At 63.4% G+C, this 55,830-nt stretch carries 56 protein-coding genes and 3 tRNA genes; 39 read left to right on the plus strand and 20 right to left on the minus strand.

All coding sequences use genetic code 11. The annotated features are described in order from the left end of the window. The first annotated feature begins 237 nt into the window (after positions 1-237). Positions 238-1,515: an MFS transporter gene (locus AB1K63_RS09085; protein ID WP_366959785.1), complete on the plus strand. Its 1,278-nt coding sequence runs from the start codon at positions 238-240 to the stop codon at positions 1,513-1,515. A gap of 381 nt (positions 1,516-1,896) precedes the next feature. Beyond that, positions 1,897-2,157, plus strand: a complete 261-nt coding sequence (locus tag AB1K63_RS09090) for a hypothetical protein (RefSeq protein WP_366959786.1) — start codon at positions 1,897-1,899, stop codon at positions 2,155-2,157. An 11-nt stretch (positions 2,158-2,168) separates the two neighbouring features. On the opposite strand, the gene AB1K63_RS09095 is transcribed toward AB1K63_RS09090, so the two are convergent. The 5 genes from AB1K63_RS09095 to AB1K63_RS09115 form a co-directional block, all read right to left on the minus strand. After that, positions 2,169-3,002 carry a hypothetical protein gene (locus tag AB1K63_RS09095; RefSeq protein WP_366959787.1) on the minus strand — a complete coding sequence of 278 codons (834 nt, stop codon included), beginning with the start codon at positions 3,000-3,002 and terminating at the stop codon, positions 2,169-2,171. Continuing rightward, on the minus strand, positions 2,999-6,163 hold the full coding sequence (locus AB1K63_RS09100) for a fimbria/pilus outer membrane usher protein (protein WP_366959788.1): 3,165 nt from the start codon (positions 6,161-6,163) through the stop codon (positions 2,999-3,001). Before AB1K63_RS09100 ends, AB1K63_RS09095 begins: the two co-directional genes overlap by 4 nt. A 35-nt stretch (positions 6,164-6,198) precedes the next feature. Beyond that, positions 6,199-6,936 (minus strand): fimbria/pilus periplasmic chaperone, encoded by a 738-nt coding sequence (locus tag AB1K63_RS09105; protein ID WP_366959789.1) that lies wholly within the window; start codon positions 6,934-6,936, stop codon positions 6,199-6,201. A 95-nt stretch (positions 6,937-7,031) separates the two neighbouring features. Further along, on the minus strand, positions 7,032-7,592 hold the full coding sequence (locus tag AB1K63_RS09110) for a hypothetical protein (RefSeq protein WP_366959790.1): 561 nt from the start codon (positions 7,590-7,592) through the stop codon (positions 7,032-7,034). Between the two features lie 117 nt (positions 7,593-7,709). Then, the gene (locus AB1K63_RS09115; RefSeq protein WP_366959791.1) at positions 7,710-8,267 is read right to left on the minus strand and encodes a hypothetical protein; all 558 of its coding nucleotides are present in this window, start codon (positions 8,265-8,267) and stop codon (positions 7,710-7,712) included. Positions 8,268-8,590: 323 nt separating this feature from the next. Here AB1K63_RS09115 and AB1K63_RS09120 point away from each other — a divergent pair, with 323 nt between their 5' ends. Then, a complete protein-coding gene (locus AB1K63_RS09120) occupies positions 8,591-9,205 on the plus strand; it encodes a hypothetical protein (protein WP_366959792.1) in 615 nt (204 codons plus the stop codon). A gap of 331 nt (positions 9,206-9,536) precedes the next feature. Here the strand turns inward: AB1K63_RS09120 and AB1K63_RS09125 are convergent. Further along, a tRNA-Thr gene (locus AB1K63_RS09125) sits at positions 9,537-9,612 on the minus strand. 52 nt (positions 9,613-9,664) lie between these two features. Further along, a tRNA-Cys gene (locus AB1K63_RS09130) sits at positions 9,665-9,738 on the minus strand. Positions 9,739-9,860: 122 nt separating this feature from the next. Between AB1K63_RS09130 and AB1K63_RS09135 the strand changes: the two genes are divergently transcribed. Then, the gene (locus tag AB1K63_RS09135) at positions 9,861-10,640 is read left to right on the plus strand and encodes a thioesterase family protein (RefSeq protein WP_366959793.1); all 780 of its coding nucleotides are present in this window, start codon (positions 9,861-9,863) and stop codon (positions 10,638-10,640) included. Here the strand turns inward: AB1K63_RS09135 and AB1K63_RS09140 are convergent. Next, positions 10,637-11,443 carry a crotonase/enoyl-CoA hydratase family protein gene (locus tag AB1K63_RS09140; protein ID WP_366959794.1) on the minus strand — a complete coding sequence of 269 codons (807 nt, stop codon included), beginning with the start codon at positions 11,441-11,443 and terminating at the stop codon, positions 10,637-10,639. The genes AB1K63_RS09135 and AB1K63_RS09140 overlap by 4 nt on opposite strands. A 27-nt stretch (positions 11,444-11,470) precedes the next feature. After that, positions 11,471-12,676 (minus strand): LL-diaminopimelate aminotransferase, encoded by a 1,206-nt coding sequence (locus tag AB1K63_RS09145; protein ID WP_366959795.1) that lies wholly within the window; start codon positions 12,674-12,676, stop codon positions 11,471-11,473. A gap of 89 nt (positions 12,677-12,765) precedes the next feature. On the opposite strand from AB1K63_RS09145, the gene phaC reads away from it, so the two are divergent. From phaC to AB1K63_RS09180, 7 genes are all read left to right on the plus strand, one after another. Continuing rightward, positions 12,766-14,619, plus strand: coding sequence for a class I poly(R)-hydroxyalkanoic acid synthase (gene phaC / locus AB1K63_RS09150; protein WP_366959796.1), 1,854 nt, complete (start codon positions 12,766-12,768; stop codon positions 14,617-14,619). 101 nt (positions 14,620-14,720) lie between these two features. After that, the gene (locus AB1K63_RS09155) at positions 14,721-15,464 is read left to right on the plus strand and encodes a phasin family protein (protein ID WP_366959797.1); all 744 of its coding nucleotides are present in this window, start codon (positions 14,721-14,723) and stop codon (positions 15,462-15,464) included. Positions 15,465-15,595: 131 nt separating this feature from the next. Next, positions 15,596-15,961, plus strand: coding sequence for an ATP-dependent Clp protease adapter ClpS (gene clpS / locus AB1K63_RS09160; RefSeq protein ID WP_366959799.1), 366 nt, complete (start codon positions 15,596-15,598; stop codon positions 15,959-15,961). A 101-nt stretch (positions 15,962-16,062) separates the two neighbouring features. Further along, positions 16,063-17,328, plus strand: a complete 1,266-nt coding sequence (locus AB1K63_RS09165; RefSeq protein ID WP_366959800.1) for an LptF/LptG family permease — start codon at positions 16,063-16,065, stop codon at positions 17,326-17,328. A 3-nt stretch (positions 17,329-17,331) separates the two neighbouring features. After that, on the plus strand, positions 17,332-18,429 hold the full coding sequence (gene lptG / locus AB1K63_RS09170; protein ID WP_366959801.1) for an LPS export ABC transporter permease LptG: 1,098 nt from the start codon (positions 17,332-17,334) through the stop codon (positions 18,427-18,429). Next, positions 18,426-18,938 (plus strand): GNAT family N-acetyltransferase, encoded by a 513-nt coding sequence (locus tag AB1K63_RS09175; protein ID WP_366959802.1) that lies wholly within the window; start codon positions 18,426-18,428, stop codon positions 18,936-18,938. The genes lptG and AB1K63_RS09175 overlap by 4 nt, the downstream gene beginning before the upstream one ends. A 60-nt stretch (positions 18,939-18,998) precedes the next feature. Then, positions 18,999-19,277, plus strand: coding sequence for a hypothetical protein (locus tag AB1K63_RS09180; RefSeq protein WP_366959803.1), 279 nt, complete (start codon positions 18,999-19,001; stop codon positions 19,275-19,277). Positions 19,278-19,334: 57 nt separating this feature from the next. On the opposite strand, the gene AB1K63_RS09185 is transcribed toward AB1K63_RS09180, so the two are convergent. Beyond that, a complete protein-coding gene (locus AB1K63_RS09185; protein WP_366960682.1) occupies positions 19,335-20,429 on the minus strand; it encodes a fatty acid desaturase in 1,095 nt (364 codons plus the stop codon). A gap of 152 nt (positions 20,430-20,581) precedes the next feature. Between AB1K63_RS09185 and AB1K63_RS09190 the strand changes: the two genes are divergently transcribed. The 3 genes from AB1K63_RS09190 (at position 20,582) to AB1K63_RS09200 (ending at position 23,417) form a co-directional block, all read left to right on the plus strand. Beyond that, a complete protein-coding gene (locus AB1K63_RS09190) occupies positions 20,582-21,739 on the plus strand; it encodes an N-acetyltransferase (protein ID WP_366959804.1) in 1,158 nt (385 codons plus the stop codon). Between the two features lie 42 nt (positions 21,740-21,781). Next, complete coding sequence (locus AB1K63_RS09195; protein ID WP_366959805.1) at positions 21,782-22,231, plus strand: response regulator; 450 nt, start codon at positions 21,782-21,784, stop codon at positions 22,229-22,231. Positions 22,232-22,607: 376 nt separating this feature from the next. After that, positions 22,608-23,417, plus strand: a complete 810-nt coding sequence (locus AB1K63_RS09200; RefSeq protein ID WP_366959806.1) for a response regulator — start codon at positions 22,608-22,610, stop codon at positions 23,415-23,417. A 25-nt stretch (positions 23,418-23,442) separates the two neighbouring features. Here AB1K63_RS09200 and AB1K63_RS09205 read toward each other — a convergent pair whose 3' ends face one another. Next, entirely contained in the window at positions 23,443-25,080 is a 1,638-nt protein-coding gene (locus AB1K63_RS09205; protein ID WP_366959807.1) for a CHASE domain-containing protein, read from the minus strand. Between the two features lie 251 nt (positions 25,081-25,331). Between AB1K63_RS09205 and AB1K63_RS09210 the strand changes: the two genes are divergently transcribed. From AB1K63_RS09210 to AB1K63_RS09220, 3 genes are read left to right on the plus strand one after another with little or no spacing between them, the layout of a single operon-like run. Then, positions 25,332-25,466, plus strand: a complete 135-nt coding sequence (locus tag AB1K63_RS09210; protein ID WP_366959808.1) for a NepR family anti-sigma factor — start codon at positions 25,332-25,334, stop codon at positions 25,464-25,466. Beyond that, positions 25,463-26,071, plus strand: a complete 609-nt coding sequence (locus tag AB1K63_RS09215) for a sigma-70 family RNA polymerase sigma factor (RefSeq protein ID WP_366959810.1) — start codon at positions 25,463-25,465, stop codon at positions 26,069-26,071. The genes AB1K63_RS09210 and AB1K63_RS09215 overlap by 4 nt, the downstream gene beginning before the upstream one ends. Before the next feature lie 24 nt (positions 26,072-26,095). Next, positions 26,096-27,250, plus strand: coding sequence for an AI-2E family transporter (locus AB1K63_RS09220; RefSeq protein ID WP_366959811.1), 1,155 nt, complete (start codon positions 26,096-26,098; stop codon positions 27,248-27,250). A gap of 57 nt (positions 27,251-27,307) precedes the next feature. Here the strand turns inward: AB1K63_RS09220 and AB1K63_RS09225 are convergent, their stop codons facing one another. Continuing rightward, positions 27,308-27,919, minus strand: coding sequence for a superoxide dismutase (locus AB1K63_RS09225; protein ID WP_366959812.1), 612 nt, complete (start codon positions 27,917-27,919; stop codon positions 27,308-27,310). 79 nt (positions 27,920-27,998) lie between these two features. Next, entirely contained in the window at positions 27,999-29,258 is a 1,260-nt protein-coding gene (locus AB1K63_RS09230; RefSeq protein WP_366959813.1) for a cation:dicarboxylase symporter family transporter, read from the minus strand. A gap of 75 nt (positions 29,259-29,333) precedes the next feature. Between AB1K63_RS09230 and glmM the strand changes: the two genes are divergently transcribed. From glmM to thiD, 3 genes are read left to right on the plus strand one after another with little or no spacing between them, the layout of a single operon-like run. Then, positions 29,334-30,671 carry a phosphoglucosamine mutase gene (glmM, locus tag AB1K63_RS09235; RefSeq protein ID WP_366959814.1) on the plus strand — a complete coding sequence of 446 codons (1,338 nt, stop codon included), beginning with the start codon at positions 29,334-29,336 and terminating at the stop codon, positions 30,669-30,671. Beyond that, positions 30,671-30,895 (plus strand): DUF1272 domain-containing protein, encoded by a 225-nt coding sequence (locus AB1K63_RS09240; RefSeq protein WP_366959815.1) that lies wholly within the window; start codon positions 30,671-30,673, stop codon positions 30,893-30,895. The genes glmM and AB1K63_RS09240 overlap by 1 nt, the downstream gene beginning before the upstream one ends. A 12-nt stretch (positions 30,896-30,907) precedes the next feature. Further along, a complete protein-coding gene (thiD, locus tag AB1K63_RS09245; protein ID WP_366959816.1) occupies positions 30,908-31,708 on the plus strand; it encodes a bifunctional hydroxymethylpyrimidine kinase/phosphomethylpyrimidine kinase in 801 nt (266 codons plus the stop codon). Here thiD and AB1K63_RS09250 read toward each other — a convergent pair. The 3 genes from AB1K63_RS09250 to AB1K63_RS09260 all read right to left on the minus strand — a co-directional run bounded on the left by AB1K63_RS09250 (position 31,705) and on the right by AB1K63_RS09260 (position 33,064). Continuing rightward, positions 31,705-32,580 carry an LOG family protein gene (locus tag AB1K63_RS09250; protein ID WP_366959817.1) on the minus strand — a complete coding sequence of 292 codons (876 nt, stop codon included), beginning with the start codon at positions 32,578-32,580 and terminating at the stop codon, positions 31,705-31,707. The genes thiD and AB1K63_RS09250 overlap by 4 nt on opposite strands. Positions 32,581-32,625: 45 nt before the next feature. Further along, positions 32,626-32,964 carry a TIGR01244 family sulfur transferase gene (locus tag AB1K63_RS09255; RefSeq protein WP_366959818.1) on the minus strand — a complete coding sequence of 113 codons (339 nt, stop codon included), beginning with the start codon at positions 32,962-32,964 and terminating at the stop codon, positions 32,626-32,628. Between the two features lie 26 nt (positions 32,965-32,990). Then, positions 32,991-33,064 (minus strand) — tRNA-Gln (locus AB1K63_RS09260). Positions 33,065-33,235: 171 nt separating this feature from the next. On the opposite strand from AB1K63_RS09260, the gene AB1K63_RS09265 reads away from it, so the two are divergent. Continuing rightward, positions 33,236-34,387 (plus strand): Ppx/GppA phosphatase family protein, encoded by a 1,152-nt coding sequence (locus AB1K63_RS09265; RefSeq protein ID WP_366959819.1) that lies wholly within the window; start codon positions 33,236-33,238, stop codon positions 34,385-34,387. After that, positions 34,380-35,045 carry an RlmE family RNA methyltransferase gene (locus tag AB1K63_RS09270; protein ID WP_366959820.1) on the plus strand — a complete coding sequence of 222 codons (666 nt, stop codon included), beginning with the start codon at positions 34,380-34,382 and terminating at the stop codon, positions 35,043-35,045. The genes AB1K63_RS09265 and AB1K63_RS09270 overlap by 8 nt, the downstream gene beginning before the upstream one ends. 50 nt (positions 35,046-35,095) lie before the next feature. Here AB1K63_RS09270 and AB1K63_RS09275 read toward each other — a convergent pair whose 3' ends face one another. Further along, positions 35,096-35,803 carry a cytochrome c family protein gene (locus AB1K63_RS09275; protein ID WP_366959821.1) on the minus strand — a complete coding sequence of 236 codons (708 nt, stop codon included), beginning with the start codon at positions 35,801-35,803 and terminating at the stop codon, positions 35,096-35,098. 149 nt (positions 35,804-35,952) lie between these two features. Here AB1K63_RS09275 and AB1K63_RS09280 point away from each other — a divergent pair, with 149 nt between their 5' ends. From AB1K63_RS09280 to bla, 8 genes are read left to right on the plus strand one after another with little or no spacing between them, the layout of a single operon-like run. Then, positions 35,953-36,849 (plus strand): prephenate dehydratase, encoded by an 897-nt coding sequence (locus AB1K63_RS09280; protein WP_366959823.1) that lies wholly within the window; start codon positions 35,953-35,955, stop codon positions 36,847-36,849. Positions 36,850-36,875: 26 nt separating this feature from the next. Then, positions 36,876-37,562, plus strand: coding sequence for a hypothetical protein (locus tag AB1K63_RS09285; RefSeq protein WP_366959825.1), 687 nt, complete (start codon positions 36,876-36,878; stop codon positions 37,560-37,562). After that, positions 37,559-38,926 (plus strand): DUF4350 domain-containing protein, encoded by a 1,368-nt coding sequence (locus AB1K63_RS09290; RefSeq protein WP_366959826.1) that lies wholly within the window; start codon positions 37,559-37,561, stop codon positions 38,924-38,926. The genes AB1K63_RS09285 and AB1K63_RS09290 overlap by 4 nt, the downstream gene beginning before the upstream one ends. Then, the gene (locus tag AB1K63_RS09295; RefSeq protein ID WP_366959827.1) at positions 38,923-39,885 is read left to right on the plus strand and encodes a MoxR family ATPase; all 963 of its coding nucleotides are present in this window, start codon (positions 38,923-38,925) and stop codon (positions 39,883-39,885) included. Before AB1K63_RS09290 ends, AB1K63_RS09295 begins: the two co-directional genes overlap by 4 nt. Positions 39,886-39,892: 7 nt before the next feature. Then, positions 39,893-41,221 (plus strand): DUF58 domain-containing protein, encoded by a 1,329-nt coding sequence (locus AB1K63_RS09300; RefSeq protein WP_366959828.1) that lies wholly within the window; start codon positions 39,893-39,895, stop codon positions 41,219-41,221. Positions 41,222-41,234: 13 nt separating this feature from the next. Next, entirely contained in the window at positions 41,235-42,317 is a 1,083-nt protein-coding gene (locus AB1K63_RS09305; RefSeq protein ID WP_366959829.1) for a stage II sporulation protein M, read from the plus strand. Beyond that, the gene (locus tag AB1K63_RS09310) at positions 42,314-43,222 is read left to right on the plus strand and encodes an RDD family protein (protein WP_366959830.1); all 909 of its coding nucleotides are present in this window, start codon (positions 42,314-42,316) and stop codon (positions 43,220-43,222) included. The genes AB1K63_RS09305 and AB1K63_RS09310 overlap by 4 nt, the downstream gene beginning before the upstream one ends. Continuing rightward, a complete protein-coding gene (gene bla / locus AB1K63_RS09315; protein WP_366959831.1) occupies positions 43,219-44,127 on the plus strand; it encodes a class A beta-lactamase in 909 nt (302 codons plus the stop codon). Before AB1K63_RS09310 ends, bla begins: the two co-directional genes overlap by 4 nt. On the opposite strand, the gene AB1K63_RS09320 is transcribed toward bla, so the two are convergent. Beyond that, positions 44,124-45,218, minus strand: coding sequence for an isoaspartyl peptidase/L-asparaginase (locus AB1K63_RS09320; protein ID WP_366959832.1), 1,095 nt, complete (start codon positions 45,216-45,218; stop codon positions 44,124-44,126). The two genes, bla and AB1K63_RS09320, sit on opposite strands and share 4 nt — an antisense overlap. A 156-nt stretch (positions 45,219-45,374) precedes the next feature. Between AB1K63_RS09320 and AB1K63_RS09325 the strand changes: the two genes are divergently transcribed. From AB1K63_RS09325 to AB1K63_RS09335, 3 genes are read left to right on the plus strand one after another with little or no spacing between them, the layout of a single operon-like run. Next, complete coding sequence (locus tag AB1K63_RS09325; protein WP_366959833.1) at positions 45,375-46,631, plus strand: mechanosensitive ion channel; 1,257 nt, start codon at positions 45,375-45,377, stop codon at positions 46,629-46,631. A 56-nt stretch (positions 46,632-46,687) separates the two neighbouring features. Further along, on the plus strand, positions 46,688-47,200 hold the full coding sequence (locus tag AB1K63_RS09330) for a GNAT family N-acetyltransferase (protein ID WP_366959834.1): 513 nt from the start codon (positions 46,688-46,690) through the stop codon (positions 47,198-47,200). A gap of 24 nt (positions 47,201-47,224) precedes the next feature. Continuing rightward, positions 47,225-48,181 carry an SDR family NAD(P)-dependent oxidoreductase gene (locus AB1K63_RS09335; RefSeq protein ID WP_366959835.1) on the plus strand — a complete coding sequence of 319 codons (957 nt, stop codon included), beginning with the start codon at positions 47,225-47,227 and terminating at the stop codon, positions 48,179-48,181. 24 nt (positions 48,182-48,205) lie between these two features. Here the strand turns inward: AB1K63_RS09335 and AB1K63_RS09340 are convergent, their stop codons facing one another. Beyond that, entirely contained in the window at positions 48,206-49,204 is a 999-nt protein-coding gene (locus AB1K63_RS09340; protein ID WP_366959836.1) for a zinc transporter ZntB, read from the minus strand. Between the two features lie 196 nt (positions 49,205-49,400). Between AB1K63_RS09340 and ispG the strand changes: the two genes are divergently transcribed. From ispG to AB1K63_RS09365, 5 genes are all read left to right on the plus strand, one after another. After that, positions 49,401-50,552 (plus strand): flavodoxin-dependent (E)-4-hydroxy-3-methylbut-2-enyl-diphosphate synthase, encoded by a 1,152-nt coding sequence (gene ispG / locus AB1K63_RS09345; RefSeq protein WP_366960684.1) that lies wholly within the window; start codon positions 49,401-49,403, stop codon positions 50,550-50,552. 4 nt (positions 50,553-50,556) lie between these two features. After that, on the plus strand, positions 50,557-51,021 hold the full coding sequence (locus tag AB1K63_RS09350) for an MgtC/SapB family protein (RefSeq protein ID WP_366959838.1): 465 nt from the start codon (positions 50,557-50,559) through the stop codon (positions 51,019-51,021). Positions 51,022-51,058: 37 nt separating this feature from the next. Beyond that, a complete protein-coding gene (locus AB1K63_RS09355) occupies positions 51,059-51,967 on the plus strand; it encodes a histone deacetylase (protein WP_366960686.1) in 909 nt (302 codons plus the stop codon). Between the two features lie 23 nt (positions 51,968-51,990). Then, positions 51,991-52,554 carry a TIGR02281 family clan AA aspartic protease gene (locus AB1K63_RS09360; protein WP_366959839.1) on the plus strand — a complete coding sequence of 188 codons (564 nt, stop codon included), beginning with the start codon at positions 51,991-51,993 and terminating at the stop codon, positions 52,552-52,554. 123 nt (positions 52,555-52,677) lie between these two features. Then, complete coding sequence (locus AB1K63_RS09365; protein ID WP_366959840.1) at positions 52,678-53,397, plus strand: murein L,D-transpeptidase catalytic domain-containing protein; 720 nt, start codon at positions 52,678-52,680, stop codon at positions 53,395-53,397. A 27-nt stretch (positions 53,398-53,424) separates the two neighbouring features. Here AB1K63_RS09365 and AB1K63_RS09370 read toward each other — a convergent pair whose 3' ends face one another. After that, entirely contained in the window at positions 53,425-54,807 is a 1,383-nt protein-coding gene (locus AB1K63_RS09370) for a L,D-transpeptidase family protein (protein ID WP_366959842.1), read from the minus strand. Positions 54,808-54,942: 135 nt separating this feature from the next. Between AB1K63_RS09370 and AB1K63_RS09375 the strand changes: the two genes are divergently transcribed. Next, on the plus strand, positions 54,943-55,830 hold the full coding sequence (locus AB1K63_RS09375) for a DMT family transporter (RefSeq protein WP_366959844.1): 888 nt from the start codon (positions 54,943-54,945) through the stop codon (positions 55,828-55,830).

Genomic DNA, 55,830 nt, shown 5'->3' on the forward strand with positions numbered 1-55,830 from the left:
TGCGGGCGAAATCGGCGGATAGCAGGTGTTCTCCGCTACCACGGTGAGGACCGAACGATGGTCCCATATCGGCGCATAGGTTTGCACGACCGCATCCGGTCTCGATTTGACCTTGTGATTTGCGAGGCGTGCGCGCACCACGATTGCCACGATACGGATGATATCGCAGGGAGAGCAGGGTAGCGGGCGGCTTCGGCCGGCCCTTATTGCCGTGGCTCCCGTGCAGGGAGACGCTGAATGACCACCGATACCAACCGCGGCACCGTCTTGGCGGCATTCGTCGCCGTGACGACGCTTTTCTTCGCGTGGGGCTTCATCACCTCGCTGATCGATCCACTGGTGGCCGCCGTGAAGGGGATTTTTACACTCAACGATCGCCAAGCCATGTTGTCGGCGTCCGCGTTCTTCATCGCATACGGCGTGGTCAGCTTTCCGGCAGCCGCACTCATCGCCAAGTGGCGCGCGGTGCCGTCCATCCTCATCGCGCTGGTCATGATGGTCTTCGCGTGCCTCATCATGCTCGGCGCTGCGAACATCGCCAATTACAACCTCGTCCTTCTGGGCCTCTTCGTCCTGGCGAGCGGAATCACCATCCTCCAGGTCGCAGCCAATCCGCTGGCCGCCGCGCTCGGAGATCCCGAGAAGAGCCATTTCCGGCTCACCCTAGCCCAGACGTTCAACAGTTTCGGGACCATTATCGGCCCATGGCTCGGTTCGCTGCTATTCCTGAAAGGTGTTGAAGTGGACGAGGGCGTCGCGCTCACCGAGGAAGTTCGTAACAATGCCCTCGCCGGCATCGATACCGCCTATTTCTGGATTTGCGGTCTGCTTTTGGCCCTGCTGGCCTTCTTCTACTTGAAGCGTCGGACCGTCTCGAATGCGGCCCCCGTCATCGGTTCGGGCAAGAACCTTTTCCAGCTCATCGGCGACGCGCTTTCGTCCAAATGGGCGCTGATCGGAGCCGGCGCGATCTTCCTCTACGTCGGGGCGGAAGTCGCCATCGGCGCGCAGATGGCCCTGTTCCTCAATTCCGACGGCATCTGGAACATCAGCCTCCAGCAGGCCGGAACCATTGTCTCCTACTACTGGGCCGGGGCCTTTGTCGGGCGGCTGGTCGGCTCGTTTCTCCTGTACCAGTTCAAGGCCTACAAGCTCCTGATCGTCTTTACCGCCGCGGCTGCACTGATGTGCCTTTACGTGTTCCTTGTGGGCGGGGTGACCGCAGGCTACGTCGCGCTCGCGATCGGCCTGTTCAATTCGATCATGTTTCCGGTGATCTTCACCCTGACCCTCGAGCGGTCGACTGCCAGCGAGGAAGCGACGTCCGCCATGCTGTGCACGGGCATCGTCGGCGGCGCGGCCATCCCCTACATCGTCGGGTCGGTCTCGGAAGCGAGCACCTATACGGTCGCGTTCGTGGTTCCTGCCGCGTGTTACGGCCTGCTGTGCCTCTTCGCCTTCGCGGCGGGCCGCGCAACGCCGGTGCGCCATTCCGAATCGAAGGTCGCGCATTAAGGCTAGTCGCTGATTAGAATGGAACATAGTTGCTAGATCCGGTCCCCTGAGTCAAACTGGCACCGGGTTCCGCTATGATCGATGACAGTTTATCCGGCAGGCGTCGCCTTAAAGTCAGCGATTTCCGACCTGCGCGCGTCAGTCTCTTCGTCTCCTTAACGAAAGGCTGAAAACAATTAACCTTACCATTTAGGCTCGATTTTACCGTGCACTCATATCGCCTCAGAACTCTTGACGAGGTGAATTATGAATATTCCTTTGAAATTGTCGCTCATGACCGCGGCGTGTTGCGCCCCGCTCGCGCCAGCATATGGAAATGAAATTTCTATCTCGCTGAGGGCCATTGTGGAACCGAGGTGCCAAATCGTTAACGTCGTGTCATTGCCTGACGAACAGATACAAGGTCTCGAGGTCTCTGTTCTTTGCAACGCTCCCAACTATCGTTTAAGCGTTTTAGGTGAAAACGGACCTCTGCCTGTTGAGATCAGAAGTTCATCCGAGACAGAAAGTTCAGTCAAAGCTGTCGGAAGCTCGATACTCGTTTCAGCAAAACAGCCGGGGCTGCAAGTGCTGGACCTAGAATTTCAGGGCGGGCTGGCAGGAGCCAATGGTATCTACAGAATCCAACTTGATGGATTCTGATATTGCCTTCGCTACTGTGCTGTGAATGAAAGAGTGATCACGTCTCGGTAGACTCCCGCATAGGCTGATGTAACTGGAGCCACGTCGATTTGAACAGCGGCTTCAGTCAATTGGCCTGAATTGGGAGCCATATCGATCCCTGTGGGACCTTTCAGATTGAGCGGTATTCCATTGAGGCTGGACGAGTAAGGGATGGTTCCAAGCTGCGCGCCGTTCTCATGGGTAAGCGCTCCCAAATTGTCAGATTCGATAGTAAGGGTGGTTCTCGCGTTGGAGCGGAAGTAGATCGACCGACGTATGGAGACGCCTTCGTTAAGTCTTCCCAAATCAACGTTGATATTGCCATTCTCGGCCTCTCCGAACATTCGGATGGTTGGGCTTACCAACACGTTGACAACCAGCGTTCCAAGTTCCTGTCCGTTCGAAGTGAAATCGAGAATTGTCTGATAGTTACCGGACGGGACGAATTGACCTGCGTCCAACTTTAGGAATTCGAATGGGACTTCCACCCCATCCAAGAGTGCCTTCAGGCCGAGCGGGCTGAACAATATCTCAGATCTATTGCTGGCGAAAACTTCTGGCGCATCCACGTGTGTCGAGTTTAGGGCCGAGCCGGCAGAAGCGAGAACGAAAACGCTGGCATCTCTTGGAGTGATGCGAAGGTCGTCCAGTTCACAGTCATCGCTAAGGCGTACCGAAACCCGAACAATTGAGTCGGTCAGATCATTGGCATCGTATTCGTCAAGCCCAATTTGGCGAGCGTCGAAAGAAGTTGCGTCGCATTCGCGCGCCCAAGATGGGTTTGAAATCGCCACCAGGCTGAAAAACAAGATCAGCAATCTCATTGTCTTTCCATCTCCAAAGCTTCAATACGGATGAGCGCATCGGCGTCTTCCGCAACGATAAAGCGGCCCGCAATCTGCCGATCTGGGAATTCGATTACATACTCACCAGGAGCAAGATCGCTAAAGGCTGCGCGCCCGGCTCTATTGGTGAAAAAGGTCACGTCAGCGGCGCCTTCATTGTCAACTCGTCGGTAGCTTCCGTATTCTAACGAAACCGGCTCCGATTCGAATAGGAGGGTCGCAAGTACGGTACGATACGCGTCGTTTCCGATTTCTATCACAAGACCCGATCTCGCTCCGCTTTCCAAAAGATATCTGCCAGCGCCGATGTCGTAACCGACCGGGAGATCATTCGCCTCAACAGCTACCTGCTGCGGACGGAAGGGCGAGTTGACGGCAAACAAGCCGGGGCCAAAAGCGTTAGCGATACCGAGTTCTCTCCCTGCCGCGCTCGTTCGCGCAATCAAGGTCGCATCCTCGATCGACGGATGCCTTGAAAGGATTGTAAAGCCCCGTGATGCGTCACGTCCAATCGCAAACTTTCCGTCAGCGAAGCCAATACCTGTCTGAAAACGTGCATTGGCGATGGTCTGTCCGCCGAAGTTCCCGGACCCGAAGCGCGTCGCCAGATCAAGATCCGCATCGAACCGTGAGTTGGCGTAGCCAATCCCGCCGAAAAGAGATTCTCCACCGGGATCTGTAGCTATGCCGACCCGGTAGTCGACTTCCGGGAGTTCCAATCCTCGTTGACGACGGAATTCCGCACGGCCGCGTCCGGTGACAGTGTCATAAGTCGCCGTAACGCTATTCCTACGTCCGAAAGGCAGAGTGACAGTGGCCAAAATACCGAATTCGCCCCCGTCAGTTCCCGCGCGATCCGAGTATCGGGCGGCCAGGGTCGTGAAGAGTTGTCCGAAATTGCGCCGCATACCGAGTGAGTAGAAGTTGTCGGCTCCCTCGACACGATACCGTTCCACATAGTTCGCACTGGCGAATGCCGCGGTCGATGGTGATAGGTTGATTTGGTAGTCCGCCCTCAAATCGAACTTTATGTTTTCCAAGTTCGCGAACTGCCCGATCGTTGTAAATTCGCGCGATCTGTAATCGACGGTAAGGGTTGCGAACTCTGCATCGTCGGCTCCGGCAAATGGTGATCCGCGATAAGTGGCACCAAACGCAAAGCCGCCGCCATCGCTATCGTCATTGCTGAGAGCAAAATCAGCAGTGACGGTTCCGAAGGGAGTGCCGATAGCGGCCGCTCCGCCAGCGTTTTGCTGACGCTCTGTGATGACTGCATGAGCCGCGACAGTGAGGTTCGTTCTGATCCCGCGCTCGTAGAACGCGCTAACCACCGGATCGTCAGAATAGTCAAACCCGAAGGAATTTGTGTTCCTGAGAACACCCAGCGAGACGCTGAACTGATCAATACCTTTGGCTAAAAGTGATATGTCGGATCCGAAGACGAAATTGTCTACCTCTCTTCGGCCGAGTGAATCCTCAACGATAATCGTCACATTATTACTGAACGATGCAAGCGGAATCTGCGTGATATCGAGCGGCCCGGCCTCCGCAAAAAACCTCTCCACCAAAACTTCGTTTACATAGACTTCAACTATTGATCGTCGATCCAAGCGTAATGATCGGGACGCAGTAGGCCTGATGTTTCTTATGGGTTGGAGGGCCTCGTAATTTCTCTCAAGCGAAAATCCGAGCAGGTCCAGAGATCCTGCGAGACGCGCCTGAGGAGGAGCAAGATCTCCCCCCGAGATTCGCAATGCTTTCTCAGGCCAGTCCTTGAATGCGGTGATCCGGTTTCTCTGGAACAAGCTCCGCTCACCGCTGTTGCTGATCGCAATGTCGCCGCCATAATCGACATTCAAACCATCGATTCCACCAAAATTCAGGAAACCGGAAAAACCAATCGATGTTCGAGGATCGAATCCCCCCTCAAGTGGCGCAGATGCGAGCAAGGCCCCGGTCAGGCCAAACGAGAAATCAGAAGGCAGAATTTGCTGCACACCGGAAAATTCGATCTCTTGCGATGCCCTGATGGTGGAGTTGCGCAAAACTCCTGGATCGATTTCGATTTCAAGTGCGAGCGTTGCTGGGTTCAGAGCGATGGAGATCCCGAAATCGGACAGCTCCTCCACCGCAACCGATCGATCTCCAAGGGACACCAGGGCTTCCAAGGTCCGGTCGTCGACAACGTCCGTAAGGCTTCGCACGATATCGGTCGCGTCGACTGCCAGAACGCGCTCCGTCGTGATGGTCGCCGTAATAGGCAGGAATGGCCGTCCGTTGACAATCAGCGGGAGGCTTAGCGTGAAGGCCCGGCTATCGATGTCAGGAGCATCCATTTCCGGACCGTCCAGGTTCTCCTGAAGGGTTTGCTGTTGCTCCAGCTGGCTTGAATTGCGGGCATAATAGCGCGCTTTCACATTCCCGATCTCGTGTGATGCCGTCCGCGCATCAACAATATTCGCAGGAAATCGCTTGCGCAAATCCGCACCGGCAAAAGAATGCCGTGACCGAAAAAACTGGATATGCTTCTCTTCGCCGTCCACAATACTGCTGGGATTGCGGTTGGGATCGCCCAACAGTTTTGTGCCGTCCGTGAAATCGAAGATCGGTGGAAGGTCAAACCCGCGCGATGGAAAAAAGGGAACCGAGCTGGTGACCGCAGGATATTTGTCATCTTCCAGCTGCGAGCCGGAGAGGCGCTGACCACTTGTCGAAGCGGGTTGGGTCGCTTCTGAGTGGGTATTGATAAGCTGACCTCGATGCAGGTCTTTACGCAACACCTGCGAGGGGTCGGCGGGGAAACTTTCGAAGGCCGGGGCGCCAGGACCTGTGCCGTGAGATAGCCGATCGGAAAGATCGACAAGAAGGTTTGGGCATGCGGCTTCAGATCGACTGATCGGTGACCAGAACACGTCCGAGATTTCCAAATCTACCAAACTACTATGGGGTTCTGGCGGACCAGCGGCGCAGCTGTCCTTGATCTGCCCTTCATACGGGATTTTTCCGCTCCCCCCTGTACGCGTCGGGTGAGGAACGACGTATTGGAAGGGTGGCCGCTGTGTTTCGATCGTATCGGCAGACGCCGGCAAGGGCCCGGCTAACGCCGAATGTGCTACGGACAGCAATAGCAGCGGCTTCAAAGCCCCCTCCCCTTCAATCGCCCTTGTAGTTATTTTTAATCGAAACGAATGCTTTCGATGCTACCTTCTGGAAGGTCCTCGAAATTGATTTCGAGGTATCTCGTAGCTCCGGGGGAAACCAGCGGATTGGGGATTAGGGCGGTGAGCTCGTCACGAGAAAATCGTAGAGTTTCGCCCCCCACGGTTACACGGAGCTGCTTCGCGGTGAGCAAGCTGTAATCGTTGCCTGCATTCTTCAAAACGGCTCGAACCGTATTCTCCTCGCGCTCAAAAGATTCGACCTGGATGCGGTCAGTCGCGTCGTTCGGCTTGATGTAGATTGCGGCTCCGAAACTGTAAGCAAATTGAATCCCCGAGAAGTTCGGATCCCGAACGGGCACTTCGCTCACGCGAAGAACGTAGCCTTGCGTTTCGGTTAGGTCGATTTCCCCGAGGTACTGGAAACGCACTGCTTGGGTGCCCCCGGGCGCGACCAGACCTTGGGGCGGGAATACGATAAAATCGTCTTCGACCGGCTCGAAGCGTTGCTGTCCATTCTCATCGATGATCCGCCGCTCGACCGTGACTTCGAAGGGCATGGGTTCCGTTCCGGTATTGTTTACCGCGATGGTGCCGGCCGTCTGACCTTTCCCGATTTCAAGAGTTACGCGAAGTGGCTGCACATCAAGAGCTTGGCTTGCCACCGTGCCTGAAAGCCACAGGGCGCTCACGAAAAAAAGTGCAAACAGCCATCCCGAACGAGCGCCCAAGCGCTCCATCAAACGAAATGTCATAATTCCCCGCCTCATAAATCCCTACCGAATCGCACGTCAGCGCGGATCGGAGTGTTCGTTATCTGTACCGTGCCAAGCCAATACAAGCGCGTTAATCAATTGGCTGTCACCGAAACCCGCACAACGTCGCTGTAAATGCCAGCGTAGACAGAGGTGGAGACGGCCCCGTTGCCGGCAGGCGAACCGACGCGGACGCCATTTGCCCGAAAACTGATCGAGACAGGCTGCCCACTTATAAGGTCGGGAGATCCCAGGAATGTGTGAATAACGGGCGTCGAAAGAGTAGATGGCGGAACGGAAATCGCGCTGCCGTTTGTCAGAGCCACCGAATATCCGATTTCATTCCCGGATCCGCCGGACGATCCAGTACGAGTGAGAACGCCGCCGTTTTCGGACGAGATCGTCACAGTCCCTCCGTCTGGATCGTTACATATCAACGAAACGGTATTCGTAACTTCGTCGGATTGCTGCCCAGCATCAATATTGGAGAGGATCCCGAAGTTAATCTCGGTACGGGACAGATCGGCATCGGATATACCACACACAGCATCGACTTCGCCCGTCAGCGTAATTGAGACTTCTTCGGCGATCGCCGTACCAGAAAGGCTGGCCGCAAAAGCTGCAATTAGACCGAAAGCTACCCGCTTGCCCGCCATTGGCCCTTCCTCTTGTCCCTCGTCCAGCTGTCGGCCGCGTTACTGAACGGACCTCAGAAACGATGAAGAGCGTGAGACCTGCATTCGGCAGATCCCACGCTCGACAAATTCGAAAACTTAGTTCGCGGTAACCGCAACCGTGACGGTATCGCTATAAGTGCCTGCGAAGACGGTCGAGATGGTACCGCCATTGCCTGCCGGCGAAGGGGCCCGCACGCCGTTCGCAGCGAAGCGCAGCGTGATGCTCTGACCGTTGATATAGGCCGAGGAAGCGTTGAAGGTCCGGTTTACCTGAGTGGCAAGATTTCCTGTGGGAATAGTAATCGTGCCAGTCGTGCGGAAAGAGTAGCCAACTTCGTTGTTCGCACCGCCGTTGGTACCATCGCGACGCAGAACACCATTGTTGGCCGAAGAGATGCTGAGAGTTCCGCCATCCGGATCGTTACAAATGATCGTGAGGCCATTCGCCTGTTCTGGAGTCTGGGAACCAACATCAACGCCAGAAAGGGTGCCGAAATCAATCTGCACAGGCTGCGGGGTCGAGTCCGCAAGGGTGCAAACGCCGTCCACTTCGCCAGTCAGTTCATGAACGACCGGATTAACATTTTGCGCCGCAACCGGGGCAGCGAATGCGACAGCGGTAGCCGAAGCAACGAGAGCAACAGTCTTCTTCATAGCATTTCTCCTTTAGACACAATTACTCAAGGCACGCACAAGGGACTGTAAGTACAGCTCGCATGCCAAATACCTCAAGCCAAGAGGTTCGGGTTCTGTAATACTTCCCCTGCCCATCGCGAATACTTCTAATTCGCGAATCGGTGCGATTGGCCCCGATGGCCGAGGAGATAAGTTGGCGTTAACTTGCCGTCAACTATTCAATCGCCCGAAATTCGGGGTTTTCCAGAGTGTCCCGTCATGGTTCAAACCGGGGGTAAATGCTCAATTTACTAGATTAAGCCGGAGCCGCTTGGTAACGATTCGCCAAAGGAGAAGGGGTAATGGGCCTTAGAACGTTGGCGAACCACGGTTTTCGACTTGAGTTGGCAAAGCTCGAATCGACCAGAATATTTGCAAGCCTGGTTTTGGGCGCCTCAACTCTTGCAGCGTCTGCGCAGGCACAGGAGGTTAGTTTCGTCCTGAACGCCGAGGTCGACTCCATTTGCGAAGCCACAACCGATGCAGGCGAAAACATCGAGATCGATCTAGGTGTCTTGTCCGAGACTCCCACGGGATCGGAAGTCTCGAACGATCAGGACGTGGAAATCGTCTATGTCTGCAACGATGCCGACGGTTTTACCCGCACCATAGCTTCGCTGAACGACGGGGTCCTCGTCAGGGTTGGCAGCACCGGAGGGGACGGGAACGAAATTCCCTATTTTCTCGAGGCGATCGGTAGCAACGGACTTGATTTCTCCCGCATCCAGGTCACGCAACCCCTGACCCGGACGTTTGGCGCTTCCACCGACTTTCTGAACGGCGTGGCCGGGACGCTCACTGTGTACGTCAATGGAGTGCTGGACCAAGGTGGCGACAGCGGCGATCCTGCTTCTCGGACGACCGTCTTCGCAGGTCAGTATACAGATGTCCTCACACTTACCGTGACAGCGAATTGATTGTGATTACCGCCTGAGGAATTGCGGTCCCTGATTATTCGAACCTGCGGCTAGTTTATTGCGGCGCCCCTTCCTCTGATTACGTTACCAAATACGGGATGCTAATCCCGCGGTATCCCAAGGTCGCCTGCGGCTTACCGGCAACGCACAAAGAAAGATTGAGACGCGAATCTGTCGAGTGCAGAGAATCGCGAGGCCGAGCTTTTGCTTAAGACCTTTCAATAGGTCTTCGAAATCTTGGCATAACCGCACGAGCAGAACTTGAGCGTTTTCGGTCAAGTTTGCCCAGCACGCGCATTCGAAGCGAGGATGCCATCGAAAAAAGTAAAAGTGGTGCCGCTTACGTGACTCGAACACGTGACCCCATCATTACGAATGATGTGCTCTACCAACTGAGCTAAAGCGGCACTCGGGTGGCGGATAGCGGGGGCGCGAGGCACCCGCAACGCCGAAAAACAGTGGAGGCCCGAGCCGGAATCGAACCGGCGTGCAAGGATTTGCAGTCCTCTGCGTAACCACTCCGCCATCGGGCCACGCCCGCTGGATGCGCGGGACACGGGCCATTAGCGAACAGCCGCGCCCTTGGCAAACGCTTCATGCACCGAAGTTTCCAAGACCCGCTTTCCTGTTGCGAACCATCGGCTAGAGACACGGAATGTCAGCTTTCGATCTTATCAGTCCGATCACGGGTGCGCCGGGACAGGTTACCCTTCCCACCAGCGAGAAGTGGATGCAGGGCCGCACCCTGTACGGCGGGGCTTCGGCGCTGGTCGCCTATACCGCCGCACGGCGTGCCTTCCCGGATCTTCCCCCGCTGCGCGCCGGGCAGGTTGCCTTCGTGGGACCGGTTGGCGGCGAGTTCTCTCTCCATGCCGAGATCGTGCGCGAAGGGCGCAACGTGACACAGGTCAGAAGCGAGATCAGGGACGGCGACAAAACGGTGCTGAGCGCGTTCTGGCTGTTCGGATCGGATCGGGAGCCGAATGCGAGGCACCCTGTCGCGGAGGCGAATGACTGGCCCGGCGCCCCGGACGAGAACGAGCCGGTGATGGTGGACAAGGGTCCGTCCTTCATCAGCAACAATTTCGAGCTGCGCCGGGCCCAGGAAGAGCGTGGTTCCGGCCCGCCGATCGTGCGCAGATGGATCAGACTGAGGGAGCCATCCGGGCTCGATCCGGTGTCCGAACTCGTCCTCTTGGGCGATACCCTGCCGCCCGGGTCGATGCGCGCCATGCAGAGGCCCGGCCCCCTCAGCTCCATCAACTGGTCGTTCAACGTGCTCGATACCCAGCCCACGACGTCGGACGGGTGGTGGCTGGCGGAAACGGCCAGCGAATGGGCGGACCAGGGCTATTCGAGCGAGCGGCTGCGGCTGTGGAACGCGTCCGGCGAGCAGATGCTGGCCGGAATCCAGTCGGTCGCGGTGTTCGGCTAGACGTCCTCGAACCGGGGCGCGCGTTTCGCCAGCCCGGCCATGACCGCCTCGACCTGGTTGGGCGAGCGGATCACGCCGGCCTGCTCGACGCTCTCCTCGATCAGGAGCGCATCGGTGCCGCGGTCGTGCATCTGGTTCGCCAGCCGCTTTGCGGCCCGGACGGCATGCGGATTGCGATTGGCGATTTCCGAGGCGATCGCGTTCGCCCGCGCGAGGGGATCGTCATCGATATATGTCACGAGCCCCAGTTCGCGCGCCTCCTCGCCCGAGAATTCCCGATTGGTGTAGATCAGGTCCCGCAGCACGTCGTCGCGGACCAGCCCGCGCCAGAGGGCGTAGCCGCCCATGTCGGGAACGAGGCCCCATTTCATTTCCATGATCGCGAGGCGGGTATCGCGAGCGGCGACGCGGATGTCGGCGCCGCTTGCGATCTGCAGCCCGCCCCCGAAGCAGACCCCGTGAAGTGTGGCGATGACGGGGACCGGGAGCTTGCGCCAGACCATGGCCACTTCCTGGTAGCTGTTGGCGTTCCCGTGAGTCCGGTCGGTAAGCGCGGGCGCATCGGGATCGGGCGTCTTCGCGAAGCTGCTCGTGTCCAGGCCCGCGCAAAAGGAACGGCCTTCGCCCGACAGGACGACGGCGCGCACGCCCCTGGTTTCACCGAGCGCATGTCCGGCCTCGATGATCGCATCGAACATGGCCGGGTCCAGCGCGTTCATCTTTTCGGGCCGCGACAGGCGGACATGGGCCACGCCGTTTTCGTCGAGGCGGGTATCGACACGGACGTTTTCGGAAGCGGTCATCGATCGAGGTCCTTGCTGGGTGCGCGGTCAGCCCTGCGCGGCGTTCACATTGATGCCGAGCGACTGGAAGTAGCGCTTGATATTGCGGGCCGCCTGGCGGAGGCGCTGCTCGTTCTCGACCATGGCGATCCGGACGAAGCCCTCTCCCTGCTCGCCGTAACCGACCCCCGGCGCCACGGCGACATCCGCATGGGTCAGCAATTGCTTGGAGAATTCGAGGCTGCCCATGTCCTGCAGGGCGGGCGGGAGCGGCGCCCAGGCGAACATGGATGCGGCGGGGGGCGGGATGTCCCAGCCTGCCCGGCCGAACGCCTCGACCATCACGTCGCGGCGCTTGTGGTAACGCTTCCGGTTCTCCTCGACGCAGTCCTGCGGGCCGTTGAGCGCCGCACAGGCGGCCGCCTGCACGGGCGTGAAGGCGCCATAATCGAGATAGCTCTTCACCCGGGTCAGCGCGGCGATCAGCGACCTGTTGCCCACCGCGAAGCCGACGCGCCATCCGGCCATGCCATAGGTCTTCGACAGCGAAGTGAACTCGACGGCCACGTCCTTCGCCCCGGCCACCTGCATGATCGAGGGTGTCGGCTTCCCGTCATAGTAGAGCTCGGAATAGGCGAGGTCCGACAGGATCCAGACCGAATGCTCCTTCGCCCAGGCAACCAGCCTTTCGTAAAAGGCCAGGTCGACCACTTCCGCCGTGGGGTTGGAGGGATAGTTCACGACCAGCACGCTGGGACGCGGGGCGGTGAACGCCATCGCCGCTTCCAGGCTCTTCCAGTAGTGCTCGTCCGGTGTTGTCGGCACCGAGCGGATGGTCGCCCCTGCGATGGTGAAGCCGAACGTGTGGATCGGGTAGGACGGGTTCGGGGCCAGGATCACGTCGCCCGGCGCGGTGATCGCATTCGCAAGGCTGCCCAGCCCTTCCTTCGAACCGAGCGTGACCACGATCTCCGTTTCCGGATCGAGTTCGACGCCGAACCGTCTGGCATAATAGTTCGCCTTGGCCCGGCGCAGGCCCGGTATGCCCTTGGACTGCGAATAGCCGTGAGCGTCGGGCTTGCGGGCAACCTCGCACAACTTCTCGATCACATGCGCGGGCGGCGGCTCGTCCGGATTGCCCATGCCGAGATCGATGATATCGCGCCCGCTCCGGCGGGCGGCGTGGCGCATCGCATTGACCTCTGCGATGACGTAGGGCGGCAAGCGCTTGATCCGGTAGAAATCGGTGTCCATCCGTGGCACCCGTATAGCGCCGGTGCGTATTGTGAAAGAGCGGGCTGCGCCTCGGGCACATCCGCCCGTGTCGGCCAAGCGGACGGAGAATGAAGATGCCAGCGCCCAAGAACCCCTTCTCGGCCATGCTCGACATGCAGGGCGAGATGATGCGGGAGATGCTCGGCAATTTCTCGCCCGCACCGCAGAATGGCGAGATTTCCGGCGAAATGGCGCAGTGGATGAATTCTGCCGCCCAGATGCAGGCCATGTGGCAGGAGTTCCTCGGCAGCCAACGCCCCCTTGCCGGAGGCGGCTCTCCCTTCGATCCCGCGCAGTGGATGATGATGAGCCATGACTGGTCCAGCGCAGCACCCGTCGATCCCGAAGCGACGCAGAAGCTCATGCAGGAAAGCATGCAATTGTGGCAAAGCGTCTTCGGCCAGTATGCAAGCACTGCGCAGGGCGGAAAGGTCGAGATGACCGATCTGCCCCGGGACGACCGCAGGTTCAGCGATCCCGCCTGGCGCGAACATCCCGCCTATGCCCTGCTGCATCAGACCTACCTGATGCTCGCCGACTATTTCATGCGCGCCGCGAAGAACGTGGACGGCGTTCCGGACGAGAAGCGAGCGCAGTTGCAATTCGCGACCGGTTCTCTGGTGGAAGCGATGAGCCCGGACAATTTCCTGGCCACCAACCCCGTGGTCCTGAAGCGGACCATCGAGACCGGCGGACAGAACCTCGTGAAGGGCCTGTCGCATCTCATCAAGGATCTGGAACGCGGCCAGCTGACCCATACGGATTCGGATGCGTTCACTCTGGGTGAGAACCTGGCCACCACGCCCGGCAAGGTCGTCCACGAAACCCCGCTCTACCAGCTGATCCAGTACAGCCCGACGACGGACGAGGTGCTCGCGGTACCGCTGGTGATCTTTCCGCCCTGGATAAACCGGTTCTACATCCTCGACCTCACTCCGAAGAAGAGCTTCATCCGGTGGGCGGTGGAACAGGGGATCACGGTGTTCGTGGTCAGCTGGAAGTCGGCCGATGCCAGCATGGCCGACATCGTGTGGGACGATTACATCCGCGCCCAGATGGAGGCGGTCGACCATGTGCGCGAGCGACTGGATGTGCCGGCGGTCCACACGATCGGCTACTGCGTCGCCGGCACCACGCTGGCTGCAACCCTGGCGATCCTCGCGCGTCGGGGCGAGGCAAACAAGGTCAAGTCCGCAACATTCTTCACCGCCCAAGTCGATTTTGAAAAGGCCGGCGAACTCCTAAACTTCATCGACGACCAGCAGCTCGACACGATCGCGGAGCTTTCTCCGGACGGATATCTGGACGGGCGGTACCTGGCCGCGGCATTTAACGCCCTGCGCGGGAAAGACCTCATCTGGAACTACGTGGTCAACAACTACCTGCTGGGTGAAGATTACCCGGCATTCGACCTGCTGCACTGGAACGGCGACGTGACCAACCTGCCGGCGAAATGGCACGGCGCCTACCTGCGGGATCTTTACAGGGACAACAAGCTGGTCGTCGCCGATGCGATGGAAGCGGACGGGACTAAGATCGACCTGTCGCTGATCGAAACGCCCGCCTACATCCAGGCCGGGCGTCAGGATCATATCGCTCCCCCTGAGAGTGTGTGGCGGGCGACCAACCATTTTGCGGGCGATACGACCTTCGTGCTGGCCGGGTCCGGACATATCGCCGGCGTCGTCAACCCGCCGGAATCCGGCAAGTACCAGTACTGGACAGGCGACAGCGAAGCCGCTTCGCTCGATGCCTTTATCGAGGGCGCGACCGAGCATCCGGGCAGCTGGTGGCCGCATTGGCTGGAATGGTTGCACGGTCTGGACGACAGCACCGTTCCCGCGAAGAAGCGCCGGAAGCCGGGTGGCAAAAACGACAGCGTCATCGAGGATGCGCCGGGACGCTACGTCAAGACGCGCTAGCCCCGCGACAAAACGAAATTGTGCACTGCACAATTTCTTGACATTGCGCCCGCGAGACCTTATTGTGCATTGCAGCAATAACCTCGTATGGGATTTGTCAGATGGCCACCAAAGCCGAGAATACCAGCAAGATCGATGCCGCCGCGGAGAAGGCCTATGCCGATGCCGCTGCGAAAACGTCGGGCAAGTCTGAAGCCAAGGGCGATGTGAGCGTCGCGAAGATCGCCGATGCGGTCGAAAGCGACAAGCCGGCGCCGAAGACGGCTTCGTCCGGCAAGAGCGCGCCGGCTACCAAAAAGGCGGCTCCCGCCAAGAAAGCCGCCACTCGCAGAGCGCCTGCCAAGGCCAAGGCAAAAACCGTTCAGCCCAATCAAGAGAATATCAAAAAGGAAAACATCATGAACAAGGTACAGGAAACCGCCAAGGAAGCGTCTTCCAAGATGAAGGAAGGCGTTGCCGGAATGCAGGATCGCGCCAAGGTCGTATTCGCCAAGGGCAGCGAAATGGCTGCCGACATGGGCAAATTCACGAAGGGCAACGTCGAAGCATCCGTCGAAGCCGGCAAGATCTGGGCCAATGGCGTCCAGAACATCGCCAAGACCCATTTCGAAGACAGCAAGGCCGCTCTCGAAACGGTCCAGGCAGATGCGAAGGAATTCGCCGCCGTGAAGTCGCCGACCGAATTCGTCCAGTTGCAGGGCAAGATCGCCAGCCGCAATTTCGACGCCGGCGTCGCGCAGGTGAGCAAGACCACCGAAATGTGGCTGAAGCTCGCCAACGAAGCGTTCGCTCCGCTCCAGGGCCGCATGAGCGTCGCCATGGACAAGGTCCGCACCGCGGCCTGACCATCGGCATAGGCTCGAAATCGAAGGGGCCGGACGGTTCGCCGTTCGGCCCCTTTCGTTTGTCCTGCATTAAGGCGATCGCCCTAATGCGGCCCTTGCGATTGCCAACCCCCTCACGATATTGTCGAGTCATGCTGCCAGACCAATTTCACGACCGAATTGCCGGAGCGAGCCGCCCGCCGGGTGGCGGGGACGATCCGGACGAACAGGTCGGCATCGCGACCAAGACTCGCACGAAGCCGAAGAAGCCCAGCCAGTACAAGGTGCTGCTGCTGAACGACGACTACACGCCGATGGAGTTCGTCGTGATGGTTTTGAAGCGCTTCTTTCGCATGGACATGGAAGAGGCGACGCGCGTGATGCTCCACGTCCATCAGCGAGGCGTGGGCGTGTGCGGCATATTCCCGTACGAGGTCGCGGAGACCAAGGTGAACCAGGTGATGGACTTCGCACGGCAGAACCAGCATCCGCTGCAGTGCACCCTCGAGAAGGCCTGACCGTCCGGTCGCATCTTGCCCCGTCCCGTGCGGCAGGGTAGCGAAGGCGCGTCCGGCGGGATACGCTGCCGGATCGAAGCCAATCCCAGCCGGGCAGCCCCTTGCTTAGTCTCACCTCTCTAGACCGCTATATCTTCCGGCTGGTGATCGTGCCGATGCTCGCGGTCTTCGCGATCGCGGCCTCGCTTCTGATCCTCGACAAGATGCTCAGCCTGTTCGATTTCGTGGCTGTCGAAGGCGGGCCCGTCGGCGTCGTGTTCCAGATGCTCGGCCTGTTGATCCCCGAATATGCAAGCCTAGCGATACCGCTCGGCCTGATGCTCGGTATCCTGCTCGCATTCCGCTCGCTTGCGACATCCAGCGAACTCGACATTTTTCGGGCGGTGGGCATCGGGTATTTCCGCCTGCTTCGCGTGCCCTACCTGATCACCTTGGTCCTGATGGGGCTCAACGTCGCGATCGTCTTCTACGTCCAGCCGCTCAGCAATTATTATTACCAGCAACTCGACTACGAACTGCGGTCCGGCGCGCTTGGCGCCTCGATCAAGGTCGGTGAATTCAACGCCCTGGCCGACCGCATGGCCTTGCGGATCGAACAGAGCGAGGATGACGGGCGAAGGCTGCGCGGAATTTTCGCCCGCGTGCAGACCGAAAGCGGGGACATCCTCTCCATCAGCGCGCGCGAGGGTAATTTCCTGGCGACCACGGACAGTCCGGATACGATCATACTCCAGCTGACCGACGGCACGATCATCCAGGATCACCGGCAGGGCCTCGACAAGATGGCCCCGCGAGTCCTCAGTTTCACCGAACATAGCCTGCCGATCGACCTGCCGCAGGTCGAGGAATTCCGCGCGCGCGGGAACGAGGAAAAGGAATACATCCTGCCCGAGCTGCTGCGCATCGGCTGGTCGGATTCCGCCCCTGAAGTGGCCCGAGATGGCAGTCAGGCGAGCTTCACCTTCCGCCTGGTCGAGGTGCTGACAATGCTGTTCATGCCGCTGATGGCCGTCGCTCTCGGCATCCCACCGAAGCGTTCGAGCTCTGCCCTGGGCGTATTCGTCTCCATCATCCTGGTCGTCGCGTTCCACAAGGTGAACGAATACGGTCGCGACGTCGCGGCGCTGGGCATCGCCAGCCCTTGGCTGACGCAGTGGGGGCCGTTCGCCGTCTTCGTGGCGCTGCTCCTGTGGATGTTCTATCAGGTCGCCTACATTCCGGGCGGACAGCCGCTTGGCTTCCTGGAAAAGGCGTTTTCCAAGATTTCCAAGCTCGTTCTTTCCATCTTCAGACTGCGGAGACGCAAGCTTCGCGAAGAAAGCAGGGAGGGCACAGACCCCGATATGCAGGCGGCTCGGGCAGAATAGGCGATGCAGCTCGATTTCTTTCCTTCGCGGACACTCACCGTCTACATCGCGCGCATGTTCGCGGTGCGTATCGTCGCGATGATGATTGTGCTGATCTTCGTGCTCATGGCGCTGGACCTCCTCGGAAGGACCGGAGAGATCCTTGCGGTCGAGGGGAATGGGCAGGCCGAAATACTGGAGTATATCGCTCTGCGGATACCCGAGCTCATACAGCGCTTCCTGCCCTACTCGGTCCTTCTGGCGACCCTGATCACGCTGGTATCACTGAACCAGAACAGCGAGGTGATCTCGATGAAGGCGGCCGGCCTGTCGGCGCACCAGATCCTCGCACCGCTGCTCCTGACCGCCGCCGTTATCTCGGCACTTCTCTTCACCTTCAACGAGACCGTCGTGTGGCGCACGACGGGCGTACTCAAGGCCTGGCAGGCGAACGACTACGCCCCGATAGAGGCGGAATCGGGCATTCGCAGCAATATCTACCTGACCGATGGCCCGAACATCCTGATGGCACGGCGCGTCACTGGCGAAGGACCGCAGACCGTGATGGAAGATGTCACGTGGTACCGCCGCAATCCGCAAGGGATACTGGCCGAACAGATCCGGGCGCGGCGCGCGACATACGCCGATCCGGGCTGGTTGCTGGAAGACGTCGAACGGTTCGATGTCGCAAGCGCTGAAGGCGCCGAAGGCAGCGACACAATCATCGGGCGGGAGGTCACGTTCGAACAGATCGAATTGGAGAGCGTCGATCCCGAAGCGCAGAGTTTCGGCGAGCTTTCGGAATCCATCGATGCCTACCAGTCGGCCGGTCGCCGGACGAGCGAGCTCGAGGCGAAATGGTGGCACAAGATTTCCGGACCGCTGTCGGCATTCCTCATGCCCTTGCTCGGATCGGTGGCGGCTTTCGGGCTGGCACGGTCCGGCCAGTTGTTCGTCCGTGCGATTCTGGGGATGGCGTTGGGCTTCGCCTACTTCGTGGTGGACAACGCCGCTCTCGCGATGGGCAATTTCGGAGGGTATCCCCCGTTCCTCGCCGCGTGGGCACCGTTCCTGCTGTTCCTGCTGGTGGGTGAGACGGTACTGGTCCGAACCGAGGAATGACCGGCGAAGGATCGGACTCGTGGCATATTCGGCTCGCACGAGAAGACGATGCCGCAGGATTTGCAAGGATCGCGAACGAAGCCCTGCAACACGGTACAGGCGTCGTTTCCTCGGTCCCACCTGATCCGGACACTTATCGTATTCTCATCACCCGCCGCCACTGCCTGTCCGCCGAAGCAGACGGGCATGTGATCGGTTTCGCCGCGTGTCGTCCGGCAACGCGGGAATTGCACCTGGAAGGGCTGGCCGTGGCGAAGGCGTGGCGGCGACATGGGATCGGCGGATCGCTTGTCGCCGCGGCCGTCATCGACGCCGCAAATTCCGGATTTCAGGCTATTACCGCGATTACTCTTGGAGACGAGGAAGGACGTTCGCCCTTTCTGGAGCGTTACGGGTTCGTTCGCATTCGGGACCTTGGAAACCAAGCCAGGCTGCATCGCGGGGTCGAGCAAGCCACCCAAACCGGACTTCCGCGCGACCGTCTGAGCGCCATGATCCGTTTCCTCTAGTCCGGAACGCCAGGTCCGCACGACCGTTCTGCCATAATCCCGCCATAAAGGAGAACGGACATGAAGCGTCTTGCGATACCAGCACTTGCAGCCTCGCTCGCTCTGGTCGGATGCGGTGAGGCGGATGCGCCCACCACCGAAGCGATCGACGGAACCGAGCCGACCGTGACCGAGCCGACGCCTTCGGAGCCGATGATGCCCGGGGACGAAAGCGAAGTTACCGATACTACCGATAGCGATGGCAGCATGACGAACGACGATGCCGCAGGATCCACAGACGGTGCCGACGTGCCGATGGAAAGCGATCCGAACGCCGATGAGACGATCCAGGTCGAGTAGACTCGACCAAATATCGGATACCACGAAAAAGGGCCGCCTCGGGCGGCCCTTTTGCTGTCAGCGACGGACCTTCATCGTGCTGCGCGCGATGCGGTTTACGAGGTGGAACATGCCCGGATGATTGGCCCCGTGATAGGTCGAGGCGGTCCCAAGTTCCCGTGCCAGCCGGCGATGCGCCTCGGGAAGAGCGTGATACGGCATGCTCGGCATCAGGTGATGCAGCGCATGATACCGCAGTCCCACCGGGGCCCAGATCTCGGCGGCATAGCCCGGCGGGGGGACGTTTACCGAGTCGAGGAACTGTGCCGTGACCGTCATCGGTTCGCCCTCGTTTTCCCAGAGATGCGCCACCAGAGTGCGCAGCTGGTTCACGACGGCGACGAAGGAGAAAACGGCGAGGGCGACGAGTAGGGGCTTCCAGCCGAAAGCGAAGACGCTGCCGATCAGGACCCAGGACCAAGCGAAACCGCCCAGCTCCTGCCAGAAGACGCGTGGCTTGAGCTCGCCTTCGGGCGGCCGTCGGCGGAATTTCGGGTTGATTGCCAGCGCCGAGAAACGCTCCCACACATAGGCACGCACCGGCGGGAAAACCGCTCCGAGCGGAACCAGCACGGCGAACCGGAAAATGAGGGCGACCGGGGCGAACAGCGCGACCAGCACGAACAGCGGCAGCGACCACGGCTTCATCAATGCGAGCGGCAGATATTCCGGATCCTCTACGGTCCCGTACTGGGTCCGCTTGTGATGGATCACATGCGCGCCTTCGTACATGAAGGACGGCGTCAGCATCGGAATGCCGACCAGAAGGTTCCACGCCTTGCTGAACCGGGCCATGGCGCCGCGGCGGAAGTGCGAAATCTCGTGGATGAAGAGCAACGCCCGGTAAAGGGCCAGTGCCGCCACCAGGCCGAGTGCGACTGCCAGTATGGTATTGCCCACAAGGATGGCGCCAGCAAGCGAGGCGTAACCCACACCGGCCGAGACGAGCATGTCCGGCCAGTAGATATCCGGCCGGGGATCGGCGATATCCTTCGTCAGGTCGCGCACGGCGCGCAGCATCGCCTTGTCGTCTTCCACGCGCAGACGATCTGCCGGGGCGGCATTCTCGGCCGCTCCTGCGCTGTTGCGCGAAAGTATCTTGATCGGTTCCATGTTCATGATTTTCCGTCTGCACGCCTCTTGCGGCCTCGGGCCTAGCCTAGATGGCGAGCGGGACTATCTTTTGCAAGTCAGCTACGCTGCCATCGCTTGACACGGGCATGATGTAGCCGTCAGCGCGAACGGCTTCTGAACGGAATTTTCTGATGACCAACACAGCCATCGCCATCGAACGGGTCGACACGAAGAAGGGCCGGAGCCGATTCGTCGATCTTGCCTATCGCCTGAATGCCGACACGCCGAACTGGGTACCGCCTTTGCGATCGGAAGCACGCGAACTGGTCGATCCGGATCGCAATCCCTTTTTCGATCATGCCCGGGTCGCGCATTTCCTCGCGATCAGGGATGGCGTCGATGTGGGGCGCATTTCCGCACATATCGACGAACTCGCCCTCGCCCAGCCTGCCGAACAGGGAATGGGACCGGCCACGGGGAATTGGGGCCTGCTGGAAGCGGCCGACCAGACCGTCGCCGAGGCACTGATCGCGCATGCGGAACAATGGCTGAAGAACGAAGGGATGACCCGCGTTCTGGCGCCCCTTTCCATGTCCATCTGGGAAGAGCCGGGGCTTCTCGTGACAGGGCACGACCAGCCACCCACCGTAATGATGGGACATCACGACGCGCGGCAACAGGCTTGGGTCGAAGACTCCGGCTACTCCAAGGTCAAATCCCTCCTGACCTACGAGCTGGATATCTCCACCCCGTTCCCGCCCATTATCCAGCGGATCGTGAAGTCGGGAGAGCGCAATGAACGGATCGTGATCCGCGAGCCCGACCTCGCCCACTACGAGCGTGACGTGCGCATCATACTCGGTATCCTGAACGATGCCTGGTCGGGGAACTGGGGCTTCGTTCCATTCACGGACCGGGAGATCGCGTATTCAGCCAAAAAACTGCGGCCTCTCGTGCGCCCCGACCTGATCCGGATCGCCGAACTGGAAGGCGAGCCCGTCGCTTTCATGCTGACTCTGCCGGATGCAAACGAGGCGATCGGAAAGATGAGTGGGCGCCTTTTTCCCTTCGGCTGGATCAGGATGCTGCGCTGGCTGAAGGCGAACAGGGTTCGCACCATGCGTGTTCCGCTGATGGGTGTCCTGAAAAAGCACCAGCGCGGCCGTCTGGCGAGCCAGCTCGCTTTCATGATGATCAGCGAGATCCGGGAAGTCGCGAACCGCAAATACGGCGCCACGAGGGGGGAGATCGGTTGGATTCTCGATGACAATCAAGGGATGGTGGCCATTGCGGAAGCCATCGAAAGCCGTGTGAACCGCGAGTATCTGGTTTACGAGAAATCCCTGTAGGCCGAGCCTTGGCACTCGGGAACCGGTGCGCCGACAGGGACGTTGCAATCGAACTGCCTTGTGGTCGCCGAGTGTTTATTGATGAGCCGGAAAAAAGGGATCGGGACGATTCTCGTCGTTGAGGACGATCCGATCGTGCGTCTGGCAGCCATCGATACGCTAAAGGAAGCTGGCGCGTCCGAAATCCGGGACTGTTCGACCACCGAAGATGCGCTTGCGATCCTGCGTGAGTGGAAGCCCGATGTGGTTGTTCTCGACGTGCATCTGGCCGACCGGGACGACGGATGGGCCATCGCAGAACTCCTCAGCACGATCGGCCCCCGTCCACCGAAGATCATCTTTTCGACGGGGTCGCCGCAGGACATTCCAGACGACATCGCAGGACTGGGAACCGTGCTTGCCAAGCCGGTTGCACCCGCCAATCTCGTTGCGGCGGTGTCTGGCCAGGCACGGGAAACCCTGCTGTCCGGCCTGCTCCGGCGACCCGGCTGAACACATCCGCTTTCAAATTCACAGAGCTACACGCGCGTCAGTGGGTAATGCCGCGCACTGTAGAAAAAGCGAAATCGAAGAAAAAAGGCCTTCTCTCCACTTTCCGGGAGAGAAGGCCTTCGGGATCGTATCACCAGCCGCTTGGACGGGAGGGGGGGTCTCGGCGGTGACAAGGAGAAAATGCGCCGACCGAAATCCGGTTCCCGGGGTCCGAACTTTTTTTAAAGAATATCGGAAAACATTGAATTTTCAGCTCTTCGTCCGCCTTCCGGTAAAGTAGCCTGCAGACCGCACAACCACCGTATACCACGGTAAGAGTAGCGGAACTTAATCTGCGCGCACGCGTTCCAACGCCCGTTATCAAGAAAGGGATTTTATGTCGCTTGGGGAACAAGTCGCCTCCAACCTACCTTACCTGCGTCGCTACGCGCGCGCGTTGACGGGCAGCCAGGCAACCGGAGACGCGTTCGTTCGCGCCACTCTGGAAGCGGCGCTGGCCGACGAGAGCCTTCGTGGGGAACTCGAAGGAGGTCGCGTGCCTCTCTACCGCGCCTTCAACAAGGTCTGGTCCAGCGCCTACCTCGAAGTGGGTAAGGAAGACGACGGTACGCAGGGCCATGAGGGCGCTGCACGGGATCGGCTGACCCAGATTACGCCCCTGAACCGGCAGGCTCTCCTCCTCACGACGCTGGAGGATTTCAGTGCTGCTGATGCGGCGGAGATCATGGGGCTGGAACCCGGCGATATCGAACGCCTGGCGCAGGAAGCAATCGACGAGATCGATCGCGAATCCTCGACGAACGTGCTGATCATCGAAGACGAGCCGCTCATTTCGATGCAGCTCGAAGACCTGGTCCGCTCTCTCGGCCACGATATCTGCGGCACGGCAGCCACGCGTACGCAGGCCCAGGAAGTGGTCGCCGAACGCACCCCCGGCCTTGTGCTGGCGGATATCCAGCTCGCGGACGGATCATCGGGCCTTGATGCTGTCGATGACATCCTTTCCATCAGCAGCGTGCCGGTAATCTTCATCACTGCATATCCAGAGCGCCTGCTCACGGGCGATCGTCCGGAGCCGACTTACCTCGTCACCAAGCCGTTCCAGGAATCGACTGTCCGGACTGCGATTAGCCAGGCGCTGTTCTTCGGGTCCAGCGCTCCCCTGTCGCGCAATCAGGCCGACTGATTTCAGTCTAGGAGGACATGCAGGCTCAGCTGGCCTGCATGTCCACTTTCCGGAATTTCGCCCGCAGGGCGAACTCGCTCCGTTCACGCACCGGGACACGCAAAACGCATTCGACACCCTTGGGTGCGAATGTCAGTTCCACCGGATGCCGCAATTCGTGGGCGACAATCTTTTCGATCAGATCCGTGCCGAAGCCGCGCTGCCTATCCTGAGGAACGGCTGGCCCGCCACGCTCCTTCCAGCGCAGCGTAACCGTGTCCGCGGTTTCCAACTCCCACACGATCGAGACCTGCCCGTCGGCCCGGCTGAGCGCTCCGTACTTGGCGGCGTTGGTGGCCAACTCATGGATGGCGAGCCCGAGCGACAGGGCATCGTTCGGGGCAAGGGCCACTTGCGGCCCCTCCATGGTCACGACTTTTTCCCCGTCGTTCGCGTAGGGCGCTAGTTCGGCGCCGATTACGTCGCTGAGCAGCGTCGTACCCCATTCCGAACGGGTCAGAAGATCGTGCGTGGCGGACAACGCCCGGATCCGCCCGTCGAGACTGGTCGCGAAATGCTCCAGCGAATCCGCTCTCCTGCGAGTCAGCGCGATGATCGACAGGACGTTCGCCAGCGTGTTCTTGACGCGATGGTTGAGCTCGCGCGTGAGGGAGTTTCGGATCGAGTTCTGCTCTTCCAGCCATGCCACCGACGCGCGGTCTTCTTCCGCCTGATGCGTGATCAGGCGCGCGACAACCGTCAGCAAGGTCGCCACCAGTAGCCCGAAGAGGAGCGTGACCATGGAAAGGTCCGACAACGACGCCGTGCCTACCGAGGCCACCTCGAGGACCATGTCGCGGTCCGCGATACGCACCCGCTCCGAAACGACCGCACCCGTATCCCCTTCGGCCACCACTTCGGCGAGCAAGGCCTCGTCGCCCTGCGCCGCATCGTAAAGACGCACGCTGCGGTTGCCGAGGGTTTCGCCTTCGACACCGCTTTCTAGGAACTCCTGTGTCGTAAACGGGCTGAGGACGTATCCCGTGAGCGGAGCGGGATTGCCTGCTCCTTCGTAAACCGGCGCGATGAGGATGAAGCCTCTTTGATCGGTACCTGCGGCGCTGATGAGTTCGACGGGGCCGCTGGCCGTAGGGCGCCGGGTCGCATTCGCCGTCGCCATCGCCTCTGCCCTGACGGCATTGGACGAAATATCGAAGCCCAAGGCAGGCCGGTTCGCCTCGGTCAGGGGCTCGACCATCGCGATCGGGTACGCGTCGGCCTGTCCACGCTGCAAGGCAGGATAGACCCGCATCAGTTCGGAACCGCGCTCTTCCTCGCGCTGCAGGAATTGCGGGATGTCCGCTCGCGGCACCCTTTCTGCCCAGGCGATGGAACGCACGTCGCCCCCGTCGGAATCGGCCACCTGCATCTGGCGCACGAAGCTGCGGAAACGGGGCAGGTCAACGTCCTGGCCCACGCCCATCAGTACCGCGGTGGCCTTGAGGTGCGCAGCAGCGCTGCTACCAGCCTGCTCCAGCACGGATGCTATGGCTTGCGCCCTTTCGCGCAGCTGCGCCTGTTCGCGCTGGTTCGCCCCGCGCTCGATCGAATAGACGCTGAGAGCGGTTATCGCGCCCACGAGCAGGAATATGGCGATCGGGACCGCCCTTGGGTGTTCGAGCAACAGTCGGCGTGTGCGCGGTTGTGGTCTGGACGTCCTGTTCACTGCGGTCCGGTTCTGCGCACTCGGCGCCGTCAATTCTGTCTAAGTCTGCGAAAGGCTTGTCATCGGGGAACAATACGGGGGAGATATCGTTCCACACGTCACCCGCACCTTAGCGGGACAAGCCATCCGAAACTGTAGCGAAAGCGGAGATTGGGCCATACATGGATCGAGGCCAATCAGACGAAGGTCGAAATTCACCGGGGGAAAGTGTGTCAGCCAAGCCAACCAAGTCACAGCCTGAATGGGCCGATGGCCTGAAGAAGCTGTACAAGGAGGTTGTTGACGAACCCCTGCCCGACAGCTTCAAGGACCTGCTGGACAAGCTGGACAACAAGGGCGAATGAGTCGCGAGGAACGGACGGCCACCGAGAAGGCCGACTTCAAGAGAGAGCTGACGGAGGTGGTTCCGCACCTGCGCGCGTTTGCGCGTGGTCTGTGCGGCCGTCCCGATATGGCCGACGACCTCGTCCAGGAAACCATGCTCAAGGCCTGGGCCGCGCAGGACCGGTTCGAACCGGGAACCTCGATGCGGGCCTGGACCTTCGTGATCCTTCGCAACGCTTACCTGACCGATATGCGGCGCAACCGCTTCCGCGGCGAATACGACGAGACAGTCGCCGAGCGGATCCTGACGGCACCGGCCGGGCAGGAAGAACCGCTGCATTTATCGGACATGCATCGTGCCTTGCTGACCCTACCCCCCGAACGCCGCGAGGCGCTCCTGCTGGTGGGCGCAGGCGGCTTCTCCTACGAGGAGGCGGCCACGATCTGTGGCTGCGCCGTCGGCACGATCAAGAGCCGGGTCGGACGCGCGCGCGCTGCGCTCAACGCAATGCTCGCCGATGGCGATATTCCGCGCCGGTCGCTCGATGACGAGGGGGCGCACAGGGCTATTCTCGAAGAGCTGGACGATGTTGCCACGGGCAACGGTCTCACCTCGCGGAACTGACCGCTTTTTCTGCAAGGCCCGATAATGGCCGGACAGGAAGACGACGACTCCGACAAGCAGAGCCTCGCCTTCGCGGCGCAGGAATTGCGTCTAATTTCGGCCTTGGTTCTCATACTCGGCGTCGGCCTGTTCCTGGCTTTGCCCTTCGTGCTGTCGATCGGATCGGTGGTCTTCCTGCCGCTTACGACGGCGATCGTTCTGACGATCCTGCTATCCCCGCTGGCGGACTATCTAGCCAAGCTCGGCCTGCCCAACGTTCTTGCGTCGACGCTGGCCTTGCTGACCTTCCTGCTCGTGCTGTTCCTGTCGGCTGCCGTCGTCCTGCAACCGGCCGTCACCTTGTTCGACCGAGTGCCGGAACTGACGCAGCAGGTCGGCGAGCGTTTCGCGGAGCTTCAGGAGCAGTTCGCCTGGCTGGCGCAGGCGAACGAACAGATCATGGAAATGATGGGCCAGTCGGGCAACAGCGAGGTCGTGGTCGCCGGACCGTCGCTGTTCCAGCAGCTGGCCATCGCAACGCCTGTCGTCCTGCTGGAAGTCTTCCTGACGCTGCTGATGGCATTCTTCATGATCGAGGCGCGGGTTCGCCTGCGTCGGAATTTGCTGTTCGGTCGCGCCTCCTTCGGGACGAGCATCAAGGCCGCACGCGTGCTGCGCGAAGTGCAGGACCGCGTTGCCGCCTACATCCTGACCGTCGCGTGGATCAATCTGTGCGTCGGAATCATCGTGGCGCTCGGTGCGTGGCTGATCGGTCTGGAAGCGCCCATAATGTGGGGCGGGCTCGCGGCCCTGCTCAATTTTATTCCCTATATCGGCCCGCTCGCAATGACCGTGCTGCTCGCGCTGTTCGGGGTCGGGACATCCGACACGGTCCTCGTCGGCCTGATCCCCGCCATCGCCTATCTCGGCTTGCATACGGTCGAAGCAAACATCGTGACACCGTCGGTCCTCGGCGCGCGTTTCACGATGAACCCGGTTATGATACTGATCGCCTTCAGCTACTTCACCTGGGTCTGGGGCGCGTTCGGCGCGTTGCTGTCCGTTCCCATCCTGCTGATGCTGACCGCCTTCTTCGACCATGTCGGACGGCCCAACCTCGTCGGCTTCATCTTCGGCGAACCGCTTTTCGCTCGCGGCGTCATGGATACCGACGACAGCGAAACCCCGGCCACGGAATGAAAAAGGCCCGTCCCGCTATCCGCGGAACGGGCCTTCAATCATCTAGGCTTCAGGCGATCAGGAATACTTCCAAGTTGAACCCCGCGCCAGGTTGTCGGATGCGAACGCCCAGTTCAGTTTGTCGCTGGTCACCGCCTTGAGATAGGCGGGGCGCGCATTCTGGTGGTCGAGATAATAGGCGTGTTCCCACAGGTCGATGACCAGCAGCGGGTTCACCCCATCCTTGTCGGCCAGCGTATCGCCGTCATGCGTTTCCTCGATGGTCAGCTCGCCGCCCTTTTCGGCCAGCCAGACCCAGCCGCTGGCGAAGTGGCCGGCGCCGCGTTCCTGCAGCTTTTCCTTCAGATCGTCGACCGATCCGAAGGCGCTCTCGATCATGCTCTTGAGTTCGTCCGACGGGGCCGTCTCGTTGCCGGCCATCGAATTCCAGTAGAAGCCGTGGTTCCAGCTCTGCGCCGAATTGTTGAACAGGCCCTGGTCGCTGCCACGCGCAGCCGCGATGATTTCTTCCAGTGACTTGTCGGCGTGGTCGGTACCTTCGATCGCCTTGTTCGTCTTGTCGATATAGGCCTGATGGTGCTTGCCGTGGTGATAGCTAAGCGTCTCGGCCGAAACCGCCGGCGCCAGCGCCGTGTCGTCGTAGGGCAGCGGGGTAACTTCGAATGCCATGGGAATATCCCTTTCCGTCTGTGTGATAGTCGGGTTCGCAACGCATCGCAGGGCAAAGGGTTGCTGTTGCGAATGGTTCTTAGGGTTCGACGGAATTGTGCCGGTCGACAGTCGCCGTGACCGCGACATTCATGGTGACATTGGCGAGCGTGCGCATGATGTCCGGCAGCATTTCGACCGCTACCAGCAGGGCCAGCGGCTCGACCGGGATACCCATGGCCAGGGCGATGGGTCCGATCGACACTACGAAGCTGATCGAGCCGGGAAGGCTGACCGAACCGACGCTGATCACCAGCGCGACCGCCACGCCCGCCGCGATGGCCGGCAGGGTCAGCTCGTATCCCGCGACGTGGGCGACGTAGATCGCGACCCCCAGATTCATGGCGGGACTGGTCGCGCGGAAGATCGCCACGGCGAGCGGAAGGACAAAATCGGCAACGCTTTCCCGAATGCCGAGCCTGCGCGAACTGTCCAGCATCGCCGGTAGGCTCGCTAGCGAACTTTGCGTGGAGATGGCCACCGCCTGCGATGACAGCACCGCGCGGGTGAACCGGCCGAGGCCGACCCGGCCACCGAATAGCGCCAGGAGATAAGCAAGCACGAGCACAATGAGACCCATCGCGGACACGACGAGGATGTAATGCGCAAGCGTGGCGAAAGCGCCGCTCCCCGCCTGCGCGGCGACGCCGAGAGCCAGCGCGAAGACTCCGACCGGTGCCAGCCAGAGGACCCACCCGATGATCGTGAGCATGGCATTGGCCAGAGCCCGGAATAGCCCGATCAGCGTGGCGCGCTGGTCGTCAGGCAGCCGCGCGATCGCGACAGCAAGAACCGCGAAGAACACCGTCAGCGGCAGCGTGGCGGTTTCCGCTGCGGCGGCGATGACGTTCGGCGCAATAAGCGAGGCGATAAAATCGGCGATTTCCGGCACCTGCTGCGGCTCTACGTCTCCGGACAGGAGCAGCGCCGAAGCGGAATCGGGAACCGGGAATGCCGCCAGGAGCAGCGGCATGGCCAGAACCGTGCCGAGCGCGCTCAGCAGCAAAATGCCGAACACCAGCGCCAGGAACCACGCCGCCACGGGGCCCGCCCGCGCCGCAGCGATCATCTGCGTGATCCCGAGGACCAGCAGGGACGCGACCAGCGGAATGATCGTCATCTGCAAGGCGCGCAGCCAGAGGGCGCCAACCGGCTGGACGACCGGGAGGATCGCGTCCAGGAAGGCGCTGCCCGAAAGGAGCACGCCCGCGAGCAGGCCGGCGATCAGACCGCCGAACGTCCACCACACCGGAATACGGATCGTCACCAGATCGGTGGATTGCGCTGTGTTCTCGGCCAAGCGGGTCCCTCCCCTTTCCTTTGCTGCCTAATCGCGGCAAAGGCGGCTGGCAATTCAAGGGTGAGACGGCAGGTTATGGGACGCAAGTTTTTCGGCACCGACGGGATACGCGGGCGCACCAATTCGGGGCCGATGACGGCGACCATGGCGATGCGCGTGGCACAGGCGGCCGGAAACCATTTCCGCCGCGGGGACCATCGGCACCGGGTGGTGATCGGCAAGGACACGCGCCTCTCCGGCTACATGATCGAAAGCGCGATGGTCGCCGGCTTCACCAGCGTGGGCGTCGACGTCATCATGACCGGCCCCCTGCCCACGCCGGCCGTATCGCTGCTGACGCGCGAAATGCGCGCCGATCTCGGCGTGATGATTTCCGCTAGTCACAACCCTTACGAAGACAATGGCATCAAGCTGTTCGGTCCGGACGGCTTCAAGCTGTCCGACGATACCGAGGCGGCGATCGAGGATGCCATCGACAGCCAGCCCGAACTCGTCCCGCCCGAAGAGATCGGGCGCGCCCGGCGGATCGAGGATTCGCGCGGTCGATACATCCACGCCGTGAAGCAGGCCGTGTCCGACGAGACGCGGTTCGACGGTCTGAAGGTGGTCGTGGATTGCGCGAACGGCGCAGCTTACCAGGTGGCCCCTTCGGCAATCTGGGAACTCGGCGCGGAAGTCATCACGGTGGGTGTCGATCCCAATGGAACCAACATCAATGCCGGGGTCGGATCGACCTCGCTCGACGCGGTGAAGGAAAAGGTCCTCGAAACCCATGCCGATATCGGCATCGCGCTCGACGGAGACGCGGACCGGCTTATCGTGATCGACGAGAAGGGGGAGACGGTCGACGGCGACCAGATCATGGCGGTGATCGCCTCGCGCATGGCGGAAAAGGGCCAGCTCAGGGGCGGCGGTGTGGTCGCGACGGTCATGAGCAATCTGGGCCTCGAACGCTACCTTGAGGGGCGTGGCCTGACGCTGGAGCGCACGAAGGTTGGCGATCGCTACGTCCTTGGCCGCATGAAATCGGGCGGCTTCAATGTCGGCGGTGAACAGTCGGGGCACATGATCCTGCTGGACTACGCGACGACCGGGGACGGCACCGTCGCGGCCCTTCGCGTGCTGGCCAGCCTGGTCCATTCGGGACAGCGCGCGAGCGAGTTGCTCCATGCGTTCGAGCGTGTCCCCCAGATCCTCAAGAACGTGCGCTACGAGAAGGGACGCCCACTGGACGACGAGCACGTGAAGCAGGCGATCGCGGACGCGGAAAGCGCGCTCGGCAGGTCGGGCAGGCTTGTGATCCGGCCGTCGGGCACCGAACCGGTGATCCGCGTGATGGCGGAAGGCGACGACGCGTCCGAGGTCGAACGGGCCGTGGACAGCGTGTGCGACGCCGTGAAGGCAGTGGCCTGATGCTGGAAATGCGGCCCGACTGCGAACGGTGCGGCACCGACCTGCCCGCGTCAGCGCCGGGAACGTTCATCTGCAGCTTCGAATGTACCTTCTGTGCCCGATGCGCGGACGAACTGGACGACCGCTGTCCCAATTGCGGCGGCGAACTCATGGATCGCCCGGTCCGCGCCAGGGACCTGCTGGCAAAGTTTCCCGCCAGCACGAAACGCCGCTTCGAGGGCTGAGACGCAGCGAACATGGCCATCGACTATCCCCGCGTCCTCGTCATTGCCGGTTCCGACAGTTCGGGCGGCGCCGGCATCCAGGCGGACATCAAGACCGTCACCATGCTGGGCGGTTTCGCTACGACCGCAATCACGGCGGTCACCGCGCAGAACACGACCGGGGTTCAGGGCGTCGAGATCCTGCCGGACCGTTTCGTCGCGCAGCAGATCGAAAGCGTGCTGACGGACATCGGGGCGGACTCGGTCAAGATCGGCATGCTGGGTAGCGAGGACATCGTCTCCGCCGTGGCCGATGCGCTGGCCGGGTTGGACCGGGAAGTCCCGATCGTGCTCGATCCGGTCATGGTCGCGACCTCGGGCTCTACGCTCGCCAGCGATCCGACCGTGACCGCCATGAAGGGGCAGCTCTTTTCGAAGGCCACTCTCCTTACGCCCAACGTCCCCGAATTGACTGCGCTGACCGGACACGAAATCGCGAGCGTCCGCGATCTGCACGATGCGGCGCTCGAACTGGCGCGCGAATACGGCGTCCTCGTGGTCGCCAAGGGCGGTCATCTGGCAGGCGATACCGTGACCGACCTCCTGGTCGAGGCGGATGGATCCTCCCTGCGATACGACCATCGGCGCATCGACAGCCGTCACACCCACGGAACGGGCTGCACCCTTGCCAGCGCGATTGCCACGCTGCTCGGGCGCGGTCAGACCCCGGCGGACGCGGTCAGCATTGCGCGCAAATTCGTCTATCGCGCAATCGAGGCCGCACCCGCCTTCGGTGCCGGCGGCGGTCCGATGCGGCACAATTTCGGGCGTTAGCGCGAGAGTTCGTAGAACTCGGCGATGTGCGCCCAGGCCTCGTCCGCGGTCTCGCACCAGCGGAACAGGTCGAGGTCGGCGTGGCTGATCGTGCCTTCGTCGGCAAGCGCTTCGAAATCGATCACCCGCGTCCAGAAATCCTTGCCGAAGAGGAGTATCGGCATGGGCTTCATCTTGCCGGTCTGGATCAGGGTCAGCAGTTCGAAGAACTCGTCGAAGGTCCCGAAGCCCCCCGGGAACACCGCGACCGCCTTCGCGCGCAGCAGGAAATGCATCTTGCGCAGCGCGAAATAGTGGAACTGGAAACTGAGATAGGGAGTCACGAAGGTGTTCGGCGCCTGTTCGTGCGGCAGCACGATATTGAGCCCGATCGATTCTGCCCCGGCGTCGCTTGCACCCTTGTTGCCCGCTTCCATGATCGACGGACCGCCGCCGGTCGTCACCACGAACTGCCGCAACCCGTCCTCGATGATCGACTTCTCGCTCACCATCCGGGCGAGCTTGTAGGCCTCGTCGTAATACTTGGCCTTGGCGGCCAGGTTCTTGGCGACACCCTTGCTCTCTTCCGAGGCGTTTTCGACCAGCGTTTCCGCTTCCGCAGTCGAGGGAATGCGTGCCGATCCGTACATCACGAGCGTCGAACCGACACCCGCCTCGTCCAGCAGCATTTCCGGCTTCAGCAGTTCGAGCTGGAAACGCACCGGGCGCAGTTCGTCGCGCAGCATGAAATCGGTATCGCGAAAGGCGAGGCGATAGGCCGGATGCTGGGTCTGGGGGGTCGATTGGGGGGCGGCGTCGGAAAATTCCGCTTCCTCGTTCGCCCGGTAAAAACGCCGATCGCTCAGATCGTGCTCTGCATCCTTGTCGCTCATGTGGCGCGCGTTAAGCGGTGCCGCAGCCCGCTGCAAGCCGATGCTTCAACCGGCGGTATCCTCGGCCGCGCGATAGAGCATGCCGGACCGGTTGCCAGTGCGGCAAAACGCCAGGATCGGCCGCGGCATTTCGCGCAAGGCGTCGGCAAAGGCCGGCACCTGCGATTCGAGGGGAATGTCCGCGCCGACGGGGATGTGGCGCACTTCCATGCCTTCCGCCTGCGCGGCGGCGGCCACGTCCGCCCAGGCCGGCTGGCCCGGTTCTTCGTCATCGGGACGGTTGCAGATGAGCGAGCGGAATCCCGAGGCGGCCAGCGCCTTCATGTCCTCGGGCCGGACCTGGCCGGTAACGCCCACATCCGGAGCGACGTCCTGAACTTGCATGGCGACAATCCCCTTTTTCAGGAATTTGGATGCCCCGTGAGGATTCGAACCTCAATTGACGGAGTCAGAGTCCGTAGTCTTACCATTAGACGACGGGGCAATGGCGCGGGCGCGAGAGTCGATCGCGGGTCGCCGGGCCGCGCCAATACGGTCGGGCGGGAACGAGGTCAAGACCGGACCGACCTGTTCAGCTTGCCGAAAAGCAGTTTTGTCGCTAACTACAAGGGCAAGTCCCCGCGAACACCTCGCGGGAGGAAAAGAAAGTAATACAATGGCGGACTATCATCCGCCGGACGTAAACAGGAGGGCTGACACAAGAGGGGTCGACCGGTCCGGCAGGGCGGAAGAGCACCGCCCCCATGCCCCCTCTCAGCCCGAAGCCAGTGCCGCAGGCCAGGCCTCTCGTCCCAAGGCGGGCGGGAAGCGGCACAGTTTCAATCCGCGGCAATCCTATGCCGCGCTGGACCTCGGCACCAACAATTGCCGCCTGCTGATCGCCCGTCCCTCGGGGCAGGATTTTACCGTGATCGATGCCTTCAGCCGCGTCGTCCGCCTGGGCGAAGGGCTGGCGAACAGTGGGCGGTTGAGCGACGCGGCAATGGACCGGACGCTGGGCGCGCTGGAAGTCTGCGCCGAAAAACTGCGAAAGCGCAACGTCCACCTCGCGCGGTCCGTCGCCACCGAAGCCTGCCGCCGGGCGGCCAACGGCCCCCGCTTCATCGACCGGGTGAAACGGGAGACCGGGATCGTGCTGGACGTCATTTCCGCACAGGAGGAAGCGCGCCTCGCGGTCCTTGGCTGCCATGTCCTCCTCGAAGTCAACGAAGGCCCGGCGATCATTTTCGACATCGGGGGCGGATCGACCGAGCTCGTCCTGATCGAACCCGATCGCAAGGTTCCGCGCATCCTCGACTGGCTGAGTGTGCCGTGGGGCGTGGTGTCGCTCACTGACACCGTGCGCCACATGAGCGAGGGCGACCGCCATGCGCGCTATCGCGAGATGCGCCGCATCGTCGAGCGGGCTTTTGCCCCCTTTGCCGCGCGTATCGCGCCGCGGATGAGCGGGGCAGAGGATATCCAGCTTCTCGGCACCAGCGGCACGGTCACGACGCTGGCCAGCCTGCATCTGGAACTGCCGCATTACGACCGCCGGGCGGTGGACGGCCTGATCGTTCCGTCCGCTTCGATGCGCCGGATCAGCACCGATCTGTCCGGCATGTCGATAGAGGAGCGGGGCGAACTGCCCTGCATCGGTCGCGACCGGGCGGACCTTGTAGTCGCAGGGTGCGCCATTCTGGAATCGATCCTCGACATCTGGCCGGCCGAGCGGCTGGGCGTTGCCGACCGCGGCATCCGGGAGGGTATCCTGCGCAGCCTGATGGCCGCCGATTTCGCCGCCGACCGGGCGACCCGCCGTGGCTAGATCGGGGCGCGATGCCGACAAGCGCGTACGGACGGCGAAGGGGCGCACCGCGTCCTCCACCCGGTGGCTGGAGCGCCAGCTCAACGATCCGTACGTGAAGAAGGCAAAGGCAGACGGCTATCGCAGCCGCGCGGCCTACAAGCTGATCGAGCTGGACGAGAAATTCGGCCTGCTGAAAGGCACGAGGCGCGTTGTGGACCTCGGCATCGCACCCGGCGGCTGGAGCCAGGTCGTTCGCGCCAAGGCACCCAGGGCCGCCATCGTGGGGATCGACCTGCTGGAAACGGATCCGATCGACGGGGTCACCATCCTGAAGATGGATTTCATGGACGATGCCGCCCCGGCGCGGCTTGAAGCGGCGCTCGACGGCGCGCCCGACCTGGTCATGTCGGACATGGCGGCCAACACGGTCGGCCACAAGCAGACCGATCACCTGCGCACCATGGGCCTGGTCGAAGCGGCGGCATGGTTCGCCATCGAGACGTTGGAAAGCGGCGGATCGTTCGTCGCCAAGGTGCTGGCCGGCGGGACCGACACGGACTTGCTGAAGCTGCTGAAGTCGCACTTCAGGACCGTGAAGCATGCCAAGCCGCCCGCCAGCCGCAAGGGTTCTTCCGAATGGTACGTCGTGGCGCAGAACTTCAAGGGGCGCAGTTAGCGCCCCTCGCGTCTTTGATCGGATAGTCTCCCCGGTCGGGGAGAGGCCGGTTATTCGCCAGGCTTGACACCGCCGGCATCGGTCGCCGCGTTGGAACCGGCCACCGGCTGTTCGGCACCCATGGCGCCGGCGGCTTCCACGTCACCGACTTCGCCGCCTTCGATGGCGCCCGGACCTTCGGCCGCACCGTCGACCTCTTCGCCTTCGGTAGCTTCGCCTTCGGCTTCGGGCGTGAATTCAGGAAGCGCCGGCCCGCCGCCATTGGCGAGCATATAGAGAATTACGTTGGCGCGATCTTCCGCGCTGCCGAGACCGGCAAAGCTCATCTTGGTGCCGTTCGCAAAACCGCGCGGGCTCTTGAGCCAGGCGTCCATTTCCTCGAAGCCCCAGTTGCCGCCATGGCCGGACAGTGCGGAGCTGTAGGCGAAACCAGGGGCATGGCTGCCGATTGGCTGGCCCATGATAGCCCAGAGATTTGGACCGATGCCGTTAGCCCCGCCCTGCGCGATGGTGTGGCATGCGGTGCACTTGGCGAAGACCGCTTCACCCGCTTCTGCGCTGCCTTCCTGGAGAAGCTGCGCGAGCGGCGGACCGGAATCGGCACCGCCTTCTTCGGCGACCTCGATCGGGTAGCCGAGAACTTCGGGACGCTCCGCCTCTCCGCCGTGGAACAGCTTGGAGGTAAGGCTGGACGCGCCCAGCGCGATGATGCCGGCGAAAAGGACCCATCCGGCAATGGTATTGAAACGATCGTCCATCGGTTTCGGTTATCCGCAAGTGCTGAAGTCGAAGATGGGGGCCGCTTTAGGCAGCAGCGTGGCCGAGGGCAAGGGTCCGCGATGCATTCGGCCTTGCAGTTCGCGCACCATTGTAGGCCGCGAAGTCCCGCCCTAAGGGGCTTCGACCCATGCGCAAGTTCCCTGCCCCTGCTCTCGAACTGGTCGAAACGATGCGCCTTGCGGCGCAGGGCGATCCTGCGCGCACGATTTCCTTCGGCGGCGCCCCGGGCTCCAATTCCCACCGCGCCGCGGGACAGTTCGATCCTGATGCGCTGCCGCTGCCCTGCCACGGCTTCAACGACGCGATCGATGCCGTGAAGACCGGCATTGCCGGCCGCGCCCTGATCCCGATCGAGAATTCGCAGCACGGCCGGGTCGCGGACATCCATTTCATGCTGCCCGAAAGCGGGCTGTCGATCGTGGCGGAACATTTCATCCCGATCCATCACGCCCTCATGGCACTGCCCGGATCGGGGGAACTCGAAGGCGTCTACAGCCACCCGCAGGCGCTCGGCCAGTCGCGCCACTTCCTGCAGGAACGCGGCCTCGTTCCCCTCGCCCATGTCGATACGGCCGGCGCCGCGGCGCATGTGGCGGAGCGTGGCGATCCGCGCTTCGGTGCCATCGCCCCGGCCATCGCAGCGGAAATGTACGGGCTCGAGATCATCGAGAACAACGTCGAGGACGCGGCCGACAACATGACCCGGTTCGTGGCACTGGCACCGGAACCGCTCGATCCTCCGGCATTGGGGGACGGGCCCTTGATGACTACCTTCATCTTCGAAGTGAAGAACGTGCCGGCGGCACTCTACAAGGCGCTTGGCTGCTTCGCGACCAACGGCGTCAACATGACCAAGCTGGAAAGCTACCAGAGGGGCGCCAGCTTCGCCGCGACGATGTTCTACGCCGATATCGAAGGCGCGCCGGGCATGGCCGGAGTGGACGTGGCGCTGGAAGAGCTTGCCTTCCACTGCAAGCGCCTGCGCATGCTCGGCAGCTATCCGCAGGCGCGCCAGCGCGGCTGAGCCGATTTGCGTTGTTGCGCGGCGGGATGCGACCTGCCACGACATCGGGCGTGACTGCGGGATCGGCACAGACGGGGGCGCCGGGGGGCGTCATTTCGAGCGAAGGCTACGAAGCCGTGCGCGCGGACGAATCGATCCAGTACGCGCCCGTCGAGATGCCGAAAGCAGAGCCGCGCGAACCGGGCTGGCTGGACGCGTTCTTCGAATGGCTCGGGGATCTTCTGTCCCCATTGGCAAAACTCTTCGGCGCCTCTTGGTTCATCGTGCAGTGGATCCTGATCGCACTTGCGGTCGCGATGGTCGCCTATCTGATCTGGAAGATCGTCGAGCCGGCGCTCGAATTCCGCAATGAGCGCGACAAGGGGGTCGAAACCGACTGGGTCCCCGAACGATCGGAAGCGATCGCCTTGCTGGAAGATGCCGATCGCCTGGCGGCGGAGGGACGTTACGACGAGGCCACGCACCTGCTCCTGATTCGCAGCGTGGGCCAGATCGCGGCCGCGCGGCCGGAATGGGTCGAACCGTCCAGCACGGCGCGTGAACTCGCCCGCCTGCAGGCGTTGCCGGAAGCGGCGCGCACGGCATTCGGCGTGATTGCCGAGCGGGTGGAACGGAGCCTGTTCGCACTCAAGTCGCTCGGCCGGGAAGACTGGCAGGCCGCGCGCGACGCCTATGCACGGTTCGCGCTCCAGCGCCTCGGAGGATCGGCGTGAGCGCGCGGGGCGGCAACACCTTCGACCCCAAGGTGGTCTTCGGCCTGCTGGTATTTGGCGCTCTGGCGTTCTTCCTCACGCTCTATTTCATCGGCACCGGCCAGACCGGGCAAAGCGAGAACGACGGGGCCCCTCACGCCGGTGGCAAGGGGCTAGTCGGATATGCGGCGATCGCGCGCCTGCTGGAAGAAGAGGGCCACGAGGTCGAGCTGCTGCGCAGCCAGGGCAATCTGGACGACGAGGGCCTGCTGGTCCTGACCCCGCCCAAGTTCGCCGATCCGGAGGAAGTGGCGGAGGCTATCGACCGGCGGCGCTATATCGGCCCGACCCTGCTGATCCTCCCCAAATGGAACGCGATGGAAGCGTCCATGATGAGCGAGGACGCGAAGGACGGCTGGGTCACGCTGTTCGGCACTTCCGAACCGCAATGGGCGGAGGAGCTCGACGAGGATTTCAACTCCAGCTTCATCGAGACGCAACGGCGGATCGATGTCGAGCTCGATATCAAGCCGCGCAAGGGCGGTTTCGCGGGTCTCGATCGGCGCGGCGCCCTGCCGGACGAGAGCCAGGTGCAAGCCATGGAGAACGGCAATGTCCGTCCCATGGTGCTCTCCCCCGACGGAGCCATCTTGGTCGGATACCTACAGGACTGGGGCGAGTACCCGGTGCTGGAGGACGCGCTGGGCGACGCGCCCCCTCCCGCCGCTGCGACGGACGACAATCCGCCGAGCGTGACCATGTCGATCAATCCTGCAGACGAGGACTATTCCGACGAGGGTCTCTGGGCCGTGGTGGTCGTTGCCGAGCCGGACCTCATCAACAATTACGGGATGGCCGACCGGACCCGTGCGGAACTGGCCCACTACATCGTCGACCTGACGATGGAGGGGGAGGATCTGCCGGTCATGTTCGACCTCACTTTCAACGGTATCGGGCAGACGCAGAACCTGCTGACGCTGGCCTTCATCCCGCCCTTCCTGGCGGCGACGCTGTGCCTCATCATCGCAATGATCGTGGTCGCCTGGCGCGCGCTGCGGCGGTTCGGCCCGGCCGTGGCGGAGGGGCGCGACATTGCCTACGGCAAGGCGCGGCTGGTGCGAAACAGCGCGTCCTTCATCCAGCGCACGCGCCGTCACCACCTGCTGTCGCAGCCCTATGCCGACCTCATGCGCGAGCGGCTGGCGCGGACGCTGGCGGTACGCCGCAGTGACGATGAAGCGCTCGACCGCGCGCTTGCCGGGCGCCTGAACGACGAGGAACCGCCCAGTCGCCGTCTTTCCGCCCTGGAGAACGCGCGCACGCCGCAAGACATGCTGCGCGCAGCCGACGCGCTCAAAGATCTCGAAAGGAAACTGGCCCGATGACGATGACACTCGACGACGTGCGCGCCCTTGCGCAATCCATCCGCGGCGAGGTCGCCAAGGCGATCGTGGGGCAGGACCGGATAGTCGACCATTTGCTGATCGCGCTGCTGTCCGAAGGGCACGTGCTGCTCGAGGGGCCTCCGGGGACGGCCAAGACCTTCCTGGCGCAGTGCTTCAGCCACGCGCTGGGTCTCGATTACGGCCGCATCCAGTTCACGCCGGACCTGCTGCCGGGCGATATCCTGGGCTCCAACCTGTTCAACTTCCAGACCAGCCAGTTCACCCTGACGCGCGGGCCGATCTTCTGCGAACTGCTGCTGGCGGACGAGATCAACCGCACGCCGCCCAAGACGCAGGCCGCGCTGCTGGAAGCCATGCAGGAACGGCGCGTCACGCTGGACGGCGAGACCCACTCGCTGCCCGAACGGTTCATGGTCGTCGCGACGCAGAACCCGATCGAGAACCAGGGCGTCTATCCCCTGCCCGAAGCGCAGCTGGACCGCTTCCTGTTCAAGGTGCTGGTCGGATATCCCGATGCCGATGAGGAGGCGCGCATCGTCACGCGTTACGGCCAGCGTCAGGGTCCGCAGCGGCCCGCCGAATTCGGGATCGAGGCCGTCGCCGACAGCGCGAAGCTGGTCGCGGCGAGCGATGCGCTGGAGCAGGTGACGGTGGCCGACGACATCACGCAATATGTCGTCCGGCTGGTGCGCGCCACGCGCGACAATGCGGAACTGGCGAGCGGCGCCTCGCCACGCGCGGCGGTCATGCTGGCCAATGCCGCCCGCGCCCGGGCCGCGCTCGAAGGGCGCGCCTATGTCGTGCCCGACGACGTGAAAGCCCTCGCCACGGCCGTGCTGCGCCATCGCCTGATGCTGAGCCCGGCGGCCGAGATCGAGGGGCGCCAGATGGAAGACCTCGTCACCGAGCTGGTCGAGAGCACCGAGGCACCGCGCTAGACCCTCGATGACCTTTCCCATCCTCCCCACCGTGCGCGCGGCCTGGATCGCCGCGCTGGCCGCCCCGGTCGCGGTGGTCCTCGCCGCGATCGCGCCGGGGTCCTGGGCGATCGCGCCCGCGGCGGGCGTGGCGCTGCTGGTGCTGGTGCTGCTGGACGGGCTGCTCGCGGGCAGGCTGGCCGACTGGCAGATCACCGCGCCCGCGGACACCGAAGTGGGCGAGCCGATGCAGCTGGGCATCATCGCGGAATTCCGCGGCCGTGTCAGTCTCGGCCGGCCCGATGCGGCGATCGAGATCGACCCGCGCCTGCACGAGGATGGCCGCACCGAAATGCCGCTGGATTGGGACCGCGCCACCGAAAGCTGGCAGGGCGCGTCCACCCTCACGCCCGGCCGGCGCGGCCCGGCGCCCGTCAGCCGGATGTGGCTGCGCTGGACCGGCCCGCTCGGCCTCGGCGCGCGCCAATCGCAGCGCGACGTCGAGCACACCGTGCGCGTCTGGCCCGACCTGTCGCCGGTAAGGAGCCCCGAGCTCCAGCATTTCCTGCGCGATGCGACCTTCGGCCTCATCGCACGGCGCATTCGCGGCGAAGGAACCCAGTTCGAGGCGCTGAGCGAATACGAGGCCGGGATGGATCGCCGCCGGATCGACTGGAAGGCGAGCGCGCGGCACACCAAGCTCTACGCCCGCGAGAACGAAAGCGAGCGCAACAACCAGATCGTGTTCGCCTTCGATTGCGGGCAGACCATGTGCGAGCCCATCGACGGACTGCCGCGCATCGACCGGGCGGTCAGCGCCGCGCTTACCGCGTCCTATGTCGCGCTGAAAGGCGGCGACCGGGTGGCGCTGTTCGGCTTCGCCCAGCGGCCGGAAATCTTCACGCCGTTCGTCGGCGACACGCGCGCCTTCCACCGGCTGCAATCGGCGGCGGGCGAACTCGACTACCACACCGAGGAACCCAACTTCACCCTCGCCCTCGCCACGTTGACCGCGCGCCTCCAGCGCCGGTCGATGGTGGTGCTGTTCACCGATTTCACCGATCCGACGGGCGCGGAAATGATGATCGAGAGCGTGGGGCGGCTGGTCGACAAGCACCTGGTGCTGTTCGTGACCATGGAGGACGCGGAACTGGACGGCCTCGTCTCGGCCGATCCGCGCACCATGAACGACCTCGCCGTGGCGGTCAGTGCGGAACAGCTTGTGCGCCAGCGCCGCGTCGTGCTCGAACGGCTGCGCCGCATGGGCGTGGACATCATCGAGGCACCGTGGGACCAGATCGGCTACCGGCTGATCGATTCCTATCTCGACATCAAACGCTCCGGCGCGATCGGCTAGGGAGGGAACCGGCATGGCCTCAGCAAGCGCAACCATCCGGCCCGCCGTCCGCGGCGAGGCGCCTTCGGCCGCGATCGAGGCACCGAGCGCGATCGAGGTCGCGGCGCTCCGGTCCGACCGGTTCCGGATCGAGCGGGAGGACGACTGGCGGCGGCTGGAAGCGATCCTCGACCGGATCGAGAGCGGCCGTCTGCGCAAGCTTTCGGACGACGACGTGCTGGCGCTCCCCGCCCTCTACCGTACCGCCGCGTCCAGCCTTGCCGTCGCGCGCGAGACCTCGCTCGACGCGGCGACCATCGCCTATCTCGAATCACTGGTGCAGCGCGCCTGGTTCCAGGTTTACGGCCCCCGGGTCGGCTTCGTCCGCTGGCTGCGCGGGTTCCTGGGTGGCGGGCTGAGCCAGGCGGTGCGCGACATCTGGCTGGAAATCTGCATCGCGCTTGCCGTCATGGTCGCGGGCACGGTGGTCGGCTGGCTGCTGGTCGCGCGCGATACGGAATGGTTCTACACGCTGGTGCCTTCGCAATTCACCGACAGCCGCCAGCCCGGGGCCAGCCGCGAGGTATTGCGCGAAAGCCTGGCGGTGACGGAATACGAAGGCGGCATGTCCGCCTTCGCGGCGCAGCTCTTCACCAACAATACGGGCGTGTGCATCCTCGCCTTCGCGCTCGGCTTCGCGTTCGGCGTGCCCACGCTGCTGCTGCTGATCTACAACATGGCGGTGCTGGGCGCGATGCTGTGGCTCTACAACAGCCAGGGCCTTTTGCCCGAATTCGCCGCCTGGCTGGCCGTCCACGGCACGACCGAATTCTTCGCCATCCTGCTGGCGGGCGCGGCGGGCCTTCACGTCGGGCGCAAGATGGCGTTCCCGGGCCGGCGCACCATCCTCAACGCGACGGCCGAAGGCGGCCGGCGCGGGGCGATGGTGCTGGTCGGCTGTTCCATCATGCTGATCTTCGCGGCCCTGCTGGAAGCCTTCCCGCGGCAGATGGCGACGGCGGAGACGCGGGCGCTGCTGGGCGGTTTCATGCTGATCTTCTGGCTGACCTATTTCTTCGCCTTCGGCCGCGGTCGCCCGAAGGAGGAAACGGCATGAGCGACGTCCTCGCACCCCATCTGGCACACACCGCCAAGCGCCGCCGGACGCGGATCACGCCCGAAGGCGTCGCCCTGCCCTTCACCGTGGCGACGCGCGGCGCGCGGGCGGGCGCGTTCATACTCGACTACTTCATCCTGATGGCAGGCGCCGTGCTGTTCACCCTGCTGCTGGGCACGTTCTACAGCCGGCTCGGCCTCAGCGGTTCGATCAACGGTTCGGGCGAATTCATCGTCATCCTGTGGACGCTGTTCTGGTTCGTCGCCTGGAACGGCTATTTCATGATCATGGAACTGAGCCCGCGCGGCGCCACCTGGGGCAAGCGGGCGGTCGGCATCCGCGTGGCCGCGCGCGACGGGACCCGGCTGACGCCCGAAGCGGTGATCGCGCGTAACCTAGTGCGCGACATCGAGCTGTTCCTGCCGCTGGTGCTGATCATGACCAATTCGTTCTTCGGCGGCAGCGGGCCTGCGGGCTGGGCCGGGCTGGCATGGTTCCTGGTCTTCCTGCTGTTCCCCTTCTTCAACAAGGACGCGCTGCGCGCGGGCGACGTCATCGCCGGCACATGGGTGGTCGAGAAGCCGAAGATAAAGCTGGCCGACGCCCTGTCCGCCGAAGGCGCGGCACGCGCGGGCAAGAGTGCGGTGACCGGTGCGAAATACGAATTCGGCGAGGAGGAGCTGGCCGTTTACGGCGAATACGAACTGCAGACGCTGGAACGGGTGCTGCGCGAGGGGCGGCCCGATGCGATGGACGCGGTGACCGACGCGATCTGCAACAAGATCGGCTGGAACCCCGGCAAGGGGGACGAGCGCGCCTTCCTCGAAAGCTTCTACGCCCAGCTGCGCGCCAGGCTGGAAAACGACATGCGCTTCGGCAAGCGCAAGGCGGACAAATACTCGTGACGCTGTCGCGCAGACATTTCCTCGCCGGGACCGGCGCGCTGGGCGTGGCCGCCTGCACGACGCCGGGCGGGAGCGACGGGCTCGGCCCGCTGCGGGACGAACTGGCGGCGGCGGAGCTGCGGGGCAACGGGACGCTGAGCGTTTCCATCCTCGACACGGGCAGCGGGCGCAGCCTGTCCCATGCCGGCTACGCCCGGGTGGCCCATTGTTCGTCGTTCAAGCTGTCGCTGGCGGCGCTGGTCATGCAGCGGATCCGGGCCGGGACGCTGGACGCGAACGAGACCCTGCGCTGGAGCGAGACGGACCTCGTGGAATATTCGCCGGTGACGCAAGGCTGGACCGCGCGCGGGGCGACGCCGCTGGAACTGGCCGAGGCGACCCAGAAAACCTCCGACAATACGGCGGCGAACGTGCTGCTGAAGCGGCTGGGTGGACCGGAGGAACTGACGCGGTTCTGGCGCGCGCTGGGCGACGAGAGCAGCCGGCTGGACCGCTACGAGCCGGAATTGAACCACGTGCCGCCGGGCGAGATCATGGACACGACCACGCCCGACGCGATGGCGATGACGGTCGCGAAGCTGCTGACAGGCGACGTGCTGGCGCCGGAAGACCGGCGCATGCTGAGGCAGTGGACCATCGACACGCAGACCGGTCTGCAGCGCGTGCGCGCGGGCCTGCCGCAGGGCTGGGTCGCGGGCGACAAGACCGGGACCAGCCTGTGGCCGGACATGCGCAGCATCTATGTCGATGTGGGTTTCGCGCAGCCGCCCGGCCGCCCGCCGATCGTGTTCGCCGCCTATTTCCGCTCCGCCGGGACCGACGCGACGGTCGATCCCGTGGCGCAGAACGTCTTCGCGGAAGTCGGAACGGTACTGGCGCGCTTCGCGGCGCTGGCCGGAAGTTAGTCCGCCGCGTCCTCGCCGTAGATCGCGACCTCGTTCAGCCCCGCACTGTCCGCGCGGCCGCGATACATGCCGGGCGTGTTGAAGCTGAAGATCGTATGGCCCTCCGCCGTGACGACGATCACCCCGCCATCGCCGCCGAGTTCCTTCACCTCGGCCATGACGCTGTCGGAGATGTGCTGGGTAACTTCAGGTGCCACGGGGATAGCGATTAACTCGACCAGAGGTATCGATTTATCTGCGTCCTCGGGACTGTTCATCGCTTTGCTTATTGCGGAGGCTACCGCCTCCGGGTCCATCGTACGGCCCACTTTAAGCAACGTACAAATCTCCTGCGCCACGCCCACGCGGATGAAATACTCGCCCGCGCCGGTCGCGCTGACGGCGCAGCTGCGATTGTCGGCGTAGGTGCCCGCGCCGATCACCGGGGCATCGCCGATGCGGCCCCAGCGCTTGCCGGTCATCCCGCCGGTCGAGGTGCCTGCGGCGAGGTTGCCGTCCATGTCCAGCGCCACCGCGCCGACCGTGCCGTATTTGTGGTCCACGTCCTGCGCGGAAAGCCGGTCCGCCTTCATCCGCTCCAGCGCCTCGCGCCGGCGGTCGGTCTCGAAATAGGCGGGCGGCTCGGTCGCGATGCCGGGGGCCATGTCGCGCACGAACTGCTCCGCCCCGGCCCCGCTCAGGAACACGTGCCGCCCGTCGTCGCGCACGGCATCGGCCAGCAGGATCGGGTTGCGGATCGAGGTCACGCCCGTCACCGCGCCTGCGCTCCGGTCGCGCCCGTCCATGATCGCCGCGTCCATCTCGATCCGGCCGTCCCAGGTGAAGACCGACCCGCGCCCAGCGTTGAACAGTGGCGAATCCTCCATCGGGACGATCGCCGCCTTCACCGCGTCCATCGCGCTGCCGCCTTCGCGAAGGACCCGCGCGCCCGCATCGAGCGCGGCCTGCAGCGCGGCGCGGTACTCGGCCTCCTGCTCGGCCGTCATGTTCTCGCGCAGGATGGTCCCCGCCCCGCCATGGATCGCGATCGACCAGCGCGGATCCTCGTCCGGCAAAGCCTCCTGCGCCAGGGCCGCCGGCGCCAGAACCAAGGAAAAAGCAAGAAAAATGAAACGAAAACGGCACATGCGGATTCTCCCCATGAGCCCTGCTAGCGCACACAGCGCGGCGGGCGCAATCGGCTGGAATTTCGGATTGCCGCCCGTCTGTGGTAGTCCGGGGGCGACAGCAAACGGGGAGAAACGACGATGAACCGATATCGCTTCAACGAGGATCTGGCGATGGAGCTGCTGACCAAGGCAGTCTTCGTCATCGCCATCCTGATTGTCACCTGGATACTGGCCAAGGCGGCCAAGTGGGCCTTTGCCAAACTGGTCGACAACATCGCCTTCCTCCAGCGCGACACCAGCAGCGGGGCATCGCTGGGCGAATCGCTGGGCAAGATCATCTCCCTCCTCATCTGGCTGTTCGGCCTCCTGGGCGTGCTGACCGTCCTCGAACTGGGCGGCGTCATGAGCCCGATCCAGAACCTGCTGAACAACATCGTCGCCTTCGTGCCGAACCTGATCGGGGCGGCGCTGATCTTCTTCATCGGCGTGATGGTCGCAGGGATCGTGCGCGATCTCGTCGTCACTTCGCTGGCCACGGTCAATTTTGACAAGTGGGCCAATCGCGGCGGCATCGACGACGTCACGGGCAACACCGCGATCAGCAAGACCATCGGCACGATCGTCTACGTCCTGATCGTCATCCCGGTGGCCATCCTGGCGCTCGATGCACTCGATCTCGAAACGATCAGCGGCCCTGCCAGCAACATGCTCAACATGATCCTGGCCGCCATCCCGAACATCATCGGCGCCGCCCTGCTGCTCGGCATCGGCTACCTGATCAGCCGGTTCGTGGTGCAGATCCTGGAAGAAGTGCTGCCGGGTCTGGGCGTTGACCGGTCGCTGCAGGCGACGGGCCTCGTCGGAACGGGCACCAGCGCGTCGAGCATCATTTCGCGCATCGTGCAGGTGGCGATCATCATCTTCTTCGCCATCGCCGCCACCCGCCTGCTGGGCTTCCCGGAACTGACCGCGATCCTCGACCAGGTCCTCGAACTGGGTGGACGCGTCGTGTTCGGCGCGGTGGTCATCGGCTTCGGCTTCCTGATCGCCAACCTGCTCGCCCGCCTCATCGCGGGCAGCGAGGAAGGCAGCAGCACTGCGGCCACCATCGTGCGCTATGCCACGATCTTCCTGTTCACCTTCATGGGCCTCAATTTCACGGGCGTGGGCGAAGTCATCACCGGCACCGCCTTCAGCGCCATCGTGATCGGCGCATCGGTGGCGGGCGCGCTGGCCTTCGGTCTCGGCGGCCGCGAATGGGCCGCCCGCCAGCTGGAAAAGCTTGAGAACGGCCACGCGATCGGTGACGGCACGCCGCCGGCTTCGCAGCCGCCGCGCAAGCCCGCCCCGCCCGCCGCGCCCAAGTCCGACGATCCGCTGCCCCCGGGGGCCTGATCGGGCACGCGAACCCTTCCCACCGGGAAGCGGGAAAGATAGGGGCGCAGGGTCACATGATCCTGCGCCCCGTCTCTTCGTCCGATGTCCCCGCCCTCGCGCAACTGGGCCGGGACAGCTTCTGCGCTGCGTTCGAACATCTCTACCGTCCCGAAGACCTGCGCAATTTCTTGGAAGAAGTGTATTCGGAAGACGCCGTGCGCGGCGAGGTGGAGGACGATTTCTGCACCCACAGGCTCGCCTTCGACGGCGATGCGCTGACCGGTTTCGTCAAGATGCGCGCGCCCAGCTGGTATGCCGAATATTCCGATGCGGCGAACCCGATCGCGCTGGGCCAGCTCTACACCGATCCGGCCCGCACCGGGCAGGGGATCGGCGCGGCGCTGATGGACTGGGCGCTGGCCTACGCGCGCGACGAGGGGCACGATGCGATCCAGCTGTCGGTCTGGAACGAGAATTACGGCGCCCAGCGCTTCTATGCCCGCTACGGATTTGCCAAGATCGCCGACATAGACTTCTGGGTCGGCGACCACCGGGACGACGAATTCCTTTACGAACTGCGCCTCTGACCCAAGCCTTCAAGGAGAGAACCCATGAGCGATTTCGGTTTCGAAAGCACTGCGGACGACGTGCTGGAAGGCAAGGACCTGACGGGCCGTACCGCCTTCATCACCGGCGGGTATTCCGGGCTGGGCCGGGAGACCGCGCGGGCCATGGCGGACAGGGGCGCGCATGTGGTCATCGCCGGGCGCGATGCGGACAAGGGCGAAGCGACAGTCGCCGAACTGAAGCGCGAAACGGGTAACGATTCCATCGAATTCGTCGCCTGCGACCTCGCCTCGCTTGGCAGCGTGCGCGCCTGCGGGGCCGAAGCGCGCGACCGGCTGGCGAAGATCGACCTGCTGATCAACAATGCCGGCGTCATGGCCTGCCCCAAGGACACCACCGCGGACGGGTTCGAGCGCCAGTTCGGCACCAACCATCTGGGCCATTTCCTGCTGACGAAGGAGCTGATGCCGCTGGTCCGCAAGGGCAAGGCGCCGCGCATCGTCAACCTGTCGAGCCGGGGGCACCATCTGGACGAGGTGCATTTCGACGATCCGAATTTCGAGGACCGCGAATACGACAAGTGGAAGAGCTACGGCCAGTCCAAGACCGCCAACATCCAGTTCGCCGTGGGACTGGAAAAGCGCTTCGGGCCCGAAGGCATCCACGCCATCGCGCTTCACCCCGGCGGGATCATGACCAATCTGGGCCGGCACATGACGGAAGAGGACATGCGCTGGATGAAGAAGCGCATGGAGGACAATGCCAGCCAGGGCGGCGAAGGCTTCAAGACCATCCCGCAGGGCGCGGCCACCACGTGCTGGGCGGCGACGACCGAGGAGCTGGAAGGCAAGGGCGGCCTTTATTGCGAGGATTGCCAAGTTGCCCCGGTGGACGACGAGAGCACCCAGGGCGGCGTGCGCTCCTACGCGCTGGATCCGGACAAGGCGGACCGGCTGTGGGCGCTGTCGGAACGGATGGTCGGGGAAAGCTTCGCGCCCTGATCCGGCGCGCCGGAAGCGCGCCCGTCAGAGCCAGCGCAGGCGTTTGAAGATCACCAGCAGGATGACGATGATCGCGGCGCAGATGCCGGCGACCCACCAGAAGGCGTTGCCGCTGTCGACGCCCGGCATGCCGCCCACGTTGATGCCGAGCAGCCCGGTCAGGAAGCCCAGCGGCAGGAAGATCCCGGCCACGATCGTCAGCATGTAGGTCGCGCGTTCGTTGCTGCTGAGCGCGCGGGTGCGCAGTTCGTCCATCAGCACGACCGCACTTTCCTTGCTGACGTCGATATCGTCGAGATAGCGGCGCAGGCGGTCGATCGTCTCCGCGATCTCGCGCCGGTCGTGCTCCTCGAACCAGGCGGGCGCATCGCGGCTGATCGCTTCCAGCGCCACGTGCTGCGGTCCCATGTGCCGCTGCAGCCCCAGGCAATTGCGGCGGATGGTGGCGATGCGGTTCAGCATGTCGTCCGGGTCGTCGTCCATGTCCCGCTCTTCCAGCGTGTCGATCTGGTCGTTCATGTCGATGATGGACTGGTTCATGCGCGCCACCATCGCCTCGGTCAGCTGGGTGACGATGGCGCCTGCATCGGTCGGCCCGGCTCCCTGGTCGATCTGCGCGAGCACGTCGCGCGGGGTCTGTAGCGGGAACCGGCGCAGGGTGATGACCCGCACCCCGTCGCTCCACACCTGCATGGAAACCATGTCCTCCGGCTCCGCGCCGGGATTGAAGTTGATGCCGCGCAAGGTTGCCACCAGCGCGTTCTTCTCGCGAAAGGCGCGCGGGCGGGTCTGGTCGCTGGTCAGCAGTTCGGCGGTCGGTTCGGGAATGCCGACCTGCTCCTGCAGCCATTCGTAGACGCCGGGCCGGTTGCGGCAGAGATGCATCCAGAGGACCGGCTCCTGCGCCGTGGGTTGGCAGGACCGGGCCCCGGCCCAGTCCAGCACGCGGCCGCCGCCCTGCCCGTCCAGCGCCCGGGCGAACAGCAGCGGGGTATCGTCCTGCGTATCGGTATGATCGTTCATGCGCCCGACCATGCCCCAAGAAAGCGCGATTTCCTACACGCGGCGCACGTGTTAAGGGCCCGGCCATGGCGCCGGTCGCAAATCCGCAGCATTGCCCCCACATGGGTGGGCCCGGCGGGCCTTTTAGCCCAGCCAGTTTTAATTCTCCTGGACTGTGGTCCAGGCGGTCCAAGTGTACCGTACGAAAGACGAACCGATGAACCACATCCGCCCCTGGCGCACGATAGAACGGCGCGAATCGCGCCAGATCATGGTCGGCAACGTGCCCGTCGGCGGCGGCGCGCCGATCACCGTACAGACTATGACCAACACGCCGACCGAGGATGCGGTGGCGACCATCGACCAGATTCGCCGGTGCGAGGATGCGGGCGCGGACATCATCCGCGTCTCCGTCCCGACCGAAGAGGCGAGCGCGGCCTTCGGCAAGATCACGCGCGCCGCTCAGGTGCCGATCGTCGCGGACATCCACTTCCATTACAAGCGCGCGCTGGAAGCGGCGGACGCGGGCGCGGCCTGCCTGCGCATCAATCCCGGCAATATCGGCAGTTCGGAGCGCGTGGCCGAAGTGGTCCGCGCCGCCAAGGCCAATGGCTGCGCGATACGGATCGGCGTGAACGCGGGCAGCCTGGAGAAGGACCTGCTGGAGAAATACGGCGAGCCCTGCCCCGAAGCGCTGATCGAGAGCGCGCTCGACCACATCAAGCTGTTGCAGGACCACGACTTTCACGAATTCAAGGTCGCGGTGAAGGCGAGCGACGTTTTCCTGGCGGTGGCCGCCTATCACGGGCTGGCCGAGGCGGTCGACTGCCCGCTGCATCTCGGCATCACCGAGGCGGGCGGCCTGATCGGCGGGACGGTCAAGTCCAGCATCGGCATCGGCAGCCTGCTGTGGGCCGGGATCGGCGACACCATCCGCGTGAGCCTGTCCGCCGAGCCCGAGCGCGAGGTGAAGGTCGGGTTCGAGATGCTGAAGGCGCTGGGCCTGCGCACGCGCGGTGTGCGCGTGGTCTCCTGCCCGTCTTGCAGCCGCCAGGGCTTCGACGTGATCCGCACGGTCGAGGCGCTGGAAGAGCGGCTGGAGCACATCAAGACGCCGATGAGCCTGTCGGTCCTCGGCTGCGTGGTCAACGGCCCCGGCGAGGCACGCGAGACCGACATCGGCATCACCGGCGGCGGCAAGGGCAAGCACATGGTGTACCTGTCCGGCGTGACCGACCATCACGTGGCCGACAACGACATGCTCGACCACATCGTGAAGCTGGTGGAGCAGAAGGCCGCCGCAATCGAGGCGGGCGAGGCGCAGGCCTTCGATCCGCACAACGCACCCGCAGCGGAAGCGGCGGAGTAGGCGCTTGCTGAACGAGAGCCTGCTGACGTTCGAGATCCTGCCCGAAGCCGCGCTGAGACTGGGCGTCGCGACCGGCGTGGGCATGCTGCTCGGCTTCGAGCGGGAAACGGACAACCACCCGGCCGGCGTGCGGACCCATGCGGTCATCGCGCTGAGCGCCGCGCTCGTCATGCTGACGGCGATCCTCCTTACCGGGCAGCTCGACCCTCAGGGACAGCGGATGGACGTGCTGCGCGTGATCGAGGGCATGGCGACGGCCGCCGGTATCATCGGCGCGGGCCTGATCGTGTTCAAGCAGGGTAACATCCGCAACCTGACCACCGCCGCCCACATCTGGCTGACCGCCACGATCGGCATTGCCTGCGGCGCGGGGCAGTACGTGCTGGTCGGGCTGGCCGCCGCGCTAGGCCTGTTCGTGATGCTGGTGGTGAAGCGGCTGGAGAAGTCCGCCACCCATTTGCGCGACTGATCCGGACGTGCTGCACGTCGTCCACCATGTCGACTACATGGCCCCGCCGCCCGAGCGCGGGACCTTCAAGTTCGACAAGTACCAGCTCGTGATGGTGGCCCTGAGGGAATGGGCAAGCGAAAGCGGCCATCCCGTGACGGAGCACGCGCCCGACCCGATGCCGCGCGAATGGCTGGAGGCCGTCCACGACCCCGACTACGTGGCGCAGGTCTTCGCCGCCGAGGTACCGCGGGACAAGGAACGGCGGATCGGGTTCCCGGTCACGCCGCGCATCGCGAGCCGCGTGCGCCACACCAATGGCGGCACCTGGCTCGCCGCGCGGCTGGCGATGGACCACGGCTATGCCGCAAACAGTGCCGCCGGCAGCCACCACGCCCTCTACGATACAGGGGCTGGCTACTGCGTGTTCAACGACCTCGCCGTCGCCAGCAACCGCCTGATCGCGCAAGGGCATGCGCAGCGGATCCTGATCGTCGACTGCGACGTCCACCAGGGTGACGGCACCGCCGCGCTGACCGCCGGGCGCGAGGACGTCTTCACCCTGTCGCTCCACGCGGAGAAGAACTTCCCGGTCCGCAAGGCGCGCTCCAGCCTCGACGTCCCGCTGCCCGACGGGATCGACGACGACGGCTATCTCGAAGCTCTCGAGAAAGCGCTGCTCCCCGCCATGCGCGAGTTCGAGCCCGATTTCGTGTTCTACCAGGCAGGCGTCGATCCCCATCGCGACGACCGGCTGGGGCGCCTCTCGCTGACCGATGACGGTCTGGCGCGCCGGGACCGGTTCGTGGTGGAAAGCGCGCGGTCGCGCGGACTGCCCGTCGCCAGCGCGCTCGGCGGGGGATACGGGTCCGACCAGCGCGTGGTGGCTGACCGGCATGCGCGCTCGATGATCGCCATGGCGCTGGCCAATGCGCAGTTCGAAGCGCCGCGCTTTACGCCCGCTTAAGGCGGGTCGGTTATGGCCGGACGATGGTCGAGAAATATGCCCTCGGTGCGATCTTCGTCTGCGCCTTCGCCGTGTTCCTCGTGCCCATGCCGGCGGAGGACACGGGATCGCCGGCGGCCGCCGCTCCCGCCTCGAAGCCGAAAGCGGAATCGGCCTTCTTCCGCAACGCCAGCAGTTCTCCGCGCGTCGAGCGTACTTCCGCCGGGCCGGGCTGGGCCGCGGGCGAGACTGTACTGGAGCGCGAGTACGACGGGCATTTCTACGCCGACGTCCGCGTTGACGGCGGTAGCTACCGCTTCCTTGTCGACACGGGCGCGAGCATCCTGGCGCTGACGGGCGAGGATGCCGAGGCGATGGGACTGTTCTGGGACGAAAGCGACCTCTCGCATATCGGCGAGGGCGCCAGCGGCGCCGTCCGCGGTGTCCCCGTGGTCCTCGACCGCGTGGAACTCGGTGGCCACGTGGCCGAAAACGTCGAGGCAGCCATCATTCCGGACGGGCTCGGCGTATCGCTCCTGGGACAGTCGTTCCTGCAGAAGGTCGGCAAGGTGCAGATCGAGGGCGAGCGGATGGTCCTCAGCGACTGATCGGCAAGCTTCGGGATGCCGACCAAGCGTTCCGCCTGCAGGACAGAAGGTTACGGGCGGGCGCAACGCCGCATGATTTGGCGTTCACGAACCCGTTAGCCGGCCTTATGCTATGATCCGCCTATGAACAGACGTGATCTCCTCAAAACAGGGCTGGCCGCCGGGGCGACCCTCGCACTCCCTCCGACCGTCGCCGCGCAGGCGCGCACGGGTAACCCCCGCGACGCCGCACTGGCGGCGATCGCGCGCGAGCAGGTCGAAAAAGCCGGCGACCTGTTGTGGCGGCGCGACATCGTGGGCGTGGTGGATTACGGCCTTCGTTCCTCGGAAGAACGGTTCCACTTCGTCGATCTCGCTCGGGGGCAAGTGAACAGCTATCTCGTCAGCCATGGCGATGGTTCCGATCCGGAACACGATGGCTGGCTCAACTGGTATTCGAACGAGTATGGCTCGCACTGCTCGTGCGAGGGCACGTTCGTTACCTATGGCTGGTACACGGGGAAATACGGCACCTCGATCCGGCTCGACGGCCTCGATCCCACCAACAACAACGCTCTGGACCGTGCCATCGTCATGCATCGGGCCGGTTATGCCGAGCGATCCCACCTGGAACGCTGGGGCCGTCTCGGCAGGTCCAACGGTTGTTTCGCCATGGGTGACGCGGACTTCAAGACGGCCTTGTACGAGCTTGGCGGCGGAGCGGTCCTGTGGGCGGGCAGTCTCGGCCTCGCGCCCGACGGTAGCAAGGTAACGCCGCCCGCACCCGAGCCGGCCGAAAATGTGGAACCGCTGCAAAGCGATCCGCCGCAATACGGGGAAATCCTGCAGCCCGGCGTCTACTGACACCGGGCTTTAAGTGCGTGACGCCGCTCAGGCGGTGTCGCGCGGATCGTTCTCGATCGGGATGACCTGCTCGTCCGTCACGCGGCTGCGATTGGCAACGCGCGCCTTTTCGAAGCTCTCCAGCACCGCCGCATCGCGGCCGTAGATGTCGTTGAAGGTCCGCAGCTTGCCTTCGATGTCCTTCGCCATCGTGAAGTAGGTGATGTAGGCAGGCATCTGCTGCTTGAACGGAACCAGCGTGTATTCGCCGGTCTTCTGGATCGCGGCCGCCTCGTCCGCCGTCTTGCCAGCGCGCAGGATGGCCAGCGTCATGGCAAGCTCGCTCGCCCGCTCGGTACGGATGCAACCATGGCTCAGCGCCCGGTTCGCGCTGTTGAAGTAGTGCTTCGACGGGGTGTCGTGGAAGAAGATCGCGTGCCGGTTGGGCATGTGGAGCTTCATGAGGCCGAGCGAATTGTCGGGGCCCGGCTGCTGCACCACGGTGACCCAGCCGTTCTCGCCGCGCGTCGCAGCGTATCCGTTGTTCTTCGCCCAGGTCGGGTTGTTGAGCACCTTCGCGCCCAGACCTTCCCCCTGGACGATCGACTGCGGCACCGTCCAGGTCGGGTTGAACACCACGCCCTCGATGCTTTCGGCCAGCTGCGGGGTCGCAGTGCGGCCGGGTTTGCCGACCACCGTCTTGTAGGTCCGCACGATGGTGTCGTTCACGGTCAGGCGAAGCTGGTATTCAGGGACATTGGTGATGAGGTACTGGCTGCCGAGATCGCGCGGCAACCAGCGCCAGCGGTCCATGTTTGCCTGGATCAGTTTCCTGCGCGCGGGCGTAGTCGCCGAACCGAGCGCGTCGCGAAGCGCGGCGTAATCGGGGTGCTCCGGCATGATCCGCTGCAGCGCCGCGTCAATGCTCCCGCCTTCGAGGGCCTGCGCCATCAGGCGCGCGGTGGGATAGCGGTCCTGATCCGGATCGAACACGAACCACTGCTTGCGCGCCGTCATCGGTGTGCGTCCGTCGCGCAGGTCTTCGACCACCCAAGCAAAGGTGCGGCTGGCGACCATATTGAGTTCATCGCCCTGTCCGGCGGCAATCGCGGCGCGCAGTTTGGCGGGCTCGTAATCGGCGGGCTTCAGGCCTTCAGCGCCCATGCCTTCCACGATCGAAAGCAGTTCCTGCGCACTCGCGACGGACCAAACCTGGACGGCCGGGTCCTTCTTCTCGGCGATGGCGTCGAGCTGCCTTTCGACCGAGTCGGTGGCGACCGCGTCGTCTTCCACGTCGACCGCTTCACCTTCGATCTGCGCCCGTTGCGGAAGAAGGTCTTCCGGCTGGCCCGCCTGCGCGTGCAGGGTGACTGGCAGGGCAGCCGCGGTCGCGGCCAGAAGCGAGAAACGGAAAGCGAAAGTCTTGGTCACAACAGCCCCACAGCTATGCTTGAACACGGGGAATATACTCCCTCTGGATAGCTACTATCAAGCATGCCTGCTGTATCCTCGGTGAATCGTCCGGCCGGTGATGACGAAGGGCAACAGCGTGCCTAAGCACACGCCATGCGCCACCGCAGTCCGCATATCCTGCCGATCCTGGCGACGCTCGCAGGGGTCGCCGCGCTTTCGCTGATGGATGCGTTCATGAAAGGCGCCAGCCTTGCGATCGGCGCGTATAGCGCATCGCTCCTGCGATCGCTCATCGGTGCCGCGATCGCCGCGCCCCTCTGGGTCGGCGCCGGGGCGCGCTGGCCGGACCGCGCCGTGCTGAAATTGCACCTGCTGCGCGGGATCGTATCCGCCTTCATGGCGCTGACGTTCTTCTTCGCACTCACCAAGCTGCGGCTGGCGGAAGCGATCGCGATTTCCTTCGTCGCGCCGCTGATCGCACTCTATCTCGCCCATGTCCTGCTGGGCGAGACAATCAGGCGAATCGCGATCGTCGGCTCGATCCTCGGCTTTGCAGGGACGCTGGTCATCATTGGCGGGCGCGTGGGGCGCGATACCTTCGATGCCGATATCGCGATGGGCCTGTTCTCGATCCTGGTGTCCGCAATGCTCTACGCCTGGAACTTCGTGATCATCCGCCAGCAATCGCGGGTGGCGGGGCCACTTGAAGTGGCGACGTTCCATAGCGGCGTGGGCGGAGCGATCATGCTGGTCGCAGCGCCTTTCTTCCTGGTCCTGCCGGACTGGGCCGTGCTGGGCGACATCGCGGTTGCCTCCGTCCTGACCGTTTTCGGGGCCATGGCCATCGCCTGGGCCTACGCCCGCGCGGAAACGCAGGTGCTTGTTCCGCTGGAATATTCCGGCTTCCTGTGGGCCACGCTGTTCGGGTGGCTGTTCTTCGCCGAAGAAGTGACAGCAACGACCCTGCTCGGCACTTCGCTGATCGTCCTTGGCTGCTGGCTGGGCACGCGTCGCGGTCGTCCGTTGCCCGAGTCATCTTGA

The sequence above is a fragment of the Qipengyuania sp. JC766 genome (assembly GCF_040717445.1).
Lineage (GTDB): Bacteria > Pseudomonadota > Alphaproteobacteria > Sphingomonadales > Sphingomonadaceae > JC766.

Bases quoted from the DNA above. Each gene is read 5' to 3' on its own strand.
- AB1K63_RS09220 (WP_366959811.1), top strand. From the start codon at position 26,096: ATGGCCGGACAGGAAGACGACGACTCCGACAAGCAGAGCCTCGCCTTC.
- AB1K63_RS09365 (WP_366959840.1), top strand. From the start codon at position 52,678: ATGAACAGACGTGATCTCCTCAAAACAGGGCTGGCCGCCGGGGCGACC.
- clpS (WP_366959799.1), top strand. From the start codon at position 15,596: ATGCTGCCAGACCAATTTCACGACCGAATTGCCGGAGCGAGCCGCCCG.
- AB1K63_RS09215 (WP_366959810.1), top strand. From the start codon at position 25,463: ATGAGTCGCGAGGAACGGACGGCCACCGAGAAGGCCGACTTCAAGAGA.
- AB1K63_RS09185 (WP_366960682.1), bottom strand. From the start codon at position 20,429: ATGGAACCGATCAAGATACTTTCGCGCAACAGCGCAGGAGCGGCCGAG.
- glmM (WP_366959814.1), top strand. From the start codon at position 29,334: ATGGGACGCAAGTTTTTCGGCACCGACGGGATACGCGGGCGCACCAAT.
- AB1K63_RS09120 (WP_366959792.1), top strand. From the start codon at position 8,591: ATGGGCCTTAGAACGTTGGCGAACCACGGTTTTCGACTTGAGTTGGCA.
- AB1K63_RS09225 (WP_366959812.1), bottom strand. From the start codon at position 27,919: ATGGCATTCGAAGTTACCCCGCTGCCCTACGACGACACGGCGCTGGCG.
- phaC (WP_366959796.1), top strand. From the start codon at position 12,766: ATGAAGATGCCAGCGCCCAAGAACCCCTTCTCGGCCATGCTCGACATG.
- ispG (WP_366960684.1), top strand. From the start codon at position 49,401: ATGAACCACATCCGCCCCTGGCGCACGATAGAACGGCGCGAATCGCGC.
- AB1K63_RS09145 (WP_366959795.1), bottom strand. From the start codon at position 12,676: ATGGACACCGATTTCTACCGGATCAAGCGCTTGCCGCCCTACGTCATC.
- AB1K63_RS09085 (WP_366959785.1), top strand. From the start codon at position 238: ATGACCACCGATACCAACCGCGGCACCGTCTTGGCGGCATTCGTCGCC.
- AB1K63_RS09200 (WP_366959806.1), top strand. From the start codon at position 22,608: ATGTCGCTTGGGGAACAAGTCGCCTCCAACCTACCTTACCTGCGTCGC.
- AB1K63_RS09250 (WP_366959817.1), bottom strand. From the start codon at position 32,580: ATGAGCGACAAGGATGCAGAGCACGATCTGAGCGATCGGCGTTTTTAC.
- AB1K63_RS09095 (WP_366959787.1), bottom strand. From the start codon at position 3,002: ATGAGATTGCTGATCTTGTTTTTCAGCCTGGTGGCGATTTCAAACCCA.
- thiD (WP_366959816.1), top strand. From the start codon at position 30,908: ATGGCCATCGACTATCCCCGCGTCCTCGTCATTGCCGGTTCCGACAGT.
- AB1K63_RS09255 (WP_366959818.1), bottom strand. From the start codon at position 32,964: ATGCAAGTTCAGGACGTCGCTCCGGATGTGGGCGTTACCGGCCAGGTC.
- AB1K63_RS09135 (WP_366959793.1), top strand. From the start codon at position 9,861: ATGTCAGCTTTCGATCTTATCAGTCCGATCACGGGTGCGCCGGGACAG.
- AB1K63_RS09175 (WP_366959802.1), top strand. From the start codon at position 18,426: ATGACCGGCGAAGGATCGGACTCGTGGCATATTCGGCTCGCACGAGAA.
- AB1K63_RS09110 (WP_366959790.1), bottom strand. From the start codon at position 7,592: ATGGCGGGCAAGCGGGTAGCTTTCGGTCTAATTGCAGCTTTTGCGGCC.
- AB1K63_RS09325 (WP_366959833.1), top strand. From the start codon at position 45,375: ATGAACCGATATCGCTTCAACGAGGATCTGGCGATGGAGCTGCTGACC.
- AB1K63_RS09295 (WP_366959827.1), top strand. From the start codon at position 38,923: ATGACGATGACACTCGACGACGTGCGCGCCCTTGCGCAATCCATCCGC.
- AB1K63_RS09340 (WP_366959836.1), bottom strand. From the start codon at position 49,204: ATGAACGATCATACCGATACGCAGGACGATACCCCGCTGCTGTTCGCC.
- AB1K63_RS09140 (WP_366959794.1), bottom strand. From the start codon at position 11,443: ATGACCGCTTCCGAAAACGTCCGTGTCGATACCCGCCTCGACGAAAAC.
- AB1K63_RS09305 (WP_366959829.1), top strand. From the start codon at position 41,235: ATGGCCTCAGCAAGCGCAACCATCCGGCCCGCCGTCCGCGGCGAGGCG.
- AB1K63_RS09105 (WP_366959789.1), bottom strand. From the start codon at position 6,936: ATGACATTTCGTTTGATGGAGCGCTTGGGCGCTCGTTCGGGATGGCTG.
- AB1K63_RS09155 (WP_366959797.1), top strand. From the start codon at position 14,721: ATGGCCACCAAAGCCGAGAATACCAGCAAGATCGATGCCGCCGCGGAG.
- AB1K63_RS09375 (WP_366959844.1), top strand. From the start codon at position 54,943: ATGCGCCACCGCAGTCCGCATATCCTGCCGATCCTGGCGACGCTCGCA.
- AB1K63_RS09280 (WP_366959823.1), top strand. From the start codon at position 35,953: ATGCGCAAGTTCCCTGCCCCTGCTCTCGAACTGGTCGAAACGATGCGC.
- AB1K63_RS09355 (WP_366960686.1), top strand. From the start codon at position 51,059: ATGGCCCCGCCGCCCGAGCGCGGGACCTTCAAGTTCGACAAGTACCAG.
- AB1K63_RS09115 (WP_366959791.1), bottom strand. From the start codon at position 8,267: ATGAAGAAGACTGTTGCTCTCGTTGCTTCGGCTACCGCTGTCGCATTC.
- AB1K63_RS09310 (WP_366959830.1), top strand. From the start codon at position 42,314: ATGAGCGACGTCCTCGCACCCCATCTGGCACACACCGCCAAGCGCCGC.
- AB1K63_RS09190 (WP_366959804.1), top strand. From the start codon at position 20,582: ATGACCAACACAGCCATCGCCATCGAACGGGTCGACACGAAGAAGGGC.
- AB1K63_RS09300 (WP_366959828.1), top strand. From the start codon at position 39,893: ATGACCTTTCCCATCCTCCCCACCGTGCGCGCGGCCTGGATCGCCGCG.
- AB1K63_RS09275 (WP_366959821.1), bottom strand. From the start codon at position 35,803: ATGGACGATCGTTTCAATACCATTGCCGGATGGGTCCTTTTCGCCGGC.
- AB1K63_RS09360 (WP_366959839.1), top strand. From the start codon at position 51,991: ATGGTCGAGAAATATGCCCTCGGTGCGATCTTCGTCTGCGCCTTCGCC.
- AB1K63_RS09335 (WP_366959835.1), top strand. From the start codon at position 47,225: ATGAGCGATTTCGGTTTCGAAAGCACTGCGGACGACGTGCTGGAAGGC.
- AB1K63_RS09285 (WP_366959825.1), top strand. From the start codon at position 36,876: ATGCGACCTGCCACGACATCGGGCGTGACTGCGGGATCGGCACAGACG.
- AB1K63_RS09240 (WP_366959815.1), top strand. From the start codon at position 30,671: ATGCTGGAAATGCGGCCCGACTGCGAACGGTGCGGCACCGACCTGCCC.
- lptG (WP_366959801.1), top strand. From the start codon at position 17,332: ATGCAGCTCGATTTCTTTCCTTCGCGGACACTCACCGTCTACATCGCG.
- AB1K63_RS09265 (WP_366959819.1), top strand. From the start codon at position 33,236: ATGGCGGACTATCATCCGCCGGACGTAAACAGGAGGGCTGACACAAGA.
- AB1K63_RS09330 (WP_366959834.1), top strand. From the start codon at position 46,688: ATGATCCTGCGCCCCGTCTCTTCGTCCGATGTCCCCGCCCTCGCGCAA.
- AB1K63_RS09180 (WP_366959803.1), top strand. From the start codon at position 18,999: ATGAAGCGTCTTGCGATACCAGCACTTGCAGCCTCGCTCGCTCTGGTC.